38 protein-coding genes (1 of these 38 running past the window's edge) are annotated in these 57671 nt (G+C 62.3%); 20 read left to right on the top strand and 18 right to left on the bottom strand.

Features of this window, described 5'->3' with window-relative positions; translation table 11 throughout:
* The 11 genes from H6678_10545 to H6678_10495 all read right to left on the bottom strand — a co-directional run.
* Nucleotides 1-755 carry the 5' portion of a T9SS type A sorting domain-containing protein gene (locus tag H6678_10545; GenBank protein ID MCB9474238.1) on the bottom strand. 10 nt of this gene lie to the left of the window's left edge, so 755 of the gene's 765 nt are visible here — the first part of the coding sequence; it begins with the start codon at nucleotides 753-755; its stop codon lies beyond the left edge, outside the window.
* Between the two features lie 404 nt (nucleotides 756-1159).
* Nucleotides 1160-16465, bottom strand: a complete 15306-nt coding sequence (locus tag H6678_10540; GenBank protein MCB9474237.1) for a choice-of-anchor D domain-containing protein — start codon at nucleotides 16463-16465, stop codon at nucleotides 1160-1162.
* Nucleotides 16466-16833: 368 nt separating this feature from the next.
* On the bottom strand, nucleotides 16834-17193 hold the full coding sequence (locus H6678_10535; GenBank protein ID MCB9474236.1) for a hypothetical protein: 360 nt from the start codon (nucleotides 17191-17193) through the stop codon (nucleotides 16834-16836).
* A 73-nt stretch (nucleotides 17194-17266) separates the two neighbouring features.
* Entirely contained in the window at nucleotides 17267-18382 is a 1116-nt protein-coding gene (mutY, locus tag H6678_10530) for an A/G-specific adenine glycosylase (protein MCB9474235.1), read from the bottom strand.
* Nucleotides 18383-18442: 60 nt separating this feature from the next.
* Nucleotides 18443-19621 carry a hypothetical protein gene (locus H6678_10525; protein ID MCB9474234.1) on the bottom strand — a complete coding sequence of 393 codons (1179 nt, stop codon included), beginning with the start codon at nucleotides 19619-19621 and terminating at the stop codon, nucleotides 18443-18445.
* A gap of 22 nt (nucleotides 19622-19643) precedes the next feature.
* On the bottom strand, nucleotides 19644-20144 hold the full coding sequence (locus tag H6678_10520) for an SLBB domain-containing protein (GenBank protein ID MCB9474233.1): 501 nt from the start codon (nucleotides 20142-20144) through the stop codon (nucleotides 19644-19646).
* A gap of 20 nt (nucleotides 20145-20164) precedes the next feature.
* A complete protein-coding gene (locus H6678_10515; protein ID MCB9474232.1) occupies nucleotides 20165-20995 on the bottom strand; it encodes a hypothetical protein in 831 nt (276 codons plus the stop codon).
* A complete protein-coding gene (locus H6678_10510; protein MCB9474231.1) occupies nucleotides 20992-22032 on the bottom strand; it encodes a hypothetical protein in 1041 nt (346 codons plus the stop codon). The genes H6678_10515 and H6678_10510 overlap by 4 nt, the downstream gene beginning before the upstream one ends.
* Before the next feature lie 199 nt (nucleotides 22033-22231).
* Nucleotides 22232-22708, bottom strand: coding sequence for a nuclear transport factor 2 family protein (locus tag H6678_10505; protein ID MCB9474230.1), 477 nt, complete (start codon nucleotides 22706-22708; stop codon nucleotides 22232-22234).
* A 59-nt stretch (nucleotides 22709-22767) separates the two neighbouring features.
* The gene (locus H6678_10500; protein ID MCB9474229.1) at nucleotides 22768-27390 is read right to left on the bottom strand and encodes a hypothetical protein; all 4623 of its coding nucleotides are present in this window, start codon (nucleotides 27388-27390) and stop codon (nucleotides 22768-22770) included.
* A 200-nt stretch (nucleotides 27391-27590) separates the two neighbouring features.
* The gene (locus H6678_10495; GenBank protein ID MCB9474228.1) at nucleotides 27591-29300 is read right to left on the bottom strand and encodes a helicase-associated domain-containing protein; all 1710 of its coding nucleotides are present in this window, start codon (nucleotides 29298-29300) and stop codon (nucleotides 27591-27593) included.
* Nucleotides 29301-29511: 211 nt separating this feature from the next.
* Here H6678_10495 and H6678_10490 point away from each other — a divergent pair, with 211 nt between their 5' ends.
* Nucleotides 29512-29946 carry a hypothetical protein gene (locus H6678_10490; GenBank protein MCB9474227.1) on the top strand — a complete coding sequence of 145 codons (435 nt, stop codon included), beginning with the start codon at nucleotides 29512-29514 and terminating at the stop codon, nucleotides 29944-29946.
* 53 nt (nucleotides 29947-29999) lie between these two features.
* On the opposite strand, the gene H6678_10485 is transcribed toward H6678_10490, so the two are convergent.
* The 3 genes from H6678_10485 to H6678_10475 all read right to left on the bottom strand — a co-directional run bounded on the left by H6678_10485 (nucleotide 30000) and on the right by H6678_10475 (nucleotide 32025).
* A complete protein-coding gene (locus H6678_10485; GenBank protein ID MCB9474226.1) occupies nucleotides 30000-31046 on the bottom strand; it encodes a T9SS type A sorting domain-containing protein in 1047 nt (348 codons plus the stop codon).
* Nucleotides 31047-31205: 159 nt separating this feature from the next.
* The gene (locus tag H6678_10480) at nucleotides 31206-31604 is read right to left on the bottom strand and encodes a hypothetical protein (GenBank protein MCB9474225.1); all 399 of its coding nucleotides are present in this window, start codon (nucleotides 31602-31604) and stop codon (nucleotides 31206-31208) included.
* A gap of 37 nt (nucleotides 31605-31641) precedes the next feature.
* Nucleotides 31642-32025, bottom strand: coding sequence for a PAS domain-containing protein (locus H6678_10475; GenBank protein MCB9474224.1), 384 nt, complete (start codon nucleotides 32023-32025; stop codon nucleotides 31642-31644).
* Nucleotides 32026-32314: 289 nt separating this feature from the next.
* On the opposite strand from H6678_10475, the gene H6678_10470 reads away from it, so the two are divergent.
* The 9 genes from H6678_10470 (at nucleotide 32315) to H6678_10430 (ending at nucleotide 39946) form a co-directional block, all read left to right on the top strand.
* On the top strand, nucleotides 32315-32752 hold the full coding sequence (locus H6678_10470; GenBank protein MCB9474223.1) for a hypothetical protein: 438 nt from the start codon (nucleotides 32315-32317) through the stop codon (nucleotides 32750-32752).
* Complete coding sequence (locus H6678_10465) at nucleotides 32733-33044, top strand: hypothetical protein (GenBank protein ID MCB9474222.1); 312 nt, start codon at nucleotides 32733-32735, stop codon at nucleotides 33042-33044. Before H6678_10470 ends, H6678_10465 begins: the two co-directional genes overlap by 20 nt.
* A gap of 267 nt (nucleotides 33045-33311) precedes the next feature.
* On the top strand, nucleotides 33312-35225 hold the full coding sequence (locus H6678_10460) for a glutamate mutase L (GenBank protein MCB9474221.1): 1914 nt from the start codon (nucleotides 33312-33314) through the stop codon (nucleotides 35223-35225).
* An 84-nt stretch (nucleotides 35226-35309) separates the two neighbouring features.
* Entirely contained in the window at nucleotides 35310-35582 is a 273-nt protein-coding gene (locus H6678_10455) for an RNA-binding protein (protein MCB9474220.1), read from the top strand.
* Nucleotides 35583-35749: 167 nt separating this feature from the next.
* Nucleotides 35750-36019 carry an RNA-binding protein gene (locus tag H6678_10450; GenBank protein ID MCB9474219.1) on the top strand — a complete coding sequence of 90 codons (270 nt, stop codon included), beginning with the start codon at nucleotides 35750-35752 and terminating at the stop codon, nucleotides 36017-36019.
* A gap of 123 nt (nucleotides 36020-36142) precedes the next feature.
* Entirely contained in the window at nucleotides 36143-37219 is a 1077-nt protein-coding gene (locus tag H6678_10445) for a hypothetical protein (protein MCB9474218.1), read from the top strand.
* 48 nt (nucleotides 37220-37267) lie between these two features.
* A complete protein-coding gene (locus H6678_10440) occupies nucleotides 37268-38092 on the top strand; it encodes a YjbH domain-containing protein (GenBank protein MCB9474217.1) in 825 nt (274 codons plus the stop codon).
* A gap of 112 nt (nucleotides 38093-38204) precedes the next feature.
* The gene (locus H6678_10435) at nucleotides 38205-38714 is read left to right on the top strand and encodes a hypothetical protein (protein ID MCB9474216.1); all 510 of its coding nucleotides are present in this window, start codon (nucleotides 38205-38207) and stop codon (nucleotides 38712-38714) included.
* The gene (locus H6678_10430) at nucleotides 38711-39946 is read left to right on the top strand and encodes a hypothetical protein (GenBank protein MCB9474215.1); all 1236 of its coding nucleotides are present in this window, start codon (nucleotides 38711-38713) and stop codon (nucleotides 39944-39946) included. The genes H6678_10435 and H6678_10430 overlap by 4 nt, the downstream gene beginning before the upstream one ends.
* A gap of 67 nt (nucleotides 39947-40013) precedes the next feature.
* On the opposite strand, the gene H6678_10425 is transcribed toward H6678_10430, so the two are convergent.
* The 3 genes from H6678_10425 to H6678_10415 form a co-directional block, all read right to left on the bottom strand.
* A complete protein-coding gene (locus H6678_10425; protein ID MCB9474214.1) occupies nucleotides 40014-41153 on the bottom strand; it encodes an ABC transporter substrate-binding protein in 1140 nt (379 codons plus the stop codon).
* Nucleotides 41154-41302: 149 nt separating this feature from the next.
* Nucleotides 41303-42529 (bottom strand): dicarboxylate/amino acid:cation symporter, encoded by a 1227-nt coding sequence (locus tag H6678_10420; GenBank protein MCB9474213.1) that lies wholly within the window; start codon nucleotides 42527-42529, stop codon nucleotides 41303-41305.
* A gap of 132 nt (nucleotides 42530-42661) precedes the next feature.
* Nucleotides 42662-42985, bottom strand: a complete 324-nt coding sequence (locus H6678_10415; GenBank protein MCB9474212.1) for an HU family DNA-binding protein — start codon at nucleotides 42983-42985, stop codon at nucleotides 42662-42664.
* 635 nt (nucleotides 42986-43620) lie between these two features.
* Between H6678_10415 and dnaA the strand changes: the two genes are divergently transcribed.
* The 10 genes from dnaA (at nucleotide 43621) to H6678_10365 (ending at nucleotide 57281) form a co-directional block, all read left to right on the top strand.
* Entirely contained in the window at nucleotides 43621-44937 is a 1317-nt protein-coding gene (dnaA, locus tag H6678_10410) for a chromosomal replication initiator protein DnaA (protein ID MCB9474211.1), read from the top strand.
* Between the two features lie 387 nt (nucleotides 44938-45324).
* Nucleotides 45325-46443 carry a DNA polymerase III subunit beta gene (gene dnaN, locus H6678_10405; GenBank protein ID MCB9474210.1) on the top strand — a complete coding sequence of 373 codons (1119 nt, stop codon included), beginning with the start codon at nucleotides 45325-45327 and terminating at the stop codon, nucleotides 46441-46443.
* Nucleotides 46444-46458: 15 nt separating this feature from the next.
* Nucleotides 46459-47562, top strand: coding sequence for a DNA replication/repair protein RecF (locus tag H6678_10400; protein ID MCB9474209.1), 1104 nt, complete (start codon nucleotides 46459-46461; stop codon nucleotides 47560-47562).
* A complete protein-coding gene (locus H6678_10395; GenBank protein ID MCB9474208.1) occupies nucleotides 47555-47911 on the top strand; it encodes a DUF721 domain-containing protein in 357 nt (118 codons plus the stop codon). The genes H6678_10400 and H6678_10395 overlap by 8 nt, the downstream gene beginning before the upstream one ends.
* Before the next feature lie 8 nt (nucleotides 47912-47919).
* On the top strand, nucleotides 47920-50322 hold the full coding sequence (gene gyrB, locus H6678_10390; protein ID MCB9474207.1) for a DNA topoisomerase (ATP-hydrolyzing) subunit B: 2403 nt from the start codon (nucleotides 47920-47922) through the stop codon (nucleotides 50320-50322).
* A gap of 220 nt (nucleotides 50323-50542) precedes the next feature.
* The gene (gene gyrA / locus H6678_10385) at nucleotides 50543-53059 is read left to right on the top strand and encodes a DNA gyrase subunit A (GenBank protein ID MCB9474206.1); all 2517 of its coding nucleotides are present in this window, start codon (nucleotides 50543-50545) and stop codon (nucleotides 53057-53059) included.
* A 317-nt stretch (nucleotides 53060-53376) separates the two neighbouring features.
* Nucleotides 53377-54423, top strand: coding sequence for a zinc-binding dehydrogenase (locus tag H6678_10380; GenBank protein MCB9474205.1), 1047 nt, complete (start codon nucleotides 53377-53379; stop codon nucleotides 54421-54423).
* The gene (locus H6678_10375) at nucleotides 54420-55541 is read left to right on the top strand and encodes a PLP-dependent transferase (GenBank protein ID MCB9474204.1); all 1122 of its coding nucleotides are present in this window, start codon (nucleotides 54420-54422) and stop codon (nucleotides 55539-55541) included. The genes H6678_10380 and H6678_10375 overlap by 4 nt, the downstream gene beginning before the upstream one ends.
* The gene (locus H6678_10370; GenBank protein MCB9474203.1) at nucleotides 55538-56827 is read left to right on the top strand and encodes an Nramp family divalent metal transporter; all 1290 of its coding nucleotides are present in this window, start codon (nucleotides 55538-55540) and stop codon (nucleotides 56825-56827) included. Before H6678_10375 ends, H6678_10370 begins: the two co-directional genes overlap by 4 nt.
* 1 nt (nucleotide 56828) lies before the next feature.
* Entirely contained in the window at nucleotides 56829-57281 is a 453-nt protein-coding gene (locus H6678_10365; protein ID MCB9474202.1) for a universal stress protein, read from the top strand.
* A 117-nt stretch (nucleotides 57282-57398) separates the two neighbouring features.
* Here H6678_10365 and H6678_10360 read toward each other — a convergent pair.
* Nucleotides 57399-57671 (bottom strand): peptidyl-prolyl cis-trans isomerase (locus tag H6678_10360; GenBank protein ID MCB9474201.1); only part of this gene is annotated, 273 nt, incomplete at its 5' end.

Raw genomic sequence — 57671 nt, 5'->3', positions numbered from 1 at the left:
AGGACCATCTTGCGGGTCTGGACCGTACCGGCGACTTCCAGAGCGTAGAAGTACACGCCGCTAGTCAGGTTGCTGGCGTCAAAGACCACGCTCTGGGCACCCGCGCCGACCAGGCCGTTGACCAGGGTCGCCACTTCGGCGCCGGCCACGTTGTAGACCTTCAGGCTGGCGTTGGCCGTCTCGGCCATGGTGAACTCAATCGTGGTGCTGGGGTTGAAGGGATTCGGGAAGGCATTGCCCAGCTCGAAATTCACCGGCATGTCCTGGGTGCTGGCGACGCCACCGCAGAAGTCATAGCAGATGTCAAAGTCGAACGGGGTGGAGGTAGTACTGCAGTTGGCATCACGATAGCTGTACACATAGATCTCGAGGGTGTACACACCAGCGGGCAAGCAAAGGCCCACATAGGAGGACCCGATGGCTGCCGGGCCGAAATTGCAGGGGAAACTGCAGTTGCTGTCGTCATCGTCAGTGATGTAGTTGCCGTCGAAATCCATCAAGTAGAAGTAGTTGTCCACGTGGGATGCACCGCAGGAGGAAATGTACCAGTCGCAGCACTCCTCGGTGAGTTCGAAGGTCGCATAAGCTGATGTGCCCACAGGCAAGCCGGATACGGTCAAGCAATCCGCAACGCGGTCTGAACTCATCAGCGGAAAGCGGTTGACCACGGGGGCATTCGGATCGCGGAATTTCTCGGCACTGGCGGTTCCAGCCACAAGGCCGCAGAGCAACAAGGCAGTCAGGGCAGTCTTCATCTTGGATCTCCATTCTTCTTTCGAAGCCGTCCGGTGGACCGCTCCGGTTCTTCAAAGGCTCATTGCAGGACAGGTCGGGCACCAGAATTCGGAACCGCAACGGAACGCCCATCAGTTTTGAGTCGCTCCGCCGTCCAGTCGGTTCCGGACCATGGACTTGACAAGATCTGCAAGCATTGTGCCATGATTTTCGCTGAGCCAAACTTCTTGTTTTCATTGCGTCAGAAGCTGCAAACATCGAACAGCAGGTTTCCCGATGAAAATCCCGTGTTCAACGGTGCCCAATAACGAACACTTGCCATGCCATGGTAACAGCGCTATCAAGTCTGAGGGCCGGGATCATCAGCAAAGAACCCCCGGCCGCCAGATGGCAACCGGGGGTTCGCGGAAAACCGAAACCCAGCTCACTTCACGAGCATCATCTTGCGTGTTGCACTGTGGCCTGCCGCTTCTGCCCTGTAGATGTATATACCCGAGGGCAATCCCGCGCCATCGAAGATGATGCCATGCAGGCCGCGCGACAGGATGCCGTCGTGCAGCACGGCCACCAGGCGTCCGGTCATGTCGTGCACGGTCACCCGGGCGGGGCCGGTCTCGGGCATGGCCAGACGGATGGTCGTGGTCGGGTTGAAGGGGTTGGGGTAGTTCTGCTCCAGGGCGAATGCCACGGGCAGATCCTCGCCACCGGATGCGGATTGCGGCGTCACGATCACCAGCAGGTCCTCGCTCACGCTCGAACGGGAATCATCGGCCACGGTCGCTCCCTTGCCAACCGCTTTCTGGCGCGAAGGCCGCAGGATGCCGCTCTTCCAGCTGGCCGTGCGGCCCTGCCCGTCTTCCGCCGTGAAGACCAGCAGTTCTTCACCGGTGAAGGCACTCGAGGATTCGATGTGCACCTGGCCGGAGCCGCTGATCTCCACCATCAGGTTGACGTTGCCGGACACGGAGAACGCCAACAGGTCGCCATCCAGGTCGGTGAAGATCTGGTTCAGGTCAATCGACTCGTCAAATCCGCCTTCCTGGATCGTCAGAGTATCCAGTATCGCGGCCACCGTGGGATCGTCGTTGACCGGCAGCACCGTCACACACAGCGTGTCGCTGGCGATGGCGCGGCCCTCGAAGTCATCCACGAAGAACACGATGCACTCGCTGCCGTTCCAGTTGGCGGGAGGTGCGATGCTCACGGTCATGCCCACCACGGCCACCGCCAATTCGCTGGCGCCGCTGGCGCTGAGCCCCAGACTGCCAGAATCCACGTCGCTGATCCAGGTGCTGAAGTCCTGCTGCCAGATCGTGTCCTCGTCGAATGCGATTGTCGGCGGCAGATCAATCACGGGGGCGTCATTCACGGGACTGACCATGATCACCAGAGTGCCGCTCGCGCTCAGGCGCTCGTCCAGCAGAGGAGTTCCCTGCACGCGCGCCGACTCGAATCCGGGCCCACTGCCCGCACCACGGATCGCCTGCTTGCTGGCCCCCCCCTTGCCGGGAGTCACACGACTCATGGCCAGGGACTGCTTGCCGCTGAACTGCGTGCTGGCGAAACCGAACCCACCATTACCCTCCGTGCGGGCCGCATCATCGGCCGTGATCAGCAGGGACTCGCTGCCGAACCAGTCGGGAGCGGGAGTCAGTGACAGGGTATTGCCGTCCACGGAAACCAGCAGATTGGCGGCACCTTCCACGAGGTAGCTCAGCGGGTCGCCGTCGACATCACTGAAGTACTGGTTCAGGTCCACCTGGCTCAGGCCCGAGTCCTCATTGATGTACAGGGTATCCGGCAGGCCACTGGCCAGCGGCGCATCGTTCACCGGATTGACCACCACCAGGGTCGTGTCACTGGCGATGGTGCGCGCACCGTCGTCCACCCGGAAGATCACGGACTCGCTGCCGTTCCAGTCGGCCGGAGCGCTCAGGGTCACCATCAGGTCGTTGATCACCACCTGGATGTGGGTGGTCGGCAGCACACTCAGGGTCAGCAGCGCATTGTCCTCGTCGGAGACGAAGGGCAGGAAGTCCACCAGCATGCTCTGGTCCTCGTCGAAGACCAGCTCCTCGGGCAGGGTGATCACGGGAGCGTCGTTCTGCGGCAGCACGGTCACCAGCAGATCCTCACCGGTCACGTCACGCAGGCCTCCGGGCCGATTCACCTTGCCACCACCGGCGCGAGCCGCGGCGAAGGTCGCCTGGCTGCGGGGGGTGTCCTGAACCCGGCTGGCCACCAGCGAGAGGCGCTTGCCTCCGGTGGGCTGCACGGCCGTGCGGGCCACACCGTCGTCGGCGAAGAAGGTCAGGGTTTCATTGCCCGACCAACCCGGAGCCGGGGTGATGCAGACTGCGCTGCCCGTGATCTCGACGCCAAGATTCACGGCACCTTCAACGGTATAGCTCAGGTCATCGCCATCCACATCGCCGAAGATCGTGGACAGGTCCAGGCTGCAGTCGCTGGCGTCCTCGAGAATCACCAGCTCGTCCAGCGGCATCAGCACGGCGGGAGGATCGTTGACCGGCTGCACGATGATCATCACGAAGTCGCTGACGATCTCGCGGGCGCCGTCGCTGACCACGAAGTTCACCAGTTCGCTGCCGTTCCAGTCGGGTCCGGCGCTGATCAACACATCCAGTCCGTTGATCTCCACCGTCAGCTCGGCCGTTGGATCCACGCTCACCACCAGACCTCCGACACCACCGGACACATAGTCGTTCATGTCCAGGGTCAGCAGCTCGTCCTCGAGCAGAGTCAGTTCGTCGGGCATGTCCAGCGCCAGCGGAATGCCGTTGGGGCTCACGAAGACGCTGGCCTCGGCGGCGTGTTTCATCGCCTCGGTATTGCCCACGTTGTCGCGGGCGATGGTGAAGAAGTTGTAGGTGTTGCCATAACTGCCCACGAAGACCGTCGCCGTATCACGCAGCTCCACCTGGTAGAGCTCGAAGTTGGTGCTGGCGTTGACCGAACGGTACACATCCCAACTGGCCACTCCGGAACCACCCTCATCGTCCTGGCCTTCCCAGCTGATGGTGAAGGCCACGGAATCGGTCACGGCCGGATACCCGGTGACCATGCTGGTGCCACCCGCCGCATCCACCGTGTGGAAGATTTCCGGGGTGTCGATGGGTTCGTTCTCGTCGAAGATGATCCGGGCTTCGCTGACGATCGTCTCACCGGTCAGCGAGCCGCTCTTCGGGCGAACCGAATAGGTCACGAACCCTTCGCCCGCGCCGGTGGAGTCATTGACGGCCAGGAAACCGGCCTGCGGATCCTCGGGTGCCAGGCCCGTGTTGGGGTCGATGGAACTGAGCACCCAGAACGCACGGTGATTCACCACATCCAGTCCGGCGGTGAAGTCCACCAGAATGCCCAGCGAGTCCGACACATCCAGCCGCTGCTGATAGAAGGCGCGGTTGTTGGGTACGTCAAAACTGAAGGGGCCGAAACTGAAGTCGCCCAGGCGGAAACTGCTGAGATCCAGCGTCGAGTCGAAGTCCTGGGAAATGGTCACCACCTGAGCCGGAGCCGTGGCTTCTTCGGGATCGTTCTCGAAGCGGATCATGAAGGGCATGGTCTGGTTCTTCGAGATGAAGTGCTCGTCGCCGAAGCCGATGGGTCCGATGATGTCGTTGGGGTCCCGCGAGGCGACCACCGGGGTTTCGTCGCAGAAGATGCGCGCCAGCAGGCCGGGGTTGCCGGTCAGCAGGGCGCCAATGTTCATGCCCAGGCCCAGACCACTCAACACGGCCAGGATCGCTCCCACGCCCAGGGTCACGGGGGCCAGCAGCGCACCGGTGATCAGGCCGATGGCGATGATGCCCAGTCGTCCCAGCAGCTCGAGCCAGCTCAACACGGTCTGGCACGTGGTCAGGTCGCGCAGTCCCAGGTCCATCAGGTTGCTGGGCAGCTCGGCCACCCGCACCATGGCGGCGCTCACGTCGGCCGCACTGACCGTGTCCACTTCATCCTGACTCAGCAGGCCCAGCGCCACATAGGCCGCCAGCAACTGCTCGCTGAAGTCGTCGGGATAGTTCGCCAGTTCCACCAGATCGTCGGGCAGGTTGCTGGCCTCGCCAGCCAGAATCGCCTGGCGCAGCAGTTCGATGTAGGTCAACTGGCCATCAAGGAACTCGGCACGCGTGTAGCCGTCCACCACGAACTTGAGCGGGAAGGCATCGCCGTCCACGCGCTGGGCCACCAGGCGAATGTTGATCACTTCGCCCACGGCCATGTCACGCGCGTTCAGCGGAATCAGGCGCCACCCCTGCTCGTCCACATGGTCGGGCACATTGGAGAACAGCGCACGCAGACTGTCGGGGAAGAGCTGCGAGTTGGTCAGCATGCGGTCGGACTCGATGGTGTAATCGGTTCCCGCGGGAATCGCCAGGATCGCGCTCAGCACGGGGATGTCGTTGTTGGCGTTGTTGATCACCGAAATCTGGTAGACGCCATTGCCGAAACGACGCAGCGAACCGGGTCGGCTGTAACCGAAGGACACGTCAGCCCCGGTGGCCTGCTCGACCTGGAAGCCGCCCACGAGCCGTGTTTCTTCACGAGCCGGGTTGTTCACGACCAGATCGTAGGCACCGAAGGGCAGGTTCCGGTCCAGGTCGAAGGTGGCCCGGATGTGCGAGGGATCCAGCACGGTGGCCGACACCAGACTGGCGCTGTTGCCCTGGCCATCTTCCAGAGCCACGCTGCAGTCGGACTGGAAGCGCGCGCCTTCGATCATCACGGTCACCCGCCCACCGGCACCACCGTGGTCCGGGGTCACCGCGGTGACACTGAACTGCACGGTCTGCGCCAGAATCGTGGCACTGGAACTGACGTTGGCTGCGCCATTTCCGTAAACCAATACATAATAGGTGGTGGCATCCGCCTCGGGAACCAGCGCCACCTGATCGATCTCATACGGCTGCGCACCAACCTCATCGTAATTGCTGCGGGTGGGCACGGCTCCCGCGCTCAGGTAGAGCTCGCTGTACACGGCACCTTCGTCACCGTTCACGCTCACACGCAGGGCCTCGCCCAAAGGCACGTTCACGCGATAGTAGCTGGACTTTCCATCCTGGATCTGCAGGTCCTCGGGAACCCCCAGCACCAGCTCGGGCATGTCCACATCCACCAGGCTGGCGGAGGCGCTGCGATTGTTGCTGACATCCGACTCGCGAATGTTGTTCAGCAGGTCGGTGCGCACGATCACGTAGTAGTCGCCGGGAGCCAGACCGGGAAGATTCTCTTCCAGGCTGCCGTCCTCGTTGGTGCGCATGCTTTCGCTGATGTCCAGCTCCATGCTGCAGACCATGCGGCCACCGGGGGCGATGCTGATCGTGCGACAATCCACTCCGATCAGGGCATCGTTGATGTCCCAGGTCTGATCCAGTGAGAAGTACACTCCGTCACACATGCTGCCGTTGGCTTCATTGTTTCCCTGGTTCTCGAGCACCCAGCTCACGGTCACGGGCGATCCGGTTTCCGCGCTGGCCGGCACCGCGATGGAACTCACCACCAGATCGGAGGGCTCGGGCTGGGTGATGGTCAGCAACTGGGCCACACGATTGTTGCTCTTGTCGGGCTCGTACTCGCGGTCGTCGCTGTCGCTCTTGAAGATCAGGTAGTAGTTGCCCGAGAGGTACACGGGAATCGAAACCGAACGATTCTGGGTGTAGGAGTCTCCGGGAGCCACCACGCCGCTCTTCTCCTGCAGGAGGATGCGTACGTCCGCGGCATCCAGGGTGCTGTTCTGGGAGATGTACACCGCGTCGTAGATCGCGGCACTGCGGGTGGATCCTTCGCCCTGGTTCTGGATCGTCCAGTTCAATGCCAGAGGCTGACCCGAGATTGCATTGGGAGCGGCATCGAAGGCCGTCACACCCAGATCGGGGGCCGGAGTCAGGCTGACCTGGATCGCGGCACCCTGCGAATTGTTGGTTGTGTTGCTTTCGCCCAGCACACTGAATCGGTCCGCCAACACGAAGATGTGCCAATCACCCTGGATGGCGTCGGGCACCCGCACATCCTGCAGGATCGAGTAGCTCTGCCCGTTGGCCAGATTTCCACTGTGAAACACACTGCCGACAAGCTGATCATCCACGGGCGAGAACACGGCATCCTGGGAGAACCAGATGCCATCGGCCCACGAGTAGGCGGTCGTGGCCCCACCCTGGTTGGTGACGGTCGCGTTTACCGTGATCATCTCGCCGGATCCGGCCATGGCCGGCACCTGCACATTGCTCAGGGCAAGATCCGAGGGCGGGCGGCTGGCAATGGGCAGAGCCACACTGCTGAGCACATTGTCCGATTCGTTGGTGTGCTCATAGACGGTGTTGTTCAGGTCCGTCACCAGATGCAGGTAATAGTTCCCCGCTGTCAGGTTGGGCAGAGGGAAGGAGGAATACTGCGAGTAATCGCCGCCCGCATCCAGTGGGCCCGTGCGATTGATCGTCCCCAGCGGATTGGCAAGTGCGGCATTGAACACAGGGCTGTTGCTGACGTACAGGCGGTCGTTCCAGGAGGTTTCCTGGGGAATGCCACCCGCGCCCACATTGTCCACCCGATAGAGAATCTCGATGGGCGTCACGGCCGCCAGGCTGTTCAGGTTGAGTACGCTGATCTGGGCCGGCTGCAGGTTGGGCCAGGCGCTGAGCGTGATTGACACCACGGCTTCGTTCAGCATCTGGTTGTTGGCATCACCAAGATCCTCGAAGATCCGGTTGGTGGCGTCGGTCACCAGATGGAGGTAATAGGTGCCGACATAGCCATTGGGAATGGCGACATCCGCCGAGATCGAGTAGCTCGCCCCGGCGGCCAGGGAGGGCTGGCGCACGAAAGGAGTGCCCAGCGCCACGGCCTCGCCCAGATTGACGATCTGCTGCTGCGAGATGTAGACCGCATCCGTCCACCAGTCGCCAAAAGCGCCACCCGCGCCCTGGTTCTCGATGGTCCACTCCAGATGCAGGGGCGCGCCGGACATACCGCCCGCATCCGCGCTCAGTGCAATCGGCACCAGATCGGGCAGCAGGGTCATGACCGGGTCGATGTGGGTCACGTTGTTGGTCTCGAAGATGTGCTCGAAGACCGCGTCGTTGGCATCGGTCTTCACGATCAGCGTGCGCTCACCGCTGATGTTGTCCGGCCAGGTCACGGTCGCCTGGGAATTGTAGGACTGACCCGGCTCCAGGACTCCCGAATGCTGGACGCTGGCCAGCACCGGATCACTCTCATCCAGGATGTTGTCGCTGCTGAGATACACCCGGTCGATCCAGCTGCCGGTCTCCGTGTTGGCGAAACCGTCGTTGCTCACGGTCCAGCTCAGCTGGATCTGCTGCAGCGGCGCGGCGCCTCCAGGATGGCTCAGGCCGCTGATCGCCAGATCGGCGGGCGGCGAAAGGGTGACATTGATCGGGGCCGAGATGTTGCTGTTGTTGCTCTCGAAGGCGTGCTCGAACACGGAATTCTGATAGTCCGTGAGCACGATGAAGTTCTGGCTGCCGAAATTCTCCAGCGGCATGGTGACCGTGGCCGAGGAGTTGTAGCTGGCTCCGGGAAGCATGGCCCCATTGTGCAGGGTGCGCCCCAGGTAGGTCGCCTGGGCCGGGTCGCTGATTCCCTCGGGCGCCACGTAGACGGCGTCGTACCAGGAACTGGCCGAGGTGATTCCAGCGCCGTCGTTGTTCACAGTCCAGTTCACGGTGAAGGACTGACCGGAGAAACCATTGGTCGGCGCGGTCACGACCGACACCACCAGATCCGGCGGAGGCGTCAGCACGAATATCATTGCCTGGGTCGAAGAACCGGTGTTGTTCTGCTCGCCGCTTTCCTGCAGCTGGTTGAACACATCGGTGAGCACATGCACATGGAAGTCGCCCGTCACCCCCTGCGGGGCCAGGAAACTGGCGCTGTTGAGGTAGCTCTCACCCGACCCGAGATAGGATGCATTGGCGAACTGCCCCAGGTAGGTGGCGGTGGCATAGTCGAAGACGGCCTCGGAGGAAAGGTAGACGCGGTCGGTCCACGACGGTACCGTGGTGGCTCCCGCGCCCGTGTTGCTCACGATCCAGCTGACTTCGTATTCCTGCTCGGTGAAGACCTGATTGGGCACGTTCACCTGGCTCACCACCAGGTCCGGCTGGGTGCGCACGGTAAAGGTCCAGATCGGGCCTTCCACCAATCCATACAGGTTGCCGGAAACAACCTTCCAGTTGTAAGCCGTGCCGAACAGCAGATTCGAGGGAACCTGCCACGAGATGTTGGCGGTGGTCACCGTGGGCACGGCAGGAACCGGCTGATCGGCGGGCCACAGATACAGCTGGTAATACTCCGCATTGCTCGCGGGCAGCCAGGACAGGATGGGCCGCTCGTTGACCTGCAGTTCGTTGTGTGCCGGTACCGGGTTGCCGGCCTGGCCGGGGAGCAGGCTGTAATCACCCACCACGGTGAAGCTGACGGGAATGGTCTCGTCGGGATTCAGCGGATCATTGCCCTGGATGTGCAGTTCGGCTGAGTCGCTGTAATCCAGATAACCCACCGCATTGAAGCTCACATCAATGGTCGTGCTCTGTCCGGCGGGTACGATGCCATTGCTGGGCAGAATCGTCATCCAGGGCGGCGCCTGACCATACTCGACGGCCAGGCCATTGTGGGTGTAGTTGCTGTTGAAGGCCGTGGTCAGACCATCGGTGCCGCTGGCATTCTCGATGCCGGTGGTGGCACTGTTGAGGGTGCCGGTCATGCTGGCGAACATCAGCTGGATCCGGCCGGAGCCGAAGAGGATGATCTGGAAGGTGTAGTTCCCGGATCCCGAATAGCGCTGGATGTCCGTGTACTGAATGATGAACTTCTCGGCCTCGGGCACATACTGAGTGTACACCCTGCCCGTGGCGCGGAAATGCAGGTCGTCCCAGAAGGCCGCGATCAGATCATTTGGTGCAACCGTGCTGGGCAGGAGCTGGTTGCCGTAGGAGGTGGCGCTGCCCGTGAAGGCGATGTACCCGTTGGTGCTCACCAGCGCGCTGGTCCGCGGCTCTCCGTAGAAGCTGAAGGTGAAGGGCAGGGTGACACCCGCCTGGGCGTCATCGCCGGTCAGGTTGAGCCAGGTTCCCGTGTTGCGGATGTCCACGAAGTCGTAGGCGGGGCCCCCGGGCTGATCACTGTCGATCCACCTGTACCCGTGCATGTCGGGACCGCCTTCGCCACGCTGGCCATTGTTCACCGCGGGGCGCGTGTCGCGCTCGTCCTTGCCGGGCAGCCGGTCGAAGAGAGGATCATGCACGCGTGTGTCGCCCGCAGGGCGCAGGGCGCGCATGCTGCTGAGCCCCTCCACTCGGAACTCCAGATCGCCGGCACCGGCCGTGTTGTCAATGGTCAGGGCCTGGGTCTCACTCTCGCCCGAATTGAGTACCGAAGCAAAACTGGAGGGCGCAATCTGCATCACGGGAACCAGGGTTCCGGTGCCACTGACTGCATAGCTCAGATCCCCGCTGTCGGGGTCGTTGGCCACCACATTGAAGGAACTGGACAGCTGTCCCGCGACGGAAGGCGTGAAGGTCACGGTCACCGGCGTGGACTCGCCGGGCTGCAGGCTGAAGAGCTGCGGTGTCGCGCTGAAGGCATCATCGGCGCTCAGGATCGCCTGCACACTCAACAGGGCGCTGCCGATGTTGCTGACCTGAATCTCCTGCTGGGCCGAATAGCCCACGAACACCTCGCCGAAATCAATCGATGCGGGGGCATAGGCGATGGCCGGCACACCCTGGACGGTCACGTCCACGGGCACCGTCACGACCGGAGTCACGGGGTCGTTGCTGAGCACACGGATCTGGCCCAGATACTGCCCGGCGTAATCCAGGGGTGCTTCAATGGTCATGGTCAGCGACTGGCTCTGGCCGGGGGCCACGGAACCAGCCAGGGGCTCGACCGTCAACCAGGTCGCGTCCCGTTCGGCGGTGGTCTGTCCCTTGCGCTGGGCGGACCGTCCTTCCCGGACAAGCAGGAAGCGATTCCCTCCCAGGTCATCCACTTCAATGGTCCAGTCCAGACTGGTGGCGCCCATGGAATTGTCCACGAGCAGGTCCAGTTCGATAGTCTCGCCGGCGGCGATGGTTTCAGTCACGCTGGCAGGACTGACGGCCACCACCGGGGGCGCCTCGGCGTTGCCGGCCAGAACCACTTCAACCAGGGGTGTGTCCTCGTCGTCACTTTCGATACTGAGCGTTCCCGACACCGGGCCGATCTGATCGGGTGCGAAGCTGACCATCACCTGTCGCGAGAACCCCGGAGCGATCACGATGGGCGCGGCTTCGACCGAGAAGCCTTCACCCGTGGTACTCAGAGCGGAGAGGGTGAGGTGCCCCGTGCCCACGTTCTGCACCGTGACCGGCAATTGGTTGGTGCTGCCGGTGAAGACCGTGCCGAAGTCGATGCTCTGCTGTGCCACCACGATGTCGGCGAATCCGGCCACCGTCAGATGGAAGGGCACCGTGGCCTGGGGACGCAGGGGATCGTTGCTGTAGACCACGATGTTCGCGTCATAGGCGCCATCAAGCAGTGACTGGGCATTCACGTGCAGCGCCAGATTCTCACTGCTGCCCGGGGCGACGGTGCCCGCCAGAGGCGTGACATCCAGCCAACCGGGAGTCGCGGAGATCCGGATTGCCATGTCGTTGTGCAGCCAGGCCGCATTGTAGACAACCTGCAGGCCATCGTCGCCATCGATGTTCTCGATGCCCACGGAGCAGCTGGTGAGTGTGCCGTTGAGAGTATTGTAGTAGTAGTCGATCGTGCCATTGGAGTACAGCACGGCCTGCATCAGGTAGGTGCCTGACCCGTTGAGATGGGCCACGTTGTTGTACTGGATCACCACACGGTTCTGGACCGTATCGTGCCAGTACCAGTAGTTGTTGGCGCCGTTGAGGTCATCCCAGAAGGGAGCGATGAACAGGTTGGGCTGATTGGTGCTGGGAATCGGGTCGTTGGAATAATCGTAGGGATTGGGACCGAAGGTGAGATAGCCATTCGTGCTCACCCACATGGTGGTGTAGTCGTTTCCGTAGAAGGGGAAGGCGAAGGGCAGAGTCACGGACACGGCACTGTCATCGCCGGAGAGGAACAGATTGACGCCCTCGCCGCTGCTCACGATGTCGTGCCACTGGTATGCCGGTCCATTGGGCTCGTCGCTGTCACGCCAGGTGTAGCCGTAGGAGTCGGGACCACCGGCTCCACGTGCGGGGGCCTGGCCCGGTCGGGGGTCCCGCTCGTTCTTGGCCAGATTCAGTTCGGGATCGGGCGCCCGCGGAGTGCGGGTTTCCAGGCTTCGCGCATACTGGGTGAAGCCAACCGTATACTCCAGATCCCCGGGTCCTTCGTTGGACACGGTCAGTGTGTAGTCCCCTTCGGTACCGGAGGCAAGCCACTCGGTGAAGACCTCGGGATCAACCACCAGTTCGGGGGCCTGTAGTCCGGTTCCAGAAAGAGTCAGGTCGTGGATTGGCTGCTGCGGGTCGTTGCTGATCAGACTCAACAGCGTCCCACGGTCGCCACTCTGCGCAGGCGAGAACACGATCTCGAGGTCAGAGAACAGCCCGGGTTCGAGTGTCACGCTGGTGAAGGAGGGTGTGTAGTCAGGCAGGCCGGCAATGATGTTGCTGATCTGCAGGGTCTCGCTGCCCAGATTGCGCACGCGCACCACACGCGAAGTGCTGCCGCCCACATACTGACTGCCGAAGTCCAGATCGACCAGATCGGTGCCCAGAATCGGGCGGCCATTCACGGTCAGCGACAGGGGCACGATCAGTTCGGGCTGGACCGGGTCGTTGGACTGCAACACCAGGTCGGCGCTCACCGTTCCACCGAAATTGCCCGGGCTGTTGAACAGCATGTGCGCGACCACGCCCGACGATGGCTCCACGGATCCGGACACGGGATCCAGGGCAAAGAAATCGACTTCTTCCTGACCATCGTCCACCTCCCACATTTCGCCCCAGTTGTTGGCGACCAGGAGGTTCGTTCCATTGTGAGCCATCGCGCGTGTCCAGCCCACATCCAGAAAGTCGATGCGGGTCACTTCCTCGGGATTCTGGAGCGTGTTGCTGAGTTGCACCAGATCGTTGTAGTCGCTGTCGAAGACCCAGAGATGCCCGGAAAAATGTCCCGGCACCCACGCAACCGCGTTGACGTATCCGATGGAGTCAGAATACTGGCCCACTTCCAGTTCGGCACCGGTGTAGTCCACCCGCTGGATCTGGTACTGGTCCGGATACACCACCAGGAAATCCTGCCCGTCAAACACAAGCTGGTAGGAATACCAGGCGAAGTTGGGCAGCGAGAAATCGCCAACCGGGTTGCCGTTCAGGTCGTACCCATACACCGTTCCGTCATCGGCACCCACCCAGAGGAACTGGCCATCCCAGGCAAGCGAATAGGTCCAGGGCTCCACGGGGAAACTGAAGACCTCGTATCCCAGATCCGTGTCGAACAGATACAGCGTATTCTCGTTGCCGACGGAACCCTCTCCGTCGCGTTCGCCCCCGGAGTTCTCGCCCAGTACCCACAGTCCGTCGCCCGTGTGGACCATGGCGGCCGCATAGTAGATGAAGTTGTCCCAGTAGTTCAGCACGTCACCCTGATCGGTCAGGGCGCCCGCCGGGTTGCCCGGGTCGGCCGGGTGGGGCTGACGGGGGTGAGGTCGCTCGGTGGCAGGGTTCGCATGGAAGCCGATGTTCGCCGACCGCGCGGAATTGACCTGCAGGTTGCGGATCTGGCGCTGCCAGTCGAGACTGGACCCTCCCAGATTGTCGATCACCAGATCTTCGCTGAGCATGGTTCCTGCATCCAGTGTCACATCAAAGGACCCGGGTGTGGCGGCTATTTCCGGTGCGGGAATCGCGTTGGCCAGCAGGGTCACCAGCACGGTTCCCTGCTGAGGGTCGTTGCTGGCCAGAGTCAGCAGGCCATTGTACTGGCCCGCGCTTGCGGTCAGGAAGTCCAGTTGCAGGGCCAGGCTGCCGAAGGGCGGGATCAGCTGGGTTCCGTTGGTGACCGAAAATCCATTGCCGTCGGTCTGGGCGTCCAGCAGCAGGTCGGCGGTACCCGGGTTGTGCAGCAGCAGCCAGCGGCTCTGGCCATGATCGATGTAGACATCGCCCCAGTTGATTTCCTGCTGGTCCACGACCAGCTGCGGCGCACCGGTGACGGTCAGGGTCACGGGAACCTGCAGTTCGGGGGTCACGGGATCATTGCTGGCCACGACTACCGTTGCCTCGTAGACACCACTGAGCATGTTCTGCAGTAGGGTGGCCGACAACTCCAGCACAGAGGTGCCACTGCTTCCTGTGGTGCCCGAGGAAGGCAGCACGCTGAGCCAGTGCCCTGCGGATGAGCTGCTCAAGCGAACCGCGAGTCCAGCTTGCGCATAGCTGGAGTAATAGGAGATCGTCAGACCATCGAAACCGTTCTGGTCTTCGATGCCGATCGCGAATTCGTCGGTCGCATCCTCGATGACATCGTAGTTGAACAGGATGTCTCCGGATTCCTCCAGCACGATCTGGAAGGTGTAGAAGCCGGAAAAGTACGTGCCGTAGTAGTCATTGAACTGGATGATGAAGCGGGCGTTGTCCTCGTCGTACCAGGTGTATGTGGAGCCCTCGTAGTTGGCCAGGTCGCCCCAGAGGGGAGCGATCACGCCGTTGGGCTCGACCGGGTCGGGAAAGGGATCACCCAGCGGCTCGAAGGCGTCGTCGCCGAAGGTGATGTAACCATTGGTGCTCACATTGAGGGTCGACTCCATCGATCCGTAGTAGGGGAAGGCGAAGGGCAGGGTCACCGTGGCGTATTCGTCGTCCCCGTACAGTCCCAGGGACTCGCCGATGCCGCTGATGTCCTCCCAGACGAACTCGGGCCCACCGGGGGTATTCGAGTCCATCCAGCTGTAGCCGAAGGCGTCGGGGCCACCGAACTGCCGGGATGCGGAAAGGGGTGCACGGGTTTCGACTTCGCCCTTGCCCGTGTCACGGTGGCGGGCCTGGTTCTCGCGGGCCGCCGCGGTGGGAGACGTGACGCGTGCGCCACTCCCGTAGACCACTCCCGTCACCCAGTCGAGGTCGCTGCCGCCCAGGTTGTCCAGGCTCAGCGAGGTGGTCAGCGTATCGCCGGTCAGGCCATCCAGCTCCACGGACTCGGGGGCGATGGCCGCGATCGGGGCGTCCAGGGCTTCGGCCAGAATGCTGAGCTGCAGATCTCCCTGCAGGGGATCGTCGCTGAGAATGTGCAGTGTGGTGTTGTTCACGGCAGGCGACAGTGGCGAATGGCTGACGTCGACCATCGCTGTCTCGAGAGGTTGGATCACCAGATCGGCAGGCAGAACCTGGAATGCGGTGTTGTCGGTCGTGATCGCGGTGATGTTCAGCGGCGCCGTCCCCTGGTTTCCGATCTCGAGCACCAGCGTGCTGGTCTGCCCGACGAAGGTGCTGCCGAAGTCCAGCTGAGGCGGATTCACGGCAATGGCGGGATCGCCGTCCACATGCACGATCACGGGCACATCGATGAAACCATTGGTGAACTGGGCACTGACGACATGCAGGGTGGCGATGTAGTCGCCTTCGAGCAGACCTTCAGCCGAAATGCGCAGATCAATGTCGGCCACGGTGTTCGCCAGCACGGTGCCCGAGAGCGGGCTGGCCGTGAGCCAGTTGGTACCAGCCACCCAGTCGATGGCATTGGCCAGGACCATGCGCAGTTCCGTTCCCGGACCGAAGGGGCTGTACCCGGAATAGTTTCCGGCCACCCCGAACTGCACCACGCGTCCACCGTTGCTCTCATCGGCGGCAACCGCCACACCCATGTCGGGAGAGGAAATCACCGACTCCCCGGACAGCAGGTAGGTGCTGCTGTAACCACTGGTCACATAGAAACTGGAAGGAACGCCCGAGACCAGCGGATGGGCGGGAAGGTCAACCTGACAATAGGTCTGGCCCGTGCCGCCACCGCTTCGCCGCATGGGAAGCACTGTGGCCAGTGTCGTGAGACGGCCACTTTCGATTTCGTAGCTGACCCATTCCGTGGTGATCAGACCGCCGCCGCTCAGCACATAGTCCCGCAGTGCGGTCTGGCCGGACGTGGGCATGTTGCTGCCGTAGTTGATGCCGTCGGGATAGATCACCAGATCGAACTCGACAGGCGAAGGATTCGTGCCATTGTAGATGCCGTCGTCAGAGACGATCACGCTGCTGTATCCGGCTTCCAGAAGCACATCCTGAATGACGTCGCTGGTTGCCTCGTTGCCGATGATCAGCGCGCTGCGTGTGCGCTCGCCATCGCGGGACATGTCCTGCCAGTCCGGGGAGCTGCTGAAATCGGGATGGGTCGTGTTGAGGGGCGGAATCCCCGAGTCGCCGCGGGGCGCGGGCCGGACGGTTCCCGCCTGGAACAGAGCCGTCTCGGGAAACTGGATCTGCAGTTCCCAGCTCAGGTCTTCGGGCTGGTCATCGTGTGTGTTTTCAAGGGCCAGGTTCACATGGGTCGTGTCCCCGGAAACCATGCTGACTTCCACGGTGGACGGGGAGAAGACCACGTCCACATCGGTCAGTGGTCGATGTGCGTCCGCGGACGGGGCAATGCCCGCGAGGCCGGTTTCCGCGCGCGCGTCCGGGGCGGGCAGCAGGGAAATGGTGGTGATGGCGATGCTGGAAAGCAGGACACCAGCCAGACGACGAATTGAGCTACTCATGTCATCCACCCTTGAGATGCCCCTCCCGGGTGGATACGACCCGCTCTTCCCGAGTCTGGGGAAAGAACCGGAAACGGTGAAGCCCGACAGGAGACGCCGGTAGGCAGCCGGAGTCGTGTCGGTTCAGACACCATGATGTCGCATCAGCAAGGAGGGTATTCTGATTTTGCTGATGACAGTTTTAGCAAGTGCCGTGCCAATAAGAGGAAATGATTCCAAAGCTGTGTTTGCAATAAAGAGCAGGGAATCACTGCAGGCGCGTCGGCTTTGAAACAGGCAATGGCGGATAGTGGACAAAGGCATGGATATACGGAGAAAGTTGACACGGACAATGAGTGGCCATTGGGGACAGAACTGTCGCGAATGCCCTACCAGGCGCCCACGACGCCTCCCGCCTCGGCGCTGACATAGGTGTTTCCGCAGAGGCACCCGGAAGAGGCGAATACCTGTTCGCCGTCCTCGACGATCTGGATCCAGAGCGTCGCGGAAGGATTGGGCGCACTGGCGTACACATGCACCGATTCACCCGCCTCGGCCACGAACTGGATGACGATCGGCAAGGGCTGGTCCTCCAGCACCCGAATGCCGGAGTTGTTCTCGTATTGCACGGTTGCCCGTCCGGACGTACCGGCGACTTCCAGGCTGATGCTGTGCAGGTCCTTGTCCTTCTCGCAGGCCAGCAGCATGGTCGAGGCCAGCGCGAGAGCCAGCGTGGGTTTCAGGCTCATGGATCATTCTCCGGTACCGGTTTCTGAAGGTCGTCAATGAAACCCGACCGGCGCACGCGGGTTCCGGAGCCGATCATTCTGCCAGCCATTGGTCCAGAATCCGACGGTCGCTGGCGGAAACCCCGAGCCCATCCAGGCCCGGCGGGCTTGCCCAGCGCCAGTCTTCAGCGCCCGGCATTCCGTCGAGAAGAGCCGCCCTTGGATGAAGTTCCACCGAAAAGTGACTGTAGTGGTGCCGGAATACCGCCAGAGACCGGTATGCCCCCCGGGCGCTGAAGCCCGATTCATGCAGCTGCCGTTCCAGCCCGTCGAACAGACTCGCCAGCGACTCCACATCGGCGGGCTCGCGCCCCAGTTCCTGTTCTCCGCGCAGATTGGGCAATTCCCAGAGTCCCGCCAGCATGCCCTTGTCGGGCCTTCGGTGCAGCAGAATCCGCCCATCCCCGGCAATGCCGACAAGCACCACGACCGGGTGAGTCCTGCGGTTTCCGCGCCGCGAGCGCTGCGGAATGTCCGCCGTCCGCTTCTGGGCGTACGCCCGGCAGACCGACGCCAGTGGACACAGCTCACAGGATGGCTGGGGTCTGCAGACCGTGGCGCCCAGTTCCATCAGGGCTTCGTTGTAGGCCCCTGCACGACCCGCGGGCAGGCCGGCCGTTGCAATCGCCTGCAGGCGCCGGCGCGTGGGCCCGGCCATGATGTCTTCTTCCACCAGAAAGACACGCGCCAGCACGCGCATCACATTGCCGTCCAGGACCGCCAGATTCTGGCCCTGGCTCAGGCTGAGAACCGCCGCCGTGGTGTACTCGCCGAATCCGGGCAGAGCCCGGACCACTTCGGGGTCACTGGGAAAACAGCCTCCGTGCTCTCGCACCAGTGTGCGAGCGGCTTTCTGCAGGTTTCGTGCCCTGGAGTAATAACCCAGGCCAGCCCAGTGAGCCATCAGCGTGTCTTCTTCGGCGGCGGCCAGACTTTCCACCGTCGGGAAAGCCTTGAGGAAGCGCAGGTAGAAGGGTATCACGGTGTCCACCTGGGTCTGCTGGAGCATGATCTCGCTGACCCAGACCCGATAGGGTGTGCGACGTTCTCGCCAGGGAAGCTCGCGGGCCACCCGCTGAAACCACTGCAGCAGTGATTCCACCGATTCGTGAGACAGTCCGGTTTCCAATGTCGGCTGCTTGCGGCTCATTCGCCCTCAACAAAAGCGCCGCCCTGGGGGCGGCGCTGTGGGAATCTGGTGGCGGAAGACTTACTTGTCTCCACCTTCCTTCTCCATCTTTTCCTTCAGCTTCTGAAGGTCGGCCTCTGCCTTGCGGCGCTCGGCGCGAATCTTCTCGAGTTCCAGATCGATGAAGTCGGCGGACTGTGCATCACTGCCCAGCCAGTCGATCACTTCCTTCTGGGTCAGGCCGGTCTGCTTGCGCATTTCCCAGTCACGCTGGCTGCCCGAGCGCACCGATCCGAAGGTATCGAAGCGCGAGAAGGGTGTGGACGCCTCGACCTGCAGGTTGAAGTTCAGGCGCCAGGGCGGATAGAACTCGGGGAAATCAGAATTGATGCGGACTTCGGCCTTCTCGCGACCGGGAGGCACCGGGCCCTCGCTCTGGATGAACAGGCTGGGGCCCGACTCGAAGATCCGCAGATCCAGACCCGCACCCAGCGTGACACCCTGGAACAGCCGGTAACGCGCCGTGGGTTTCAGGAACAGGGCGTCGCCGCGGCTGTACATGATCGGGGCCGGTTCGCTGAGGAAGATGTTTCCGAAAAGCTCACCCGCGAAGACCCATTTCTGGGTCGGGTAGCGAGCCGCGAATGAATATTCCAGCTCGTGGGTCACACCGGAAAAGATGCTGACCGCCGACTCGCTGTTGCCGTCGTTGTGATTGATGTAACCCAGGTTGAAGTGGGCGCTGAGGCCTTCCTGGGGATAGAGCTGGTTCTTGTACCACGAGAACATGGACCCGAACATCAGCTCGTTGGCGCCGCCGTTGTAAGGCTCAAGGTAGATGTTGGAGAAACGCGAGGAATTGACGCGCACTCCCGTGTGCAGACCCCACTTGAGGGGCTGATTGAACAGGTTCATGCGGTACCCACCGAACTTCACACGCATGTAGAAGTCGTCAGGCACATTGTACACCGCATTGACCAGATTCAGGTCCTGGTACAGAATCGGGATCAGTTCCAGTTCCGTGTGTCGCGAGAAGCCGAAGTTGATCGCGACCGCCTGGGACACATTGGAGTAGTTGAACCCTGCAATGCTCTTGGCCCAGGCGCGGGAATGCACCGAGAATACCAACCGACCCGGATCCAGGATCTCGGCCGAGTGGGTATTGGCAAGTGAATTTCCGCCCAGAAACTGGTTGGAGGCTTGCAGCGTGGGACCGACCAGCAGCACCGAGCCGAACGCAAGTGCAAGAGCGGACCTCATCTGACTCTCCTTTCAACGGACATCAATTGATTCTCTGGTAGAGGTAAATGGCGTTCAGGAAGATTGCCGCCTGACCCACCACGTTCACCACTTTCGTCAGCAGATTGAACACGCTTCCGCTTACAAGGATCGTGTCTCCCGGGTTCAACTCGGGAATCAGGCTGACATCACCGGTCTTCAGATAGCGACGAACATCGACTTCCAGGATCTCTTCGCGCTGATTGAAGCGCCGCACGACCCGGACGTTGTCCAGTCGGGAGTTCTCCGTGGGACCACCCGCGGCGGATACCAAGGTCAGCAGGTCGGTCCCGCTGGGAATATGGTATTGTCCCGGCAAGCGCACCTGACCCCAGACATTCACCGTGATATGGATCGCATTCCGCTCGCCCAGATAGTACTGGGCGGCCCGATCCGTGTCGGGCATTGCGGACATCACGTCCTGAGCCATCAGATGCACGGGCATCATCAGTGCGGCGAACAGGATCAGAAAACGTGCAATATGATCAATGAATCGGGTCCGCATGCGGATTCGTTCCTTATCGACTAAGGCTGAAGCTCAATCCAGCCCGACTCCGAGCCGGCCAGGGGACAGTTGTCAGGATTGGAGCGGATGTCTTCGCTTGCCGGAGGGCGCTCGTAGAGTGTATCCACGCGCAACCTGAAACTCCTGCCGGCGACCGTTCCCAGAGATGCCACGTTCCAACTGAGGTCGAAATTCTGCAGGTCGAAATTCTCCTGCATATCGGCAGACCAGACCATTTCATCATTTTCATCCAGCATCATCAGCTGGTAACCCGCCAGTCGGGGACCCGGACGGCCGTAGCTCCAGCGCACACGCAGGCTGTCCGCCCAGAGGGTGGCTTCCTGGACCAGGGGCGCATCGTAGAGGGTGTAGTGCACCGTATCCGAGGCCGCGCTCAAGTTACCTGAAGTGTCCAGAGCCCGCACGAAGTAATGCCAGGTGTGCAAGTTGCCATGAATGTCCGGGCTGGTGAACAGGTTCAAGTTCTGCCCCGTGTCAATGAAGCTGAAGTATTCGGGGGCTCCCACCAGAAACTGCGCCGGATCCCCGGTGATGTCAAAAAAGACCCCCACCGTGTCGGCATTTTCCTGATGACCGCGAAAGACCACGAATCCGGCCAGATCTTCGGGGCGTGGCCAGAGCTGCCATTCGACCCGGATGCCCGTGCTGCCCGGCTCGGCGTCCACACCGCTTTCGGGCCAGACCGGCCCTTCGAAACTGCAGGCGGTCAGACGCATCACGGGGGCGTCCGGTGCGGTCTGGTCCTCGTCGCCCCGGTTCTCGCCGCAGGAAACCAGCAGCAGCGCCAGCCCAAGAATGGCGGCGCAATTCAGCAATGCACGCCCGTTCACAGGTGGTACACCAGACTCAGTCGGTGCACGCGGCCCAGGTCATGGTCGAATCCGGCATAATCCACGCTCAGGTCCCTGAACATGAAGCCCGCTCCGTAGGTCCAGCGATCCTGACGCCCCAGGGTGCCCGTGCGCACACGGACCCTGCTCTTCCAGTCCAGTTCAAGCCCCGTGCGATGCACGGTCTCGTAACGGTGGTCAATGTCCTGGCTGAGCACCACACCAAGATTCTCGAAACGCCGTTTCCAGGCGAAACCGTAGACATGGTTGTAGTTGATGGCGTCTTCGCCCACGTCCCATTCGAGGCCCGTGTTGGTGAAGTTCTCGAAACGAGCGGCAAGACACAGATCGCCCAGGCCGCTGAGCGTGATCAGGTCATCCAGGCTGAACTGCACCTGAATGCCCGCGTCCGCGCCGATGCCCTGGGCCTTGTGGCCGTCCAGCTCGTTCTGGATCACCTTGAAGTTGGCCCCCACCGGAATCCGCATCGGAATCTCGCGGTACAGCCAACCGAAGTTGAGTGTCAGTTCATTCAGCTTGGCGAAGCTGAAGAACAGAGCCTGTTCCACATCCTCGAAACTGCCCAGCGGTTCTCCGCCGTTCTCTTCGATCAGGCGCCGCCGTTCGGCGAAGCTGTAGGCGGCATCGGGGTAGGACGGATATCGCGGAATGTCGGTCACCGAGAAGCGCAGATAATTCAGCGCCAGATTGGCCAGGCCCACCGGCATTGTGAAACCGACCTGCATGGTGCTGGCCAGTGGGTCACTCAGTTCTCCAAAGCTGCTGGCCGCCATGCCGGAGACAGAGCGTCGGTTCACCAGCGCCAGGCCGGCGGGATTCCAGTAGAAGGAATAGGCGTCGTCCGTCACGGCGGTCATGGCCTGGCCCATGCCCAGGCCCCGGGCACCCACGCCCAGCTCGAGAAACTCCCCGGCATACTTGCCCGCTCTTGCCGGAAAAGCCGTCGCGCAAAGCAGCAAACCGCTTAGCAGGATGCGGTGGCAGGAGGAGCGGGAGCTGAGTCGGGCCTGATGCATCGGCCGGGGTCCGTCCGAACTGGGTCTGTCTGGATTCTCGTTCTGGCTGGCGTCGCCGGCTGGCCGGGTCCGAAGACTATCGACGCCCGTATGGCCCTGCTTTACCCCTCAAGGGCAGTGGCGGGCCAATATGGCACTGTATGGCTTTGTTTGCGTTGGTTTCCGCCTGCATCGGGCCTGGACGGAAGCCAGCGGATTCTCATTCCTCGCCGTCGGGATTCGAATCCAGTCCGGAATCAGGCTCGTCCTCGCAGACCGGGCAGCCCTTGTCAAAGATCACGCGCCACTCACCATCGCTTTCGAGTCGCCAGATGGAGTTGAACACGCCAACTCGCTTGCCCCCGGGGTCCAGCACGGGACCGCTGCTCAATGCCAGGTTGCCCGATTCCAGCACTTCCACCAGCTCGGGATGCCAACTGAACGGGGCCTCCGGCTCGGTGAAGAAAACGGACCAGCCTTCTGCAATCGCTTTCCGTCCACGCAGGCTGCTGTTTCCCACGAAGACAGCTTCCTCGGACAGGAAACTCGCGAAGCCCTCGAGGTCGCGCTCTGTCATGGTCCGGGCGAATGCGGTCTCGGCCGCGCGCACGGCCTCGTTCAGCGCGGAATTGGCCGGCTGGCCCATGGCACTGCCAAGTGCCAGCAGGGCCAGGAAAAGAATGGTTCCGTGTCTCATGACCGTCCTCCAGTTCGTGTTGCAAGAAAAGGAACGGATGCTGGTCGGTTGCCGTTTGTTCAGCGCTTGATTCGGGCCATCTTGCCCAGGCGACTGATTTCTCCCTGATCTCCCCGGGCGATGAAACGATAGAAGTAGACGCCATTGGCCACCAGGTCGCCCTCTTCGTCCCGACCGTCCCAGAAGATTTCGTCGTAGTTGATCACCGGGCCGCCGCGACGCAGGGTGCGCACCTTGCGGCCGGAAACGGTGTAGATGCGTACTTCCACCGCATCGGCGACACCACTCAGACTGTAGATGAAGCGGGTATCACGGTCGAAGGGGTTGGGATAGTTGCCCAGATAGGCCAGCCCGAAATCTCCGGCCACCCGGAAACTGGTGGTCTTCTGCAGCAGATTGCCCGCGGCGTCAGCCACTTCCAGCACGAACTGGTGCGAGGACGCGGGCTGATCCCTGAAATCGGGTGAGACCTGCACCAGCAAGCCGCCGTTGTCTCCGGTGGATTGCAGTGTGATCGCATCGCTGTCCAGCTCCACCTGATCCAGACTCAGTGTCAGGCTGGCGGAGGCGATGCCGTTGCGATCGGAAATCAGCCACCCGAACACGGGCTGGGCCGGCACATGGTCTCCGTCGGCGAAGAGCTGATCCTGCACGGACACTTCGGCAATTGGCGGCTCGCCATCGCTCAGCCGGCCCAGAATGGCTCCGGCACCCGCAGCCGCAAAACCGATGCGCAGTCCACCGCTCAGCGAGCTCACGGTCAGGTTGCCAGCTCCTTCGCGCACGGCCACGCCGGTCAGTGGGTCGAGGACGAACGCATTGAGTTCGCGGGCACCCAGCGTATCGGAGCCAGACACGCTGTACTCCAGATTCCAGGTGGGCAGGCTTCCCTGGCCCAGTCTGCGGAAAGCCAGCAAGGGAGTGGCCTCGACCAGGTCCGGCTGGGGACCGGTGGACGAAGTCAGACCCGCCTTGTGTGCCAAACTTATTTCGGTGCAGCCGGGTGCGGGCTCGTGGGCGAACTGCAGCACCAGACCGGGGGCAACTTCCCGCACAACGGCCACGTCCGGCCCGTGGTCAAAAACGAACAGCGGGTCGGCCAGCAGCTCCCAGGACTGGGCAAGATCGCTGTCGCTCACCAGGCCTTCGGGATCCACCACCAGATTCAACCTTGCGCCCAGCAGGCCGTGATCCAGGGCCAGGTCTTCGTCCCGGCTCTCGCCAGCAGCCAGCCCCGGGACCCACCAACTCTGTAGCGCGTCGCCCTGTGCATCACGCAGTTCGATGCGCAGCGAGTCGGCGGCACCACGCCCCCGGTTGTTGAGGCGCAGGCGGGCCTTTCCTCCCAGGTCTTCGCCATAGCCGAGCCAGTCGCTGGACACCAGCGCCAGCCGGGGCGCCACCTCGAAGAAGGTGGGATTGGATGTGACGCTCTCGCCTGCGCTGTGTACCACATACAGCACACGCAACCGGGTGCCATTCTCGAAGGGCCCGATGTCCTGCTGGCTGGCAAAACGTGTGGGCGCACCATCCTGAGGCAACATCCGTCGGCTCACATCACTGGAGTCGCCCCCGGGTGCCCAGCTGCGCACCTCAGCGATCAGGCTGTCGATGGGGTCGGGCGATGCTGCTGTGATCCAGAGTGCGATCGGCTCACCCTCGTGGGGAAACTCGGGCTCGAGGAGTGCATCACTCAGCCAGACCTGCTGCAGGCTGTCGGCATAGAAGAAGCGCACGCCCGCATGCCGGGTCCGATCATTCCCCACCAACAGGCGTGCGCTGCCCCAGAGCCCCGATTGATACAGATCGCCCGGCGCGGGCACCTGCAGTTGCCAGTTGCCCGCGGCATCCGTGCTGAAGTCGTGATGCACGACTCCCTCCACGAAATCCTGCCCCGTCAGCTGGGGGTGGTCGGTGGCGGAATAGAACTCCAGCCGCCCGGGCTGGTCGGGCAGATCGCTGACTCCCGAGAAGGCAAGCGTCTCGCCCGCCTGGATGCTGGCTCCGCCCTGCAGGCTGACATCCAGCGTTCGGGGCAGTCGCAGCATCTGGGCCGGGTCGCCAAGATACTGGGTCAGCGTGATCACGGTCTGGGCGATCTCGGCATTCAGCGAATCGCTGCTGTTGTAGAGGCGGTCAATTCTGAACTGGTCTTCGGCCAGGCGCAATGCGCGGCTGACCTCGTAGTCGGGATTGCTCAACTGGTAGTCGTAGTACAGCTTGAGCAGCTCCATGCTGGCCTGGAAGAAACTCAGTCCCGAGGAGCCCAGGACGCCGATCGCCCCCATCGGGCCACTGTTGAGCAAGGCCTTGCCGAGAGCGTCTTCCAGTTCGATGGAGGCGATGTGGCAGGTGGTGTTGGTCACCAGTGGCAGGGTCGCCGCGTTGTCGAATGTGATCACATCCTCGCTGCGCAGCAGGTTGAAGTCGTACCACACGGCTCCGCCGCCATGACCGAAATAATTGGCCATGACCACGCCCTGATCGAAGATCCGCCGCAGTTCACTGGTCAGGCCGTTGTAGCGGCTGTCGTTGAAGCCCACATCCAGGCGGCGCAGGAAGTAGTCGGCGGGGACATTCTGTCGAATCAGTTCTTCTCGCTGGCGGATGAAGATGTCTCCTTCGCTCTGGCGGTCCGCCGAGATCAGGAAAATCGTGTTGTTCCAGGCGCCGGCTTCGGCTTCGTCGTAGGACAGACACTTGTCCACCATGTTGGCGAGCTGCTCCAGGCTGTTCACCGGCCAGCGGGTCAGCAGAGCTCCGTCGCTGATGCCGTTCTCGGCGGCCACATACCAGTCGTCCGTGGAGGCGGCACCCCAACGATAGACCTGCTGGAAGCGCACGGGCAGCAGCGGACGACCCAGGCGGCCCGCATCACGCTGCGTGAGGGCGCCGTCACCCAACAGCAAAACATGACTGGGCGGAGCGGAGGAGGCCAGCTCCAGATACGTCAGGAAGTCGCGGATGGCGAAGGGACTGAAACGCCCATCGCCGAACTCGTCGTAGATCCAGGCATCCGAGATCACGCGCACGGCTCCGATGCGGCTCCACTGGGGCAACAGCGGGTCCAGCATGGACTCCCCGCCCGAGCGATGCAGGCTGTCGGCCATGATCACCAGATAGTCCGACGCAATGGCCGTGTTGGCCAGATCGTGATACTCCACCAGCTCCAGCGACAGGGGAGTATCCATGGCGTCTTCGGCAATGGCCAGATAGCGGTCGCCCGGCGCAGGCACATCCTGGAAGGCCACCCGCCACCCACCGGTATCCGGGCGGATCAGCAGGTTGTTCACGCGGCTCTGGCCAAGTTTGTAGACCTGGATCCGGTCGCTGCTGAACCCGGTCAGGTTGAAGTAGATCAACTGATTGTTGTACTCGCTGTCCACCGAGAACTCCAGGCAATCGTTCTCGGCCTGGTAGTAGCGCTGGTAGGTGACATCAAACCAGTTGAGCATGGCGTTGGAGAATTCGCCGGCAGGGGGAAGATCGACTCCCGCGATCGTCAGCACGTTGTCCTCGCGGAAATCCGTGTGTGACGGAAAGGCTTCCTCGCCGAACTCCAGCACCTTCAGCTCCTGGTTGATCCAGTCGCCCTCGCCCCCGATGTCCAGGACCTGGGACCCCGAGCCGTTCACGTAGGCCTGCACGCGCTGGTAGTAGGGCTGATCGCCCGTGGAGGGAGCCGAGCCGCCACGCAGACAGAGCACCAGGCTGACCGGCTGGGTCGAGCGTGTGTTGAGCCCGGGGGCATGAAAGTCGACGCTGCGCAACTGACCGGCCCGCAGATTGGTTTCCCAGAAGAAGTGGTCCGGCTGGCTCTCGTTGTCCACATAACCGAGCTGGCTGTGGAACAGATCCTGCTCGTAGTGTTCCGTATGGTAGAAACTGAGCGGCGTGCGGTAGAGCGCAGGGTCGGTCTCCACCACTTCCCCGCTTTCCTGACCCATCCGGTAACCGGGTTGGCCGTTGGACACGAGAAAGTAAACTTCGGTGTCCGAATAGGGGTTCAGGCGGCTGTCCGGCCCCAGACCGGGGTCCTGCTGAAGGGAGACCTGGGCGTGGAACTCGATTCGGTCCCCGGGGTCCCAGCGTCCATCGTCTTCGCCCGTGATCCGGATCGGCTGGGGCACTCCGTCGTGCACCAGACTGCAGAGGCGTGGATCGGGCAAGTCGGCCAGGCCCGCGCTGCCGAGCTGGTCCCGCAGGTCCTGCCAGCCAATGGCATGGAATCCATCGTGATCCACGCGTATCCGCACCAGATGATGGGGCGCCCAATCGGTTTCGCCCTGGCTGTCCCGGGCCACCGGGCGCGCCAGCACCTCGCCGCTTTCCTGCAACACAAGCCCCTGGCGGAGCCAGTCGGCCTGCAGGTGAATCGCCACGCGACGCCCCGTCCGGGTGCGTGCGATCTCGTGCATCTCAAGCGGCAGCTCACGTCCCGTCCGGTCCCGCAGGCTGAGTCGGCTCAGCCGGGTCTCCACCAGGATGACAGGGTCCGCCGGGAGCGCGGGGGCCGCGGCAGTATCGCGCCCCTGCTGCGCCAGGTGCAGCTGGACCGAGGTGCCCGCGGGTTCCACGCGCAACCAGCTGCGGGAAGCCACTTCGAGGGCGCTGACACCGGGACAGGATGCGCCAAGCGCGATCAATGACGCGAGAATGAGAGTGCGTGGGGAATGGAGCATGCTGGCCGATTCATTGGTGGAATGTCGTCCGGACGGGCCCTCAGGTGCTGACCGGATACCGGACAGCGCGAGAGGACTGCGTGCGAGCCCTGATCGGGCGACTGGCAAAATGACAATTCGTGCCAGAAGGGACCACAGGAGTGCTCACCCGGCAACAGATGGGCGCACTCCCCGGAAGAGCACGCAGGATCCGGGAAGGCCTATTCGAAGTTGCGGATCTCGTAGCGGTAGCCCTGTTCCGTCAGGAACAGCTGGCGGTTCATCGCGAATTCCTGGTCGATGGTATCCCGGGTCACCAGGGTGTAGAACCAGGCCTGGTTGTTGCCGGACTTGGGTCGCAGCACGCGCCCCAGGCGCTGGGCTTCTTCCTGTCGGCTGCCGAAGGTACCGGAGACCTGAATCGCCACGCTGGCCTCGGGCAGGTCGATTGCGAAGTTGGCCACCTTGCTGACCACCAGGATGCGCAACTCGTTGCGGCGAAAGCGGTTGTACAGCTCGTCGCGCTGGGTGTTGCGCACGCTGCCCGTGATGAGCGGGGCGTCCAGCACCTTGGCGATGGTCTTGAGCTGGTCGATGAACTGCCCGATGATCAGCACCTGATCGTCCGGGTGGTGCTCCAGAATCGCGTCAATCACTTCCAGCTTGACCGGGTTGGTCGAGGCCACTGTGTACTTGCGGCGGGTCTCGGCCAGGGCGTACTCCAGACGAAGATCGGCGCTCATGCCCAGGCGATACTCGACGCAGTTGGCGGTGGCGATCCAGCCCTGGCGCTCCAGTTCCTTCCAGGGCACATCGATCTTCTTGGGGCCGATCAGGCTGAAGACGTCGTCTTCCTTGTTGTCCTCGCGCACCAGTGTTGCCGTCAGGCCCAGGCGCCGACGACTCTGGATTTCGGCCACCGCGCGGAAGATGGGCGCGGGCAGCAGATGCACCTCGTCATAGACGATCAGGCCCCAGTTGTGCTTGTTGAACAGGTCGAAGTGCAGAAAGGGACTCTTCTTGCTGCGCCGATAGGTCAGAATCTGGTAGGTGGCAATGGTGACCGGCGCGATCTCCTTGCGGTCGCCACTGTACTCGGCGATCTGCTCTTCGGTCAGCTCGGTCTTGTCCAGGATCTCGTTCTTCCACTGACGCAGGGCGGTGACATTGGTGGTTAGGATCAGGGTGTGCATGCCGATCCTGCTCATGGCACCGATGCCGATGACCGTCTTGCCCGCCCCGCAGGGCAGCACCAGCACACCGCTGCCTCCGCCCTTGCCGCCACCTGCCCAGAACACGGACACGGCATCCTGCTGGTAACTGCGCAGCCCGAAGGCCATGCCACTGAGACTGCGCTCGCGAATCACGATGTCCAGTTTCTCGCCGTCGGTGTAGCCGGCCAGATCTTCCACCGGGAAGCCGATCTTGATCAGGGCCTGTTTCAGGTGGCCACGATTGCCGGGACGGATCCGGGCCCGCTTGTCGTCCAGCAGCTCCTCAAGCAGCGGCATGATCGTCTTGTGGCGGGAGAGCTCGATCATCAGGGTGCGGTCGTCGCACTCCAGCACCAGCGAGTTCTCGTCCAGCCGATCCAGCTTGACCCGGCCGTAGCGCGTGATGTATTCCCGGATGTCCTGGACCACATTGGTGGGCACCACATACTTCGAGTAGCGGTTGAGGGTGCTGATGATCTCGGCACTGCCCAGACCGCTGGAGGCCGCATTCCAGAGTGACAGCGGCGAGAGTCGGTAGGTGTGAAGGTGCTCGGGGCTCTTTTCCAGTTCTGCAAAGCGCGCCAGCTCGTCGCGGGCGTCCTCGAAGAGCTGGTTGGCCGTTTCAAGGAAAATGGTCTTGTCGGACTGGACGATCAGCGGATTGTTGGGGTTGTACACGGGGTCGATTTCCTTGTCGTGACACGCGGATTCCGCCAACTGGGCGGGGGTTCCGGCGACCGGCCTCTGCCTGTCGCTTGCTTCACGTCCGGATGCGATGGGTCGGGGTGAAGGGAATGAATGTGGCAATGGCCAGTCTAAGGTCGAAGCGGGATTCCCTCCGTCCTCGCTGGCGGCAACAGGATGGCCGGACTATATTCGACCCATGAAACACACACTGGACTCCATGGATGACTGGCTGGCTTCCAGGATGGCCCTGGCCGGACTGCCCGCTCTGCGCCTGTCATTGGCGATCATCTTCATCTGGTTCGGGGCACTCAAGCCCATGGGACATTCCTCGGCAACGGCTCTGGTCATGGCCACCGTGGACTGGATGCCTTTCTTCACCCCTGCGGGATGGGTGGCCATCATCGGCTGGTGGGAGGTGGCCATCGGGGTCTGTTTCCTGTTCCAGTCCACCTTGCGGCTGGCAATCCTGCTGCTGCTGCTTCAGATGGTGGGCACCTTCATGCCGCTGGTGATTCTTCCCGGCGTCACGTTCCAGCCGGGCATGGTCCCCTGGGCTCCCACCCTGGAAGGCCAGTACATCATCAAGAACCTGCTGATCCTGAGTGCGGCGCTGGTGGTGGGCGGCACCGTGAGAACGCCGCGCACTCCTTCCGGTCCGGCCGACTCCGGGAGCTGAAAACCCCTTCCGGAGAAGGGGTTCACAAGGCTGTCGCTGCGGATCGGTCCGTCTCAGCGCGTCAGCACCATTTTTCTGGCCTGCGTGGTTCCTCCCGACCGCAGCAGGTAGATGTAGACACCGGACGGCAGGGCTCCACTGTCGAAGCGCACCCGATGACTGCCCCGGGTCAGCATGCCATTCACCAACCGACCAACGGTTTCTCCCACCAGATTGTGTACGGTCAACTCGACGAAACCTGTGTCTTCCGTGGAGAACTGGATCTCGGTACTCGGGTTGAAGGGATTGGGGTAGTTCTGCTGCAGACTGACCGTGCTTGGCTGATCCTCCGCATCGGCACTGCCGGTTCCACGGAAGCTGAACTCCACGTCGTACTCGCCCCGTTCCTGCTGGTAGCCGCCAACGATGGCGTAGTAGGTGCCCGCGGGCAACTCCACCAGCAGGCCCGAGTTGAAGCGGTCATCACAGCCATTGTCGTCATCGTCGTCATCGTCGTCATCATCATGGCCGTCACGCCCGGCCCCGCCCCGGGCTTCGGATGTGTCACACTCGGACCAGTCGTCGTTCATCGAGACCACCGTGTACTGCTGGTCCAGAATGGCGATGGCCGTATCGAAGTGGTTTTCACCCCCCTGCACGCAGGTGCTCATCCAGACCGTGGTGGGGCCATCCAGGGTAAAGGTATACCAGTCTTCGCTGCGCTTGAACCACTGGTTGCTCAGTTGTGTGCCATTTTCCGGAAACAGGCTGCTGGCGGACAGCATGTTGGGCGCCCAGGGCAGACAGTTGCAGCCTCCCAGGCTGAAGTAGTTCCCGGAGCTGTTGTTGCTGTTGCCCTCGTATCGCGAGGTATCCGCCAATACGGGTACCTCGATCGCGCTCCAGGGGTCATCCCCTCCGCTGCGTGACATGTCCGCGGGATCCATGCGGCCGAACAGATCGTAACGGAGCCACTCCGGCACTTCTTCGCCCGAATTCTTGACCGAGCGGTACACGCTCGGGGAATCATCGTCGGCCTGCTGGGCGTTGGCCGCCTGAACCAGCAGCAGCCCGCCTCCGGTGCAGAGCATGACAATGCTCTGGCGCAGTATCGTCTTCATGGTGTGTGCCCTCCTGCTTTGGGAAGACACATCGCCAGATTCATGCCAATTCTGCCGGGCCAATTCAAAGCTGGGGCGGGGAAATTCTCAGGGCCTTTGGTGGGATTGCTGGTCGACATGCACCAGCCAACACCCTCTTCGGTTCTGTTCAACCGGGAATCAGGTCAGCTCCGGACTGACGACCCCGATTTCCATATCGTGCACCTTGACCAGCACAAGCCCCTGGTGGAGTGCCGTGGAAAAGCAGACGGCCATTTCAGAAGGGGGCGGGCCGGGGTCAACCGGAAGAACGGCCCTGGCCCGGAGATGGGCCTGGCCCGTTTCGTGGGTGTCCATCACCGAATTGCGCAGCACGCAAAGCGGACAGGCTTCCTGCTCGCCGCACCCTCCCGGGAGGCTTGCGTTGTGACACCCCATCACCGCGCCTCCGCGCTGGCCGACAATCTCCTCGAGCGTGCGATGCAGGACATCCTGAGCCGGTTGATTGGCCCCCTGGATCAGGCCCTGCGTGTCCACGAACAGAACCGGGGCTTCCGTGTCGGCAAAGACCAGCTTCATGTTGTTCCGTGCTCCCCTGTTGGACCAGATGTTGCCATCACGATTCCAGAACCTTCAGGCTCAGCAAGGCATTCTGGCACAGATACCGTGCCCGGATCTCGACGGACTTTATCGAACAGGCTCCGGCGATCTTCAGCGGTCGTATCACCGAGCGCAGACCCGTCGTGCCTGAGCGGATGGTAGCGGAAATGAGGGCACACAGGCCACAGCACGACCTGGAGGCTTTCTTGACTTGACGCATGGATGGATATCGTCTGGATCTGCAGCCAAGCAGGGCGGGCAGATACTTGCCCTTCGGGGGTGAGTCCTGAAGCTGCAGCAATTCCACGGCTGCGGCATTCAGGTCCAGAACAAGGCCCTCTTCATCCACCAACATGACCGGCTCCGCCAGCACATGGATCTGGGAATGCAGCTGATCCAACGCCTCACTCAGAATGCGCTGACTGCATGCGGGACATATTCCGTGGGAGACTTCGGCATGGCCGTCCGAGTCACTTATTGAGTCAATTACCTTGTTGCACCAAGCGCAGATTCTCTGCATCGCGTTGCCTTGTTTTGCCCCGGAAACAAGCATGGGGGCGGTTCCGCACGAATTGGATCGGCAGGACAACCACAGAGATTAACGAGATTCCAGCTGGATTGGTAATCGAATGATGTCTTCCAGCGGCCACCATTTGAACTGCCGATGGGCAAAGCAGTACTTTCGGCCCATGGAAAATCAGTCCCCGGACACCCTTCCGGAAACCCATCTCGACTGGACCTGGCACCCCCTGGCGCGCAAACCCGTCCAGGGAGTTCTGGTCGTTCTGATGATCCTGGTGATCTCGGGACTGGTGCTGTACTGGCTGGGAGCGTCCGCCGTGAGCGCGGCGCTGATCGTGATCTTCATCTTCTCGCTGCGGGACTACCTCTTTCCCGCCAGCTGCCGTGTCGACGAACACGCGCTGGTACTGTCCTCGCCCCTGACCGGCACGCGCCAGGTGGGCTGGGACCAGGTCCGCTCACGGTTTCAGGGGCCACGGCAGATGAAGCTGACGCTCACCGATGGCCGGCGCGTTCTGCTGCCCCCACTGCCCGATCCTGATCTGCGCGCGGCCCTGAACACCCTCATCGAGCGCAAGCTCGCACGTGATGCATCCAATGATTGAGCCGTCATGCCCTCCGGGAATCAGCGAGGATCAACAGCGCGCGATCCAGAAATTCGCCCGGGACATCGTGCGCCGGCGCCTTTCGGCCGCGGCGATCTTCATGCTGGAGTCGACCACCCCGATGAACTTCGTCATCAGCCAGGGCATGGTCTTTCTCTCCCCGCTGGTGAAGATTGTCTTCGAGGGGGGAACTTTCGACAGCGTTCGCGAGATGTTGGAGAAGCGGGAAACCATCCCCTATATTGTCGACCTGATCGAATTCTTCGAATATCAGCAGCGGGAAGGGGCCTAGGCCCTGTCCTGTTGCGCGCCCCCTGATTCCGCCCACCGGCGCAATCGGATCTGAGAAGCAGGCTGGGGCTTTTGATTCCACCTTCCGCAAGGAGCCGCCCGGACTGTTCTCGATGCGATTGACAGCAGAATTCCCGCGATGCCTTCCTGTTCTCCACTCGGCGGACAAAGGAAAAACGGTAACGCACATCCAGCTCACGGCCCACAGCAAGCACCACTCCGCCCGGAGCGCGAGGCACCGGTCCGTCCATTCACGGAACCGGATTTCATGAAGCTGATTCGTTCGATTCTGGCTACCGACTGCGGCAGTACCACCACCAAATGCATCCTGATCGAGCGAATCGGCGACGGTTATCGCCAGACGATCCGTGGCGAAGCTCCCACCACCGTCGAAGCTCCGTTCGAAGATGTCACCATGGGCGTGATCAACGGCGCCATGGAAGTGGAAGAACTCTCCCACACCGACCTGCTGCTGTCCGATGGCACCGAGCGCAAGGCCACGCCCAACCGGCGGCTGCTGCGCAAGGTCACCCAGGAAGATGGCAGCCAGGGCTGGGAGATCATCGTGCCCCAGGAGGGCGACGATGGCGTGGATGCCTACATCTCCACCAGCTCCGCCGGCGGTGGCCTGCAGATGATCGTCGCCGGGCTCGTTCAGGGCATGAGCGGCGAATCGGCCCAGCGTGCCGCCCTGGGCGCCGGGGCCATCGTGCTGGACGTGCTGGCCGCCAATGATGGCCGACTCCCGCACCAGAAAATCGACCAGATCCGTCACCTTCGCCCGGACATGATCCTGCAGGCCGGCGGCACCGATGGCGGCAATGCCGCCCTGCCCCTGGAAATGGCCGAAATGATCTCGGCCGCCAAGCCCCAGCCCCGCCTCGGCATGGGCTTCAAGTTGCCCATCATCTACGCGGGCAACAACGACATCGCCGCCGAAGTCCAGGAAGCTCTGGGCTCGGTCAGCGAGCTGACCGTGGTCGAGAATCTGCGCCCCACCCTGGAACGCGAGAACCTGAACCCTGCCCGCGACCGGATCCATGACCTGTTCATGGAGCACGTCATGAAGCAGGCACCTGGCTACGACAAACTGATGGACATGTGCCGCGCGGGTGACGAGAACGGCCAGGTTCACCAGGTTCCCATCATGCCCACACCGGGCGCCGTGGGCCGCATCATCGAAACCATCGCGCGCATCAACGGAATCAACGTGGTGGGTGTGGACATCGGCGGCGCCACCACCGACGTCTTCAGCGTGTTCGGCGGTGTCTTCAACCGCACCGTCTCGGCCAATCTGGGCATGAGCTACAGCGTGTCCAATGTGCTCGTCGAGGCAGGCATCGCCAACGTGAAGCGCTGGGTCAGTCACGACATCGACGAGAACGACCTGCGCAATCGCATCGGCAACAAGATGATTCGCCCCACGACCATTCCCCAGACAATGGAGGAACTGGAAGTGGAGCAGGCCATCGCGCGCGAGGCGCTGCGCCTTTCCTTCATCCAGCACAAGAATTTCGCGGTGGAGCTGAAGGGTGTGCAACAGGAGCGCACCATTTCAGATGCCTTCGCCCAGGACGGCAGCCGTTCCCTGGTCAAGATGATGGCCCTGGACCTGCTGGTCGGCAGTGGCGGAGTGCTGTCACACGCACCCGAACGCGTGCAGACCGCCTGGATGCTCGTGGACTCATTCCTGCCGGAAGGCATCACGCGTCTGGCCGTGGACAGCATCTTCATGATGCCCCATCTGGGCGTGTTGTCAAGCCTGGACGAAGAGGCCGCGACCCAGGTTTTCGACAAGGACTGCATGATCTATCTGGGGACCTGCATCGCACCGGTGGGCAAGCTGCCCCGGCGCCCGGGCTCCTGCCTGAAGATCAGTGGCCAGTTGCCCAACGGCAGCCGGCTGGGCGAAGACATCGCCACCGATGAGCTACGGCTCTTCCCCCTGGCCCTTGGTGAAAGCTGCGAACTGCTGCTGCAGCCGGCCCGCGGCTTCGATCTTGGTGCGGGACCGGGCAAGAGCCTGACTCGCACGATCCACGGCGGAGTCGTGGGTCTGGTGGTGGACACGAGGGGCCGTCCCTTCACCTTCGGGGCCAATTCCCCCGGACGGCTGGAGCGACTGTCCCGCTGGAACCTGGTCAAGCAGGCGCATCAACTCGGGATGAGTGGGCGTCACTGAGATTTTTGATACCGAAGTCGTTGCTGGCCCGCATGAAATCGGTCCCGGCGGAGGTTGTTCTGGTTAAGAGGAAAGACGGAAGACATGAACATCTATGTGGGCAACCTGCCCTACGGAATCTCCGAGGACGAGCTGCGTGATGCATTCAGTGAGTACGGTGCGGTCACCCGCGCGTCCATCGTGATGGATCGCGAGACTGGCCGCTCCAAGGGCTTCGGCTTCGTGGAGATGAGCAACAAGGCCGAAGGCGAAGCCGCCATCAATGGCCTGAACGAAGCCTCCCTCAAGGGCCGCAACATCAAGGTGAACGAGGCTCGTCCCCGCACCGATCGTGGCCCCCGCGGCGGCGGCTACTGAGAATTGTCCTTTCGGTCATGAAGGCAGTCTCCCGTGTCACTCCGGTGATGCGGGAGCTGCTCTTCGACCGGAGGCACTGACTGGACGGATTGAATCTGACGTCGATTTGCCCGTGACCGGGATCGGGCCGGCGCCAGTGCTTTTGGTACATGAGGAAAGACACACGGATGAACATCTATGTGGGCAACCTGCCCTACGGAATCTCCGAAGACGAGCTGCGCGACGCGTTCGCCGAGTACGGTGAAGTGACCCGCGCCTCCATCATCATGGATCGCGAAACCGGCCGCTCCAAGGGCTTCGGCTTCGTGGAGATGAGCAACAAGGCTGAAGCGGACGCCGCGATCAACGCCCTGAATGAAACCGCCCTCAAGGGGCGCAACATCCGGGTCAACGAGGCCAAGCCCCGCACCGATCGCGGACCCCGCGGCGGTTACTGATCCCGAATCTGCATCCGTGTGGACGGACGCCAGGCGGCGTCCGTCCCGCGGTTTCAGGCGCATCGTACGGAGACCCTTGAGATGGCTACTTCCTTCACTCCAGGCCTGAGGGTCGCGGAGAGCGTGACGATTGTCAAAGAACGGAAACTGCCGCTGCGGGGAAACCTGGTGGTCAAGATCGGCGAGCGCGTGCGCTTTGACCAGATCGTGGCCCGCACCGAACTGCCGGGTGCCGTCTACCCTGTCCAGGTGGCGCACACCCTCGGCATCGAGGCCTCCGAACTGTCCACGGCCATGTCCAAGAAGGAAAAGGACCGGGTCAAGCAGGGCGAGATCATCGCTGGCACCAGCAGCTTCTTCGGCATCTTCAAGAACGAATGCCACAGCCCCATCGAGGGTTTCGTGGAGTCCGTGTCCTTCCGCACCGGACAGGTGAATCTCCAGAAAGACCCCGTTCCCGTTGAAATCAACGCCTTCATGGACGGGGAAGTCATCGCTCTGCACGAGGGTGAGGGTGTCACGGTCAGTACCCGTGGGGCCTACATCCAGGGCATCTTCGGCATTGGCGGCGAAGCCTTCGGCCCCCTGTGTGTCGTCAGCCCGGATGCGAATCACGAGCTGGGCGCCGGAGACATCACGCCCGAGCTGGCCGGCAAGATCATCGTGGGCGGATCCGGTATCACGCGGGAAGCCTTCTTCAAGGCACGCGACCTGGGCGTACGCGCCGTGATCGTGGGTGCCTTTGACAACGGACACATCCGTGAAATCCTGGGATATGAACTGGGGGTTGCCATCACGGGCAGTGAGTCGATCGGCATTTCCCTGATTCTCACCGAAGGTTTCGGCCGCATTCCCATCACGGCCCGCACCTGGAATCTGCTGAAGAAACTCGAGGGGCAACACGCCTCGGTGAATGGTGCCACCCAGATCCGGGCCGGCGTGATCCGCCCCGAAATCGTGGTCCCCAGCCTCGACGGGGAACTGGTTGAAGAGAAGATCGCCACGGGCGAACTCAGCGTGGGCAGCGAGGTCCGCATCATCCGTGTGCCCTGGTTCGGGGCGACCGGTGTCGTGTCGGCCCTGCCTCCCGAGCCGCGAGTGATCGAGAGCGGGGCCAAGGTGCGTGTGCTGGAAGTGGAACTTCTCAGCGGCGAGCGCGTCACATTACCCCGTGCGAACATCGAACTTATTCAGAAGTAAGCCACAGAGCACCCGCCTGATGGCCGAACCATACACAGGGAGGCCTTGATGATCCACCGTTTTCTCTTCTCCGCCTGCCTTGCGCTGGCCTGCAGTGGGTCGCTGCTGGCCCAGGACATGAAAGAACTTCCGATCAACCGGCTGATCGACAACCCCACCGCCGGCATCCTCGAGAAGGGCACCTTCGATTTCTCGATGACCCTCTACAAGCAGGGCGGTGTGCTCGTGGGCTTCAATGTGGGCCTGCTGGATCGCCTGAACATGGGCGCGTCCTTCGGCGGCACCAAGATCATCTCCGACAGCACGCCCGACTGGAACCAGCGCCCCGAGCTGGCACTCAAGTATCGCCTGGTCGACGAGACCCATGCCTGGCCGGCCATCGCCCTGGGCTACGATGGCCAGGGTCACGGGGTCTGGATTTCCGAGGATGCGGAAACCGGCTACAACACGGACCTGCAAGGTGCCAGCAAGAGCCGCGAGCGTTACCAGATCAAGGCCAAGGGCTTCTACGGTACCGCGGGCAAGAACTACGTGGTGAGCGGCTTCGGCAAGATGGGCGTGCATGTGGGCGCCAACGTCAATCCCATCGAGGACAAGGACGACCGCGGCCTGAACTTCTGGCTGGGGCTGGACAAGGAAATCAATGACGAACTGAGCGCCGTGGCCGAGTACGATTTTGCCCTGGACGACGTGCATACCGGGCTTTCCCGCAGCAAGGGCTTCATGAACCTGGGCGCCCGCTGGACCTTTGCCGAACGCCTCTCGCTGGAAGTGGACTTCAAGGACATCTTCAAGAACCACAAGGGCGTTTATGCCGGCGAGGACAACAGCATCAACCGCGAGATCAAGATCACCTACATGGAATCCTTCTGATCCGCGCCTTCAGGATGATACTTTCAGCCCGCGGCCGATCGGTCGCGGGCTTTTTCTTTGCGATTGGCGGAACACAAACTCAAGGGCAGGGCTAGCAGCACCACAGGAAACCATGGACAAGACCTTGCTCCCATTCCGGGCCATCCGCCCCGTCATCGGGTGGAGAACCCTCAGAAACCTTTGCGCGCTGCTCGGCATCTGCCTGGCTGCCAGTGGCTGCTATACCCTCGTGGCCCATCCGGAAATCAGTGACAACTACCGCCTGCAATCGCCTTCCCGCAACGAGAACTGCCTTGCATGCCATCAGCAGTCCGGATTCCAGGGAAACATCTGGGGCCTGGCCCCGCAGAGCGCCGCCGTACGCGAAGGTGGTTACACCTGGTTCCGGGATTATCCCTGGTGGTGGGCCGAATCCGCCACGATCTCCCGGGTCATCGGGGACAGCAGTTCGGTCGCCGCGCCGGTGGTCATGCCCGACGACAGCCGGATGTCCGGAGTCTTCACCCGATTCCGTCAGGCCATGCAGAACACAACCGCGGACACCACCGGCAGCCCACAGCCCGGCGTCGCGAAGGACGAGAAAAAAGATCCTCCCCCCGAATTCCGGAGACGCCGTCGATGACGCACACCCAATACGGTCTGGTCGCGATTCTGTTGGCCACGGCCGCCATTCCTCAGGCCCGTTCCGCTGCCGAAGTGGACCTGTTCAGCATGACTCCTGTGTATCCCGGCGCCCGGGCGGCCGGAATGGGAGGAGCCTATGAAGCGGTTTCCGAAGACTGGACCGCCTCTTTCTGGAACCCAGCCGGGCTGGCCCGCCTGCGACGGGTCGAGTTCTCGGGCAGCTTCAGCATGGCCAACCGGGAGAACAGCGTGGCCATCAGCAGCGACGGTCGCCCCTCCGATCGGCGCAACAGCTATGCGGCTCTGGATCACATCGGTTACGCCATGCCGGTGCCCACCTATCGGGGCAGCCTGGTCTGGGGTGCCGGATATGCCCGCCTGCAGGACTTCCGCCTGCCCTGGTCCCTGCGGGAAGGAGACACCCGCATCGACGTGGAGGAGAAGGGTCATGCGGGCGCGCTCTCGTTCTCGGTAGCCAGCCAGCTCGGCCAGAAGCTGCTGGGCGGTGCATCGCTGATGCTGGTATCCGGACACGACGAGTACCTCTTCCGTGCGACAACGGGCGGCAGCGAAGAACGAGACTACTCCGAAACGGATCTTTCGGGCTGGGCAATCAAGTTCGGTGGGCTGTATCACCCTCTCCGCCAGCTCTGGCTTGGCGCCAGCCTGCGCACGCCCATGTTGCTGGCCGTGGACAACCAGGGTTACGACTATCGCTTCACCCTGCCTGCGGAAATGTCCCTGAGTGCCGCCTGGCAGGAGTATGGCTGGCTGGTCAATGGTTCGCTTCATCTGAGTGACTGGTCCCAGGCCTCATACGACGACATCGCGAACGGTGGAGATCTGGAACTGAACCGGGAGGTGTCACAGGGCTACCAGCAGACCATGCGACTCGCCCTGGGTGGCGAGTATACGGTGCCCGGCACCGACCTTCGCCTCAGGGCCGGGGCCTGGACCCGCGGCCTGGCCCAGAACGACCAGCGCCTCACGGAACGCCTGGAATCCGGGGACGTGCACTACTGGAACTACAGGGACGAGACGCGTCTCACGGGCATGTCACTGGGGCTGGGCATTCTGTTTGACGAGTTGATTTCCGCCGACCTCGCCTGGCAACAGGAACGGGGCAAACTGTCCTGGCTGGACCAGGCCGCGCCGGACGCCCCCGAGCTTCGCATCTCCGAAGAACAGCGCAGCAACCGGCTGACCCTCTCGCTGACCATCCGGATGTGAGACGCAAACAGAACGGGCCCCGATCCGTCGGGGCCCGTTCCGCATACTCGATCTCATGTGTAGCTGGTCAGTTGATCGATTGGATCTTGCCCGCGCGGTACTCCACCAGGAAGACCTTGTCCATGCCCTGGTTGTCGCCGGGTCCGAAGTTCAGCGTGATGCCCCCCAGATTGAACTCCCTGGTGGCATAGACGCTCTTGAGCAGGGCATCGCGCGTGGGTTCGCCCACAACATTCTGCAGCGCGAGGCAGAACAGCTTGGCGGACATGTATCCTTCAAGGGTGATGAATTCCGCATCGTCCAGCTTGCCCACCTTCTTCATCTCGGTGAGAAACTCCTTCACGATCGGCAAGCGGGCGTCCCACGGGAAGGGAACGACCTGTGAGACGATGACACCTTCCTGCTGCTCGCCCAGTTCTTCCTGCAGGGCCTTGGTTCCCACGAAACTGATGTTGCAGAACGTGGCGGTCTTCAGTCCGGGAGTCTGGAGGGCCGCCTTGATGAAGGTGGCGCAAGGTTTGTAGGTGCCAACCAGGATCACCGCATCGGGGGCTGAACCCGAGATGGCATTCAATCCGCCGGCGATGTCCACCGTATTGCGCTGGTAGGTGCCTTTGGCCACAAGGGTTTTCGACCGAGCCGAGAGCGCGCGTTCGATGCCCGACAGACCCGCCTTGCCATACCCATCGTCCTGATAGAAACAGGCGATCTTGTTGAAGCCCTTCTTGTCCACCAGGTACTCCGCGAGCCGCTCCATTTCCTGTGCATAACTGCCGCGGAAGTTGATCACGAAGTTCTTGTCGCCTTCCCGCAGGAAACCGGCGCCCGTGAACGGGGTGAAGAATGGAACATGGTCCACGGCGGCCAGCGGGACGGCGGCCTGGGAGGTGGGTGTGCCCACTTCGCCGATCAGGGCGAAAACCTGGCGATCGTTGATCAGGGCGCGGGTATTGTCCTCGGCCTTGCCGGGCTCGTAGCCATCATCCAGGCTGACCAGCTTGATCTGGCGGCCATTGACCCCGCCTTCGGCATTGATCTTGTTGAAGTAGGTCTCCAGACCCAGTTTCATTCCCTGACCCAGCGCCGCCGATGGCCCGGTCAGCGCACAGGATTGCCCCAGCAGGACCTTGTCGGCAGTGACTCCCGGTTCGGCCATCACCTGCCCGATCAGGACAAGCACGGCAGGCAGCAGTTTCCAGACATTCATGACAGCGCCCCTCACTTGTTGGACTGGTTCGTCCAGCCCTCTGGAAGCTGCTATCGGCAAGCCGGGTGCGACTTTCACTCCGTCTGCGCCAGCATCAGCAGAAACTGTGATGGCCATCATGCCACCAGCTTGCGCGCGGTCATTCTGCTTCAGTCACGCCAGTTGACGCGGGCCGGGAAGGACTCGCCTTCGCTGGAGGCGATCACGGCAGCACCGCAGGAGTCGGACCAGACATTGACCGCGGTGCGGCACATGTCCAGAACCCGGTCCAGCACGATCACCAGGGCGATGCCCGATTCGGGCAAGCCAACGGCCGCCAGCACGATGGGAATCAGGGCAATGGACGCCATTGGAATGCCGGCGACGGCAATCGATGTCATCAGACAGGTGAACACCAGAATCACCTGCTGTCCCATACCCAGCTCCAGCCCGTAATACTGGGCCACGAACAGGGCCACTCCACATTCATACAGGGCCGTGCCATCCATGTTGATCGTGGCTCCCAGAGGAATCACGAACGAGGAAATCCGGTTGCTGATGCCTGCCCGCTCCTCGGCGCAACTGATGGTCACAGGCAGGGTGGCATTGGAAGAGCTGGTGGAGAATGCCATCAGCAGAGAAGGTCCCATGGCGGTTCCGAACCGCCAGGGACGGATGCCGCCCACCATGCGCAGCAGCAGCGGCAGGACGAAAAGTGAGTGCACACTCATGGCCAGCAGCACCGTGATGAAGTACTTCACCAGACCGGCGAACAGTCCCAGACCCAGGTTGGCCACCGCGCCACCAACCAGACAGAAGATCCCGATCGGGGCCACCAGAATCACCCAGTGGGTGATTCCCAGCATGATGTCCAGCAGGGTGCGGAACAGATCACCGACTCGCTGACGCCCGGCAGCGGGCAACTGGCTGGCCGAGATCCCGAACAGCAGCGCGAAGAAGATCACCGCGAGAGTATCCGTGCGAGCCATGGCGTCCACGATGTTGGTGGGCACCATGCGCAACAGGATCGCGGGCACGGTCGCATCGGTTGCGGGTGTGATCTCGGGCAGCACCGTGCTCGCGGGCGCGGCCCCGATTCCCGGATCCAGCAGATTGAAGACCAGCAGAGCGGCGAGAATGGCCAAGGTGGTGGTCGTCAGATACCAGACCATGGTCTTCAATCCCAGACGCCCCAGACCTCCAGTCTCTCCGGCACCCACGACTCCCACGATCAGCGAGGAGAAGATCAGGGGCACGATGACCATTTTCAGCAGCCGGATGAACAATTGCCCGCCCCATGTGAAGAACGGAAGCAGCGGATCACCCAGCAGGGCTCCCGCCAGCACGGCCAGCAGGATGGCGAGCGCGATGGCCAGTGTCTGGTTGCGGTGTGTCATGCCTTGGTCCTCTCGGTTGACGGCGGGGTGCCGCCCGGCAAGATGAAGCACGGAATCGGGAAGGACAATGCCGGAGAGAGACACGGGACGATCCGGAGGGAACGTCCCGTGTCATGGGTGGATCTTCTGGGATCAGGCGTCGCCGTCTTCGTCGTCAAGGGGCATTCTCAAGGATTCCTTGAGCAGCTTGCCCGGGCGGAAGTGGGTCTTGCGCCGGGGCGGCACGTAGACGATCTCGTTGGTCTTGGGATTGCGCGCCTTGGGTTTCGCCTTGGTACGCTTCACCTCGAACACGCCGAAGTCCCGGACTTCGATGCGGCACTCGGGACCGGCCCCCGACATGATCTCCCGCAAAACTGTAAACAGGGCGTCCACGGTTCGGGCAGTTTCCGGTTGCTTGAGCCCGGTCCTCTCCATCGTCAGTTCGACGATGTCTTTCTTGATGAAAGTTCTCATCACCAAAACCCCTGTTGTCCGATTGCCTGAATATCACTGAGCTTATCGGCAGAAGTCAATGTAAATCAAGGAATTGGTCAGATCAAGCTGAAACTGGGCGCCTCAGCTTCACAGCCGGGAGCCGTTGGATCCAACTGGTACGCAATGGCATGGGAGCCCGGAGGAGCCGTCGCAGGACTGCGCGATGATCGAACCATGACTGACGCATGAGCAACAAAAACAAGCAGGGAACGGCACGGCTAATCGGATATATCCATCGTCGCGCATGAAAGCGTTTTAATCGTGTATAACTTCCGGGTTGGTGTGATCCGGACTGGATTTTTTCCCCTGTTGGGCGGTCTACGAAAAACAAGCCCAAGATCCAATGCTCAAATTGTACTCCAGGTCAGAAAAATTCAGCTTCTTCCCTAGTATCTGTAATCATTGAACTTCGATTGGCAAATGACATTTTCTCGAAACTTGGACGCGTGTCCGGCCAATCCTCCTTGCCTCGGTCAGGGTGCTGCGGTATATTCTCGCCCACTCGCCAGAATGGTGCTGATTACCTCGTTTATAATCTGTGGATAACTCTCGTGCAACCTGTCTTTCAAGAGTCAGACTCTCCCCTTTCGGCAAAAATTGCCTGGGAACGGTTCGTGGAACAGGCCCATCGTCTGGACTCCTCCGGCAAGCTGAAGGAGATCTGGCTGTCCAAGCTGGTGCCCATCGGCCTGGAAGAAGGTCGCTTGATCCTGAGGGCTCCCGCCACCTTTTTCGCCGAGTACTTCATTTCCAAACACCGCACCGTGATCGACCGCGCCCTCTGGGATGTTCTGGGCGAAGGGTCCGTGCTGGACATCGTGCGTGATGTCCCGGAAGCCGAGTCCCGGCCCGAAAAGCTGATCCTGGACAGTGCTCCCCAGTCGCCGCTTCACCCCCAGCAGCGCAACAACCTGAACCCGAAGTATCGCTTCGACAACTACATCGAGGGCGACAGCAACCGCTTTGCCCTGGCCGCGGCCCGGTCGATTGCCGAATCGCCGCTGACCACGCCCTTCAACCCCTACTTCGTCTACGGAGGAAGCGGGTACGGCAAGACCCATCTGATCCAGGCGATCGGGGACTACTGCATTCGTCAGGGCACTCTCAGCCGGGTGATCTACATCACCAGCGAGCAGTTCATCAACCAGTTCATCGAGTCCATCAAGCACAAGCGCACCACGGACTTCGCCCAGAACTTCCGCAATGTGGACATGCTGATTCTGGATGACATCCAGTTCATCATGGGCAAGGAACGCACCCAGACCGAGTTCTTCCACACCTTCAACAGTCTGTATCAGGCAGGCAAGAAGATCATCCTGTCATCCGACCGCCCACCCAAGGACCTGGAAGACCTGGACGAGCGGCTCACGAGCCGTTTCGCCTCGGGTCTGGTCACGGAGCTGACCCTGCCCGACTACGAAACACGCGTGGCCATTCTGACCAAGCGCGCCGACGAGCAGCGTGTGCACCTGGCCGGCGACGTGGTGGATTACATCGCCAGCCACATCACCACCAACGTGCGTGACCTGGAAGGCGCCCTGATCCAGCTCATCGCGCAGAGCAGCCTGCTGAACCACCAGGTCAGCATGGAACTGGTCAAGAAGGTCGTCAGGGGCATCGCACCGCGCCGACGCTACCAGGTAAGCCTGGAGACCATCGCCGAGAAGACGGCCGCGTACTATGGCATGCCGCTGCCCGATCTGAAGGATCGCAGCCGCAAGAAGGAAATCGCCAGCGCCCGCCAGGTGGCGATGTACATCTGCCACAAGCTCACCCGTCACTCGCTGCGCAACATCGCTCTGCACTTCGGTCGACGCGACCACAGCACCGTGATCCATGCGGTGAAGACGGTAGAAGATTCCATGAACCGTGACAACTCATTCCGGGTGGATGTGGAACAGATCCTCCACCAGATCGATCTGACCCAGTAGAAGGTGGTGAGTCTCTCGTGACACGCCCATGCTCCCGGGATTTTCCGGCGTTGCCAGCTCTTTCTGACCCCGATTTCGACTCCAATGGAGACCTGCGCCCGATCAAGTTGTCCACACACGCATGTGGACAACCCGGGCATGGTGGTCGACGCCCGCGCACAACTGGGCGACAAGCTGCCAACACTCACCGGTTCGTTGTGGAAGCGGGCCCTCTTTCGTACTTTTTCGCCTCATCCTTCCACAATGCCCGGCACTCCGGTTTTGCACCTAAAGTGCTGTTCTGAAAGGGTTTGAAAATCGCGGCCGGGAGTTTGTCCACATATCCACGGCTCTACGATTACGACTGAATTGATATTTGAAGAACACCATCCTGCTTAAGGACCTGCCATGAGATTCACCGTCCCCCAAAAGGACTTTCTGGCATGCATTCAGAAGCTCTTCGCCGTGGTCCCCAACAAGACCACCCACCCGATTCTCAACAGCATCCTCTTTCGCCTGTCGGGCAATGAGCTGGAGCTGACCGCCACGGATCTGGAGATCTCGATTTCCTCCACGCTCAGCGTCGGGGGAGAGAAGGACGGTGAACTGGCCATCCCCGCCAAGCGCCTGCTGGACATCGTCCGCGAGCTGGACGACAGCATCCTCAGCCTGGCCTCCGACAAGAACAACCAGGTCGAGCTGCGCAGCGGCGCCAGCCATTTCCACCTGCCTTCCGAAAGCCCCGAGAGCTTCCCGGTGCTGCCCGAGATCGCCGTCCAGTCCGAAATCGAAATGGCTGGCGAGCGCCTCAAGGACCACATCGAGCGCCTGGGCTTCGCGGTCTCCGCCGACGAGCTGCGCCCCGTGCTCACGGGCGTTCTGTTCGAATTCCAGGCCGAGTCGCTGAATCTGGTAGCCACCGACGGGCATCGCCTGGTGCGCATCCGTGACACAACCTATTCCGGCCAGGGAGCCATCGGTTCCGTGGTGGTGCCCGTGAAGGCACTGAATCTGGTGGCCCGCAGCATCACCAGCAACGACGAGGTGCTGCTCTTCGGCATGGCACGCAACCATCTGGCCTTTCGGCTGAAGGACAGCGTGATCTATTCCCGGCTGATCGAGGGCAACTATCCCGCCTACGAAGGCGTGATTCCCCAGGACAATTCCAACATCCTGCAGGCCAACCGCGCCGCCGTGTCACGCATGATCAAGCAGGTGGCCCACTGCGCCAACAGCATCACCCGGCAGATCACCCTGGGCCTCAGCGAGAACCGCCTGGTGGCCAGTGCCGAGGACAACGAAGTCGGCAGCCGCGCCCACACCGAACTGGACGTGGACTACAACGGCGACGCCCTCGAGATCGCCTTCAACGCCACCTACCTGGAACAGCTGCTGAAACACGTGCCCACCGAGGATGTGGTCATCAAGTTCGGCACCCAGGACAAGGCCGCGCTGGTGCTGCCCGAACTGAATCGTGAGAACGAGGATTACCTGATGCTGCTGATGCCGGTCCGGCTGATGCGCTAGCCAGACGGCGGACGGGTGAAACTTCGGCGCATTGCCGTGCGCTGCTTCCGCAACATCGAGGAAGCGGCGCTCGAATTCGAACAGCCGCGCATCGTGATCCTTGGGGCCAACGGGCAGGGCAAGACCAATCTGCTCGAGTCGGTCCATCTGCTTTGCATCACCCGCAGCTTCCGCCGGAACCGCAACGACCAGCTGGTCATGGACGGTCAATCGCAGTTTTCACTCTCAGCAAGTTTCGACAGTGACCTTCGCGGACGTCGTTCCGCCACGGCGAGTGGCGGCCGAGGCGGTCTGGAATTCGGGCTGGATGGCGATCCGGTTCGCGGCCGGGCCCAGCTCTTCGGCCAGTTTCCCCTGGTGCTGCTGTCTCCCGAGAAGGTGGTCATCAGCCAGGGTGGGCCGGAACAGCGCAGACGGTTTCTGGATCAGTTGATCTGCTTTGGCAGCGTGACGTATCTGGACAGCCTGCAACGCTTTCAGCGGGCCCTGCGTCAGCGCAACGCCCTGCTGCTCAATCGGGTCCGGTCCGCGGATGCGGCGGGCCTGGATGCCTGGGAAAACGAGCTGGCCCTGCGCGCCGTGGAGATCACGGACAGGCGCCGCCAGTTTCTGGAAGACTGGGTGCCCCTGTTCCGCAGCATCTACCGCGAGGAATTCGGACAGGGTCTCGAGGTGGACCTGCGCTATCGGTCCGGTCTGGGTGAGCATCAGGATGTAGCGGCCCTGCGCCGCGAATTCCAGAGTCGGCGCGAGCGCGACCGGGCCCGTGGCGGCACCACCCTGGGACCCCACCGGGACGAACTGGACTTCCGGCTGGATGGCCGCAGCCTGCGCGACTTCGGCAGCCAGGGGCAGCACAAACTGTTCATGCTGGGCCTGGTCCTGGCGGAAACGCGCATCCTGGAACAGATCACGGGAGAACGGCCCCTGCTGTTGCTGGATGACCTGTTCGGGGTGCTCGACGACGAGCGTATCGCATTGATCGGAGAAAGGGTGGGAACCCACCTGCAGATGCTGATCACCACCACCAGTACACGTCACCTGGATGTCCTGGGTCGCCGGGACAGCCAGGTTTTCCTGTGTGAACACGGCACGTACAGGGAGTTGGCCAATGGCTGATCAACCTGATGGACGATGGGGCGAAGCGGCACGCCCGCGGCGCCACCGGCGCGATCTGGATCACGTGGAACGCAAACCCCAGGCCCTCGATTCGGTGCTGGGTGGCCTGTTCGACCGCCACACGCGCAAGCGGCTCGAAGATGCCCTGCTGCTCAAGCGCTGGCCCGAATTGGTGGGCGACGACATCGCACGCAATACCGAGGCCCTGCGCATCGAGGGCGGGGTCCTGCTGCTGCGGGTCAGTCACCCGGTGTGGCGCAGCGAACTGGCGGGACTCAAGGCGGAGCTGATCGACAAGCTCAACACGGCCGCCGGGCGCGAGGCCGTGCGGGACATACATTTCAGATAGGACTGCGGATGAGCAAGCAATCGACCTACGGCGCCAGTTCAATCACCGTACTCAAGGGCCTGGAAGCGGTGCGCAAGCGCCCGGCCATGTACATTGGCGACATCACCTCGCGCGGCCTGCATCACCTGGTGCAGGAAGTGGTGGACAACTCCATCGACGAGGCGATGGCCGGTCATTGTGACCAGATCGACATCACCCTGCACATCGACGGCAGTGTGTCCGTGGCGGACAACGGCCGCGGCATTCCCGTGGACATGCACGCCACCGAGGGCAAGAGTGCCCTGGAAGTGGTGATGACCGTGCTGCATGCGGGCGGCAAGTTCGACAAGGACAGCTACAAGGTGTCCGGCGGTCTGCATGGTGTGGGTGTGAGCGTGGTCAACGCCCTGTCCGAATGGCAGCGCGTGACCGTGCACCTCAATGGCAAGATGCACCAGCAGAGTTACCACCGCGGTGTGCCCGATGGACCGGTGACCATGGTGGGCGACACGCGCAAGCGTGGCACCACGGTCACCTTCCTGCCCGACGAGCAGATCTTCCAGGAAACCGTGTTCTCCTTTGACGTGCTGGCCCTGCGCCTGCGCGAACTGGCCTTCCTGAACAAGGGCCTCAAGATCACCATGACCGACGAGCGCGGCGAGGAGAAGCGCAAGGAAGAGTTCCTGGCCAAGGGCGGCCTGGTCAGTTTCGTCGAATTCCTGGACAAGTCGCGCACCAGTCTCTTTCCCCGCCCGATCTACATCGAGGGCGAGAAGGACGGCATCCCGGTGGAAGTGGCGCTGGTGTACAACAGCTCCTACAACGAAACCGTGCTCACCTTCACCAACAACATCAACACCATCGAGGGCGGCACGCACCTCACGGGTCTGCGCAGCGGATTGACCCGCACGCTGAACAAGTACTTCGGCGAGAACCCCAGCTACCGCAAGGAGAAGTTCACCCTCAGCGGCAACGACGTGCGCGAGGGACTGACCTGCGTGGTCAGCGTGAAGGTGCAGGAACCCCAGTTCGAGGGCCAGACCAAGACCAAGCTGGGCAACAGCGAGGTCAAGAGCGCCGTCGAAATCCTGGTCTACGAGAAGCTGTGTGACTACTTCGAGCAGAATCCGCGGCTGATCAAGGCGATTCTGGACAAGTGCGTGTCCACCCATCGCGCCCACGACGCCGCCCGCAAGGCACGCGATCTGGTGCGCCGCAAGAGCGCGCTCGAATCGGGCAGCCTGCCGGGCAAGCTGGCCGACTGCAGCCTCAAGGACCCCAGCCACTGCGAAATCTACCTGGTGGAGGGTGACAGCGCCGGCGGCAGTGCCAAGATGGGGCGCGACCGGCGTTTCCAGGCGATCCTGCCCCTGCGCGGCAAGATCCTCAACGTGGAAAAGGCACGCGTGGACAAGATCCTGGCCAACGAGGAAATCAAGACCATGGTCCAGGCCCTGGGCACGGGCCTGTCCACCGAAGATTTCGAGATGGAACGTCTGCGGTATCACAAGATCATCATCATGACTGACGCGGACGTGGACGGCAGCCACATCAGGACTCTTCTGCTGACATTCTTCTACCGCAACATGAACGAGCTGATCCGGCAGGGTTTCGTCTACATCGCCCAGCCCCCGCTCTACAAGCTGGGCAGCGGCAAGAACGAAACCTATGTGGCCTCCGAGGAGGAGCTGAAGCAACTCCACATGGAAAACAGTTTCAAGAAGGCCCGGGTGCTGATCGGTGGCAAGCCCAGCAGCCGGACCGAGGCCGTGCGCCTGCTGGACCTGAGTCACAAGCTGGAGCAGGCGCTGGACCGCTTCTTCCGTGAGGTGCGCACCTTCCGGATGATCGAGAACTTCCTGCCCTCGCTGTTCGACATGGACCTGGCCCGCGATTACCTGGCCTTCTCGGCCCAGCATGCCCACTCGATGAATCTGAGCGACAGCTTCGGTGAGGATGGTTTCCAGCCCGAGGTGCAGACGGGCGACCACGAGCGGCGCCTCTGCACGCACCTGGGGATCGACCTGGCCGAGCTGCGTTCCTGCAATGTCCACGAGTTCCACGAGCTGGTGCAGATCTGCGACCGCATCAACCAGTTGCTCAAGGGCAAACACCTGGGCATCGGGGTGGGTGACAAGAAGGAAGACTCCGAAGAACTGACCGTCGAGAACCCGCGGGAGTTCTACAACCAGTTCATGGAATACGGACGCAAGGGCAGCAACCTCCAGCGCTACAAGGGTCTGGGCGAGATGAACCCGGAGCAGCTCTGGGCCACCACCATGGATCCGGAGAAGCGCTCGCTGGTGCGGGTGACCCTGGGCGACGCGATGGCCGCCGATGAAATGTTCACCGTCCTGATGGGCGACGAAGTGGAGCCCCGCCGGCGTTTCATCGAGACCAACGCCAAGTATGTGAAGAACCTGGACGTCTAGTTCGTTGGGCCCAACTTGTGGATAACTCGTGGGGCAAGAGCGAACAACCTGCTTGTCAAGTCCCCGGCAGGAAAAATTGCCGCAGACGGGATTGTCAAGCGCAGTAAAACCAGTCTATTGGGAAACGGCATCTGACAGCAGGCTGATTCAGGCCTTGAGTTGGAACGCCATAGCGGTCTGTGGATAAGTCCTTTCTCCCGGACCCAGGAATGAGGAAAGCATGATCGGCGACGGACAGAAGATCTTCGATCGCAGCATCGAAGAGGAGATGAAAACCTCCTACCTGGACTATTCCATGTCGGTAATCGTCCAGCGAGCCTTGCCCGATGTGCGCGACGGCCTGAAGCCCGTGCACCGGCGCATCCTCTTCGGGATGAGCGAACTGGGCATGGCCAGCAACAAGCCCTACAAGAAAAGCGCGCGCATCGTGGGCGAGGTGATGGGCAAGTTCCATCCCCACGGCGACGGGGCGATCTATGACTCGGTGGTGCGCATGGTGCAGGACTTCAGCCTGCGCTATCCGCTGATCGACGGGCAGGGCAACTTCGGGTCGATCGACGGCGACGGCGCCGCCGCCATGCGATACACCGAGGTGCGCTTCCAGAAGACCGCCGAGGAGATCCTTCAGGACATCGACCGGGAAACCGTCGATTTCATTCCCAACTACGACGACAGCCTGCAGGAGCCCACGGTGCTTCCCGCGCGGCTGCCCAATCTGCTGGTCAACGGCAGCACGGGCATCGCGGTGGGCATGGCCACCAACTTTCCGCCCCACAACCTCACCGAGGTCAGTCTGGGCATCAAGGCGCTGCTGGACAACCCGGCGATCACGATTGACGAGCTGATGCAGTACGTCAAGGGTCCCGACTTCCCGACGGGCGCCTACATCTATGGGCGTGACGGCATCCGCAGCGCGTATCACACGGGCCGCGGGCGCGTGCTGGTACGGGCCCGCGCGTCCATCGAGACCGGCCGCGGCAACAAGGACAGCATCATCGTCAGCGAGATTCCCTACCAGGTGAACAAGACACGCCTGATCGAGAAGATCGTGGAACTGGTGCGTGACAAGAAGATCAGCGGCATCTCCGACATCCGCGACGAGAGCGATCGCGACGGCATGCGCCTGGTCATCGAACTCAAGCGTGATGCGGTCGGCAAGGTGGTGCTGAACCAGCTCTACAAACACACCCAGATGCAGACCACCTTTGGCGTGATCATGCTGGCGCTGGTCAAGGGCCAGCCCCGTGTGTTGACTCTGAAGCAGGTGATGGAGCAGTTCATCCTGCACCGCCTGGAAGTGATCGTGCGCCGGACACGCTTCGAGCTGAACAAGGCCGAAGCCCGTGCGCACATTCTGGAAGGCCTGCAGATCGCGCTGGATCACATCGACGAAGTGGTGCGCCTGATCCGGGCCAGCAAGACTCCCGAGGAAGCCCGCAACGGATTGATGGAGCGCTTCGGTCTCAGCGAGATCCAGGCCCGCGCGATTCTGGACATGCGTCTGCAGCGTCTCACGGGGCTCGAACGCGACAAGCTGGTGCAGGAGCTCAAGGCTCTGCGCGAGCTGATCGTGGAGCTGAAGTCGATTCTGGCCGACGAGACCCGTCAGCGCGCCATCATCAAGGAAGAGCTCGACGAGCTGGTGGAGCGTTATGGCGATGCACGCCGCACCGAGATCCTGGCGTCTGCCGAAGAGTTCACCATAGAGGACATGATCGCCGAAGAGGATGTGGTGGTCACCATTTCCAAGGACGGCTTCATCAAGCGCTTCCCGGTGAATGGTTTCCGCAAGCAGAACCGGGGCGGCCGCGGCAGCACGGGCGCCGGTACGCGCGAATTGGACTACATCGAGCACATGTTCATCGCCTCGACCCACAATTACATGCTCTTCTTCACCGAGAACGGGCAGTGTTACTGGCTCAAGGTGCACGAGATTCCCACCGCGGGCAAGGCCAGCAAGGGCCGGGCGATCGTCAACCTGCTGGAGAAGCCCAAGGACGAGCAGATCGCCGCGGTGATCAACGTCAAGAAGTTCGACGAGAACCAGTATGTGATGATGTGCACCGAGAAGGGCATCGTCAAGAAGACCTCGCTCGAGTCCTACAGCCGGCCGCGTCGTGCGGGCATCCGAGCGATCAACATCAACGACGACGACCGCCTGATCGACAGCAAGATCACCTCGGGCGATCACGAAGTGGTGCTGGGCACCAACGAGGGCAAGGCGATCCGCTTCCACGAGAAGGAGATCCGCCCCATGGGCCGCACGGCCGCCGGTGTCAAGGGCGTCAGCCTGGACGAAGGCGTGAAGGTGGTGGACATGGTGGTGACCTCGAACAAGGAAGCCCAGATTCTGGTGGTGACCGAGACCGGCATGGGCAAGCGCAGCGCGCTCTCCGATTACCGGGTGACCAAACGAGGCGGCAAGGGCGTGATGACCCTGAAGGTCTCGACGCGGACCGGGCCGCTGGTGGCGATGAAGGAAGTCACCGACGAGCACGACCTGGTCATCATCAGCGAGCAGGGCGTGCTGATCCGCCAGTCCTGCAGCCAGATCCGCGTGATCGGTCGCGCCACCCAGGGTGTGCGCCTGATCCGTCTGGACGAGGGCGACCGCATCGCCAGTGTCGACCGGGTGATTCCCGAAGACGAGGAACTGGATGTGGACGCTCTCGACGAGAGCGCGGACGGTGCCCCGGATGGCGCGGATGAGTCCCCCGATGAGGGCGACGACGAGTAGATTCCTGAATCAGGGCGACCCACGAGGGTCGCCCTGATTGCTCCTGGGCAGTCAAGCCGTGTCCGCCAGAGTCTTCTCGAGTGTCTGTGCGGTCTCAGACCATCGGAGTATCTGGGCGAAAAGGCCGCCCGCGGCCGGCGTGAGGCCTTCGAGGCGGTACAGACCAAGGTCGCGGAATCCGGGCCCGACCCGGGGCGATGAACGATCCGTGGACGGAGCTCCCTGCCCGGTTTGGCACACGCTGCTTTTGCCCTGTGGACAGAATTCCATACCATTGGGCTTCCCCTGCGAGCGACATCCTGTAACCCGGGATTCCCATGAAAGCCATTGTCATTCCTAGCCATGGCGGCGCCGAGGTCCTCGAACTCCGTGATCTTCCTGTTCCCCAGCCGGGAATCGGCGAGGTACGCCTGCGCATTCGCGCCGCGGCACTCAACCACCTGGATCTCTGGGTGCGTCGGGGCCACCCCGGCCTGAAGATTCCATTGCCCTTCATTCCCGGAAGCGACATGGCTGGCCAGATTCAAACTCTGGGTGCCGGGGTCGAAGGCTGGGCACTGGGTGACGAGGTGGTCGTGTTCCCTGCCACCTTCTGCGGCGCCTGCGAGCCCTGCCGCGCCGGCCGGCAGAACCTCTGTCGCCAGTTCAGGATCTTCGGCGAGAACCGCCCCGGCGGCATGGCCGAGGAGGTGGTCGTGCCCGCGGCCTGCCTCTTTCCCAAGCCCTCCAGTCTGTCCTGGGAAGAGGCGGCGGCCTTTCCGCTTTCCTGGCTCACCAGCTGGCACATGCTGAATGACAAGGTGAGCCACCGACCCGGCGACTGGGTGCTGATTCAGGCCGCCGCATCCGGGACGGGCATCGCGGCTCTGCAGATCGCGCGCCTGCATGGCCTGCGCGTGATCGCCGTTGCCGGTGGAGCCGAGAAGTGCGCACGCCTGCTTGAGATGGGGGCCGACGCGGTCGTGGATCACACACGCGACGACTTGCGCGCCACGGTCAAGTCGCTCACGGGCGGGGCCGGGGTTGCGGTGGTCGTGGACCATGTGGGCGCCGACACCTTTGCCGCATCTCTGGGCGCACTGGCGCGCGGAGGCAGTTACGTGACCTGCGGAGGCAGTTCCGGCCCGATGCTCCAGTTCGATGTGCGCCACCTGTTCATCAAGCACCAGCGCCTCATCGGCAGCACCATGGGCACCCTGGACAATTTCTCGCGGATCATGTTCCACGTGGAGCGCGGCGAACTGCGCCCCGTGATCCATCGGGCCTTTGCACCGGAAGCCATCGCCGACGCTCACCTCGAACTGGAAGAGCGCCGCGTGGTGGGCAAGGTCGTCATCACATTCCAATCCGGGAATCATCCATGAACAAGGCGACACGCTGCATCCACGGCATCAGCAAGCAGACCGGGCGTGGTCTGGTCAATCCGATCCAGCCTTCCACGGCCTACCGCTACCTCGACGACGATCAGTTGATGTACCCGCGCTATTTCAACACGGACGACCAACGCAGCGTGATCGGGCGGCTGGCTGCCCTGGAAGGAGCCGAGGACGGCCTGCTGTTCTCATCGGGCATGGCCGCGATCACCACCTGTCTGCTGGCCCTGCTCGACCCCGGGGATGGTGTGGTGATCCAGGAAGGAGTATACGGCGGCACCAGCGGATTCGGCCAGGGAGAACTGGCGCGTCTCGGGATGCAGGTGCGATTCTGTCCGGGCACGCCCGCGGACGTCGAGCGCGCCCTGGATGTGAACACGCGCGTGTTGATGGTGGAGTCGCCCACAAATCCCCGTCTGGACGTGGTGGACCTGCGCGCCATCGCGACTCTTGCCCGGTCACGGGGCGTCCTGGCGGTCATTGACAATACCTTCGCCACCCCCGTGAACCAGAACCCGCTCGAGCTGGGTTTCGATCTGGTGATCCACAGCGGTACCAAGTATCTGGGTGGACACAGCGACCTGAGTTGCGGGGTGGTATTGGGCGATTCCCAGCTGATCGCTCGTGTCATGGGCAAGGCACGCAACTACGGCGGCAACCTCAATGCGCTGGATTGCCATCTGCTGGAACGCAGTCTGAAGACTCTCTTCGTGCGGGTCGAGGCCCAGAATCGCACGGCCGGAGTACTGGCTGCCTTTCTGGCGGACCATCGGGCCATCAAGGCCGTGCATTATCCGGGTCTTGAGAGTCATCCGGGCCACGCTCTTGCGCGCGGCCAGATGTCGGGATTCGGGGGAATGCTCTCCTTCGAACTGGAGAACAGGCGCGATCCGATGGCTTTCATGCGGTCGCTGCGCCTGATCGTGCCCGCACTCAGTCTGGGCGGGGTGGATACCACCATCTGCCAGCCCGCGGCCACCTCCCACAAGGGACTGGACCCCGCCGAGCGCCGTCGCCTGGGTATCGGTGACGGGCTGTTGCGTCTGTCCGTGGGCCTGGAACACGAAGACGACCTGATCCACGACCTGCTTGAGGCTCTGGGCCAATGAGCAACATCCCCAACCGGGATATCCTTGACGCCGCCGAGCAGACCCTGGCCAACGCACCCCGTCTGAACCCCTTCCGCACCCTGCTGCGTTTTCTGGGCCCGGGATTCCTGGTCACGGTGGGATTCATCGATCCGGGCAACTGGGCCACCAACATCGAGGGCGGCTCGCGCTTCGGGTATTCGCTGCTCTGGGTGATCACGCTCAGCACGGCCATGCTGATCGTGATCCAGCACATGGCGGCCAAGCTGGGCATCGCCACCGGCAAATCGCTGGCGGCCAACATCCGTGAGCACTTTCCCCGGCCCGTGGCGAATTTCCTGGGCGTGACCGTGGTGCTGGCCTGCATGGCCACCGACGTGGCGGAACTGCTGGGCGGCGCGATCGGCTTCTACCTGCTGCTGGGCATGCCGCTCTGGATGGGCGCGCTGCTCACCGTCTTCCTCGAGATCTTTCTGGTGGTCAGCCAGCGCTACCTGCGGCTGGAAGCGATCATCATGGGCTTTCTGGGCATCATCAGCCTGTGTTACCTGATCGAGATCTGGCTGGTGGACCCCAACTGGGCCGAGCTGCTGCCGGCCGTGGTGATTCCGCGTCTCGACAGCGAAAGCATCTACGTGGCCATGGCCATGCTGGGCGCGGTGGTGATGCCACACAACATCTTCCTGCATTCCAACGTGATCCACAGCCGCGCCTGGGGAGTCACCCCGGTGGAGAAGCAGTCGCTGCTGCATTTCGAGAAGCTGGACACCTCCATCGCCATGCTGCTGGGCTGGGTCGTCAACTCAGCGATGATCATCGTGGCCGCGGCGGTCTTCGCCGGCAACGGGGTGGTGGTCAGCAGCATCGAACAGGCTTCCGAGACCCTGCGCCCGCTGGCCGGGCACATGGCCGAACTGCTCTTCGCCATTGCCCTGGTCTTTGCCGGAGTGGGGTCCAGTGTCACATCCTCGCTGGCCGAGGCCAATGTGATCACCGGATTCCTGGGGCGCCCCGAGGATCCGCGCACTCTTCTCTACCGGGTGGCGGTCTTCGTCACGGCGGTGCCGTCCTTCCTGATCATCCTGATGAATGCCGACACCTTCAAGATCCTGATCTTCAGCCAGGTCGTGCTCAGCATGCAGCTTCCCTTCACCCTGATTCCCCTGCTGCTGCTCTGTCGGCGCGAGGGCGTGATGGGCGTGTTCCGCAGCGGAACCGCCGAGTTCACCGCGGCGGTGGTCATCGCCGGCATCGTGATCGCGCTCAATCTGTACCTGTTGTATTCCACCCTGTTCGGAGGAGCCTGAGATGCAGGTCTACACCCGGATCCTGGTCGCCATCGACTGTTCACCCGTGGACGAGGCGATCGTCTCCCATGTCTCGGTTCTGGCTCAACAGAACAAGGCGGAGGTGGTGTTGCTGCATGTGATCCACGCCCACACCCTGGATCAGGATCGCGCCCTGCGCACCAAGGCCCGCAAGACCCTTGCCGGATACAAGGAGCGCCTGCAAGGCGAAAGCGTGAAGACCACGGTGCTGCTGCGCAACGGCGAGCCCGACCGCGAGATCCTCAAGGAGCTGGAAGACCCGCGTTACGACCTGATGGCCATGGCGACCCACGGCCACACCTTCATTGGCGACCTGCTCTTCGGCAGTGTGTCGCGCACGCTCAAGCACCGGATCAACATTCCCCTGCTGCTGCTCAAGCCCGATCGCAAACAACTGCCGGCCAACGAGACCCAGGACCTGCGCGATGCGTGAGTCGGGGGACGCAGCACACGCCACCGACACAAAAGAAAACACCCACGCATTGCGTGGGTGTTCTGTTGTCGTCCGATGTCTCGGGGTGTCCGGCTCAGCGGACCTCCGGGCCCGTGTTCACTTCGTGGGCTGATAGACGATCTCGGCTGCCCGTTCGTTGATGATGGTGGGGTGCGCGGCCTTCGCCCTGGCCAGAAACTCGGCTTCCAGCGCGTCGCGTTTTTCCCGTTCCATGGCATACCGAATCTTTGTCGAGGCTTCGTCCAGGCGCATGCGGCGGCTGGGCAGTTTCTCGAGCAGCTTGATCACGCTCCACTTGTTGCCCAGCGCGATCGGGTCGCTGATCTCGCCCACTTCCATGGTGAAGGCTTTCTCGCCCATGGCGTCGTA

The sequence above is a fragment of the Candidatus Delongbacteria bacterium genome (genome assembly GCA_020634015.1).
GTDB lineage: Bacteria > CAIWAD01 > CAIWAD01 > CAIWAD01 > CAIWAD01 > JACKCN01.
Note: the sequence above shows the minus strand (reverse complement) of the source record. Positions and strands in the feature narration are given on the sequence as shown.

What these genes read in the sequence shown, in the direction of transcription:
- H6678_10540 (MCB9474237.1), bottom strand. Translation starts at nt 16,465, where the DNA reads ATGAGTAGCTCAATTCGTCGTCTGGCTGGTGTCCTGCTTTCCAGCATC.
- H6678_10535 (MCB9474236.1), bottom strand. Translation starts at nt 17,193, where the DNA reads ATGAGCCTGAAACCCACGCTGGCTCTCGCGCTGGCCTCGACCATGCTG.
- mutY (MCB9474235.1), bottom strand. Translation starts at nt 18,382, where the DNA reads ATGAGCCGCAAGCAGCCGACATTGGAAACCGGACTGTCTCACGAATCG.
- H6678_10525 (MCB9474234.1), bottom strand. Translation starts at nt 19,621, where the DNA reads ATGAGGTCCGCTCTTGCACTTGCGTTCGGCTCGGTGCTGCTGGTCGGT.
- H6678_10520 (MCB9474233.1), bottom strand. Translation starts at nt 20,144, where the DNA reads ATGCGGACCCGATTCATTGATCATATTGCACGTTTTCTGATCCTGTTC.
- H6678_10510 (MCB9474231.1), bottom strand. Translation starts at nt 22,032, where the DNA reads ATGCATCAGGCCCGACTCAGCTCCCGCTCCTCCTGCCACCGCATCCTG.
- H6678_10505 (MCB9474230.1), bottom strand. Translation starts at nt 22,708, where the DNA reads ATGAGACACGGAACCATTCTTTTCCTGGCCCTGCTGGCACTTGGCAGT.
- H6678_10500 (MCB9474229.1), bottom strand. Translation starts at nt 27,390, where the DNA reads ATGCTCCATTCCCCACGCACTCTCATTCTCGCGTCATTGATCGCGCTT.
- H6678_10490 (MCB9474227.1), top strand. Translation starts at nt 29,512, where the DNA reads ATGGCCCTGGCCGGACTGCCCGCTCTGCGCCTGTCATTGGCGATCATC.
- H6678_10485 (MCB9474226.1), bottom strand. Translation starts at nt 31,046, where the DNA reads ATGAAGACGATACTGCGCCAGAGCATTGTCATGCTCTGCACCGGAGGC.
- H6678_10480 (MCB9474225.1), bottom strand. Translation starts at nt 31,604, where the DNA reads ATGAAGCTGGTCTTTGCCGACACGGAAGCCCCGGTTCTGTTCGTGGAC.
- H6678_10470 (MCB9474223.1), top strand. Translation starts at nt 32,315, where the DNA reads ATGGAAAATCAGTCCCCGGACACCCTTCCGGAAACCCATCTCGACTGG.
- H6678_10460 (MCB9474221.1), top strand. Translation starts at nt 33,312, where the DNA reads ATGAAGCTGATTCGTTCGATTCTGGCTACCGACTGCGGCAGTACCACC.
- H6678_10455 (MCB9474220.1), top strand. Translation starts at nt 35,310, where the DNA reads ATGAACATCTATGTGGGCAACCTGCCCTACGGAATCTCCGAGGACGAG.
- H6678_10450 (MCB9474219.1), top strand. Translation starts at nt 35,750, where the DNA reads ATGAACATCTATGTGGGCAACCTGCCCTACGGAATCTCCGAAGACGAG.
- H6678_10440 (MCB9474217.1), top strand. Translation starts at nt 37,268, where the DNA reads ATGATCCACCGTTTTCTCTTCTCCGCCTGCCTTGCGCTGGCCTGCAGT.
- H6678_10435 (MCB9474216.1), top strand. Translation starts at nt 38,205, where the DNA reads ATGGACAAGACCTTGCTCCCATTCCGGGCCATCCGCCCCGTCATCGGG.
- H6678_10430 (MCB9474215.1), top strand. Translation starts at nt 38,711, where the DNA reads ATGACGCACACCCAATACGGTCTGGTCGCGATTCTGTTGGCCACGGCC.
- H6678_10425 (MCB9474214.1), bottom strand. Translation starts at nt 41,153, where the DNA reads ATGAATGTCTGGAAACTGCTGCCTGCCGTGCTTGTCCTGATCGGGCAG.
- H6678_10420 (MCB9474213.1), bottom strand. Translation starts at nt 42,529, where the DNA reads ATGACACACCGCAACCAGACACTGGCCATCGCGCTCGCCATCCTGCTG.
- H6678_10415 (MCB9474212.1), bottom strand. Translation starts at nt 42,985, where the DNA reads ATGAGAACTTTCATCAAGAAAGACATCGTCGAACTGACGATGGAGAGG.
- dnaN (MCB9474210.1), top strand. Translation starts at nt 45,325, where the DNA reads ATGAGATTCACCGTCCCCCAAAAGGACTTTCTGGCATGCATTCAGAAG.
- H6678_10395 (MCB9474208.1), top strand. Translation starts at nt 47,555, where the DNA reads ATGGCTGATCAACCTGATGGACGATGGGGCGAAGCGGCACGCCCGCGG.
- gyrB (MCB9474207.1), top strand. Translation starts at nt 47,920, where the DNA reads ATGAGCAAGCAATCGACCTACGGCGCCAGTTCAATCACCGTACTCAAG.
- gyrA (MCB9474206.1), top strand. Translation starts at nt 50,543, where the DNA reads ATGATCGGCGACGGACAGAAGATCTTCGATCGCAGCATCGAAGAGGAG.
- H6678_10380 (MCB9474205.1), top strand. Translation starts at nt 53,377, where the DNA reads ATGAAAGCCATTGTCATTCCTAGCCATGGCGGCGCCGAGGTCCTCGAA.
- H6678_10375 (MCB9474204.1), top strand. Translation starts at nt 54,420, where the DNA reads ATGAACAAGGCGACACGCTGCATCCACGGCATCAGCAAGCAGACCGGG.
- H6678_10370 (MCB9474203.1), top strand. Translation starts at nt 55,538, where the DNA reads ATGAGCAACATCCCCAACCGGGATATCCTTGACGCCGCCGAGCAGACC.
- H6678_10365 (MCB9474202.1), top strand. Translation starts at nt 56,829, where the DNA reads ATGCAGGTCTACACCCGGATCCTGGTCGCCATCGACTGTTCACCCGTG.